The sequence below is a fragment of the Halobacillus sp. AWH4_228 genome (genome assembly GCF_056158365.1).
This window is the reverse complement of sequence record NZ_JBSWTE010000001.1, coordinates 2579945-2635788: the sequence shown is the minus strand read 5'-3', so window position 1 is coordinate 2635788 and position 55844 is coordinate 2579945. Positions and strand designations below refer to the sequence as shown.

Annotated in this window: 67 protein-coding genes, 1 riboswitch and 1 other annotated feature (2 of these 69 running past the window's edge); of the genes, 57 read left to right on the top strand and 10 right to left on the bottom strand. The window is 46.9% G+C overall.

From position 1 onward, the window contains the following. The 6 genes from ACXADP_RS13545 to ACXADP_RS13520 form a co-directional block, all read left to right on the top strand. Positions 1–776, top strand: partial view of a DUF1835 domain-containing protein gene (locus ACXADP_RS13545; RefSeq protein ID WP_474971688.1) — the 3' portion only. It extends 268 nt beyond the left edge of the window; the window shows 776 of its 1044 coding nt (coding positions 269–1044); the start codon falls outside the window, past its left edge; it ends in the stop codon at positions 774–776. Between the two features lie 44 nt (positions 777–820). After that, a complete protein-coding gene (locus tag ACXADP_RS13540) occupies positions 821–1075 on the top strand; it encodes a hypothetical protein (RefSeq protein WP_474971687.1) in 255 nt (84 codons plus the stop codon). A gap of 59 nt (positions 1076–1134) precedes the next feature. Further along, positions 1135–1407 carry a hypothetical protein gene (locus ACXADP_RS13535; protein ID WP_474971686.1) on the top strand — a complete coding sequence of 91 codons (273 nt, stop codon included), beginning with the start codon at positions 1135–1137 and terminating at the stop codon, positions 1405–1407. 22 nt (positions 1408–1429) lie between these two features. After that, the gene (locus ACXADP_RS13530; RefSeq protein ID WP_474971685.1) at positions 1430–1618 is read left to right on the top strand and encodes a hypothetical protein; all 189 of its coding nucleotides are present in this window, start codon (positions 1430–1432) and stop codon (positions 1616–1618) included. A 13-nt stretch (positions 1619–1631) separates the two neighbouring features. After that, positions 1632–1952 (top strand): hypothetical protein, encoded by a 321-nt coding sequence (locus ACXADP_RS13525; RefSeq protein WP_474971684.1) that lies wholly within the window; start codon positions 1632–1634, stop codon positions 1950–1952. Positions 1953–2117: 165 nt separating this feature from the next. Further along, entirely contained in the window at positions 2118–2603 is a 486-nt protein-coding gene (locus tag ACXADP_RS13520) for a GNAT family N-acetyltransferase (RefSeq protein WP_474971683.1), read from the top strand. Here ACXADP_RS13520 and ACXADP_RS13515 read toward each other — a convergent pair. Next, a complete protein-coding gene (locus ACXADP_RS13515; protein ID WP_474968129.1) occupies positions 2600–2881 on the bottom strand; it encodes a hypothetical protein in 282 nt (93 codons plus the stop codon). The two genes, ACXADP_RS13520 and ACXADP_RS13515, sit on opposite strands and share 4 nt — an antisense overlap. A gap of 294 nt (positions 2882–3175) precedes the next feature. On the opposite strand from ACXADP_RS13515, the gene ACXADP_RS13510 reads away from it, so the two are divergent. The 17 genes from ACXADP_RS13510 (at position 3176) to ACXADP_RS13430 (ending at position 18234) form a co-directional block, all read left to right on the top strand. Further along, a complete protein-coding gene (locus ACXADP_RS13510; RefSeq protein ID WP_474968130.1) occupies positions 3176–4600 on the top strand; it encodes an aldehyde dehydrogenase family protein in 1425 nt (474 codons plus the stop codon). Between the two features lie 261 nt (positions 4601–4861). Beyond that, on the top strand, positions 4862–5650 hold the full coding sequence (locus tag ACXADP_RS13505; RefSeq protein ID WP_474968131.1) for an IclR family transcriptional regulator: 789 nt from the start codon (positions 4862–4864) through the stop codon (positions 5648–5650). 15 nt (positions 5651–5665) lie between these two features. Then, positions 5666–6685 (top strand): ABC transporter ATP-binding protein, encoded by a 1020-nt coding sequence (locus tag ACXADP_RS13500; RefSeq protein ID WP_474968132.1) that lies wholly within the window; start codon positions 5666–5668, stop codon positions 6683–6685. Then, positions 6669–7733, top strand: a complete 1065-nt coding sequence (locus tag ACXADP_RS13495) for an ABC transporter ATP-binding protein (RefSeq protein WP_474971682.1) — start codon at positions 6669–6671, stop codon at positions 7731–7733. Before ACXADP_RS13500 ends, ACXADP_RS13495 begins: the two co-directional genes overlap by 17 nt. A gap of 29 nt (positions 7734–7762) precedes the next feature. After that, positions 7763–8983 carry a dipeptidase gene (locus tag ACXADP_RS13490; RefSeq protein ID WP_474971681.1) on the top strand — a complete coding sequence of 407 codons (1221 nt, stop codon included), beginning with the start codon at positions 7763–7765 and terminating at the stop codon, positions 8981–8983. Between the two features lie 13 nt (positions 8984–8996). Then, the gene (locus tag ACXADP_RS13485; protein ID WP_474971680.1) at positions 8997–10625 is read left to right on the top strand and encodes an ABC transporter substrate-binding protein; all 1629 of its coding nucleotides are present in this window, start codon (positions 8997–8999) and stop codon (positions 10623–10625) included. Between the two features lie 58 nt (positions 10626–10683). Further along, entirely contained in the window at positions 10684–11634 is a 951-nt protein-coding gene (locus ACXADP_RS13480) for an ABC transporter permease (RefSeq protein WP_474971679.1), read from the top strand. A gap of 11 nt (positions 11635–11645) precedes the next feature. Then, positions 11646–12539, top strand: a complete 894-nt coding sequence (locus tag ACXADP_RS13475; RefSeq protein ID WP_474971678.1) for an ABC transporter permease — start codon at positions 11646–11648, stop codon at positions 12537–12539. 21 nt (positions 12540–12560) lie between these two features. After that, positions 12561–13403 (top strand): alpha/beta fold hydrolase, encoded by an 843-nt coding sequence (locus tag ACXADP_RS13470; RefSeq protein ID WP_474972318.1) that lies wholly within the window; start codon positions 12561–12563, stop codon positions 13401–13403. Positions 13404–13676: 273 nt separating this feature from the next. Then, positions 13677–14147 (top strand): PH domain-containing protein, encoded by a 471-nt coding sequence (locus ACXADP_RS13465; RefSeq protein WP_474968138.1) that lies wholly within the window; start codon positions 13677–13679, stop codon positions 14145–14147. Next, positions 14144–14344, top strand: a complete 201-nt coding sequence (locus ACXADP_RS13460) for a hypothetical protein (protein WP_474971677.1) — start codon at positions 14144–14146, stop codon at positions 14342–14344. Before ACXADP_RS13465 ends, ACXADP_RS13460 begins: the two co-directional genes overlap by 4 nt. A 140-nt stretch (positions 14345–14484) precedes the next feature. Next, positions 14485–15552, top strand: coding sequence for an SDR family oxidoreductase (locus ACXADP_RS13455; protein ID WP_474968140.1), 1068 nt, complete (start codon positions 14485–14487; stop codon positions 15550–15552). Positions 15553–15694: 142 nt separating this feature from the next. Continuing rightward, the gene (locus ACXADP_RS13450) at positions 15695–15895 is read left to right on the top strand and encodes a helix-turn-helix transcriptional regulator (RefSeq protein ID WP_474968141.1); all 201 of its coding nucleotides are present in this window, start codon (positions 15695–15697) and stop codon (positions 15893–15895) included. A 5-nt stretch (positions 15896–15900) separates the two neighbouring features. After that, positions 15901–16320: a hypothetical protein gene (locus tag ACXADP_RS13445; RefSeq protein ID WP_474971676.1), complete on the top strand. Its 420-nt coding sequence runs from the start codon at positions 15901–15903 to the stop codon at positions 16318–16320. 81 nt (positions 16321–16401) lie between these two features. Further along, positions 16402–16740, top strand: a complete 339-nt coding sequence (locus ACXADP_RS13440) for a MerR family transcriptional regulator (RefSeq protein WP_474971675.1) — start codon at positions 16402–16404, stop codon at positions 16738–16740. Positions 16741–16788: 48 nt separating this feature from the next. After that, positions 16789–17832 carry a serine hydrolase domain-containing protein gene (locus ACXADP_RS13435; RefSeq protein WP_474971674.1) on the top strand — a complete coding sequence of 348 codons (1044 nt, stop codon included), beginning with the start codon at positions 16789–16791 and terminating at the stop codon, positions 17830–17832. Between the two features lie 51 nt (positions 17833–17883). Next, positions 17884–18234 (top strand): DUF2200 domain-containing protein, encoded by a 351-nt coding sequence (locus tag ACXADP_RS13430; protein WP_474968145.1) that lies wholly within the window; start codon positions 17884–17886, stop codon positions 18232–18234. 60 nt (positions 18235–18294) lie between these two features. Here the strand turns inward: ACXADP_RS13430 and ACXADP_RS13425 are convergent, their stop codons facing one another. Then, complete coding sequence (locus ACXADP_RS13425; RefSeq protein ID WP_474971673.1) at positions 18295–18510, bottom strand: hypothetical protein; 216 nt, start codon at positions 18508–18510, stop codon at positions 18295–18297. A 625-nt stretch (positions 18511–19135) separates the two neighbouring features. On the opposite strand from ACXADP_RS13425, the gene ACXADP_RS13420 reads away from it, so the two are divergent. The 9 genes from ACXADP_RS13420 (at position 19136) to ACXADP_RS13380 (ending at position 26596) form a co-directional block, all read left to right on the top strand. Beyond that, positions 19136–20311: an iron-containing alcohol dehydrogenase gene (locus ACXADP_RS13420; RefSeq protein WP_474971672.1), complete on the top strand. Its 1176-nt coding sequence runs from the start codon at positions 19136–19138 to the stop codon at positions 20309–20311. Between the two features lie 47 nt (positions 20312–20358). After that, on the top strand, positions 20359–20820 hold the full coding sequence (locus tag ACXADP_RS13415) for a DinB family protein (RefSeq protein WP_474971671.1): 462 nt from the start codon (positions 20359–20361) through the stop codon (positions 20818–20820). Between the two features lie 56 nt (positions 20821–20876). Continuing rightward, positions 20877–21479 carry a class I SAM-dependent methyltransferase gene (locus ACXADP_RS13410; protein WP_474971670.1) on the top strand — a complete coding sequence of 201 codons (603 nt, stop codon included), beginning with the start codon at positions 20877–20879 and terminating at the stop codon, positions 21477–21479. Positions 21480–21759: 280 nt separating this feature from the next. After that, complete coding sequence (locus tag ACXADP_RS13405; RefSeq protein ID WP_474971669.1) at positions 21760–23151, top strand: DUF2254 domain-containing protein; 1392 nt, start codon at positions 21760–21762, stop codon at positions 23149–23151. 555 nt (positions 23152–23706) lie between these two features. After that, complete coding sequence (locus ACXADP_RS13400) at positions 23707–23871, top strand: hypothetical protein (RefSeq protein WP_474971668.1); 165 nt, start codon at positions 23707–23709, stop codon at positions 23869–23871. 407 nt (positions 23872–24278) lie between these two features. Further along, the gene (locus tag ACXADP_RS13395) at positions 24279–24950 is read left to right on the top strand and encodes an HAD family hydrolase (protein WP_474971667.1); all 672 of its coding nucleotides are present in this window, start codon (positions 24279–24281) and stop codon (positions 24948–24950) included. A gap of 352 nt (positions 24951–25302) precedes the next feature. Then, positions 25303–25755: a hypothetical protein gene (locus ACXADP_RS13390; RefSeq protein ID WP_474971666.1), complete on the top strand. Its 453-nt coding sequence runs from the start codon at positions 25303–25305 to the stop codon at positions 25753–25755. Positions 25756–25779: 24 nt separating this feature from the next. After that, on the top strand, positions 25780–25944 hold the full coding sequence (locus ACXADP_RS13385) for a hypothetical protein (RefSeq protein WP_474968158.1): 165 nt from the start codon (positions 25780–25782) through the stop codon (positions 25942–25944). 22 nt (positions 25945–25966) lie between these two features. Beyond that, complete coding sequence (locus ACXADP_RS13380) at positions 25967–26596, top strand: pyridoxamine 5'-phosphate oxidase family protein (protein WP_474971665.1); 630 nt, start codon at positions 25967–25969, stop codon at positions 26594–26596. A gap of 165 nt (positions 26597–26761) precedes the next feature. Here ACXADP_RS13380 and ACXADP_RS13375 read toward each other — a convergent pair whose 3' ends face one another. The 3 genes from ACXADP_RS13375 to ACXADP_RS13365 all read right to left on the bottom strand — a co-directional run bounded on the left by ACXADP_RS13375 (position 26762) and on the right by ACXADP_RS13365 (position 29257). Further along, on the bottom strand, positions 26762–27634 hold the full coding sequence (locus tag ACXADP_RS13375) for a DMT family transporter (RefSeq protein WP_474968160.1): 873 nt from the start codon (positions 27632–27634) through the stop codon (positions 26762–26764). A 202-nt stretch (positions 27635–27836) separates the two neighbouring features. Beyond that, entirely contained in the window at positions 27837–28364 is a 528-nt protein-coding gene (locus ACXADP_RS13370) for a D-lyxose/D-mannose family sugar isomerase (protein WP_474971664.1), read from the bottom strand. A 23-nt stretch (positions 28365–28387) separates the two neighbouring features. Then, the gene (locus ACXADP_RS13365) at positions 28388–29257 is read right to left on the bottom strand and encodes an SDR family oxidoreductase (protein ID WP_474971663.1); all 870 of its coding nucleotides are present in this window, start codon (positions 29255–29257) and stop codon (positions 28388–28390) included. A gap of 186 nt (positions 29258–29443) precedes the next feature. Here ACXADP_RS13365 and rpiA point away from each other — a divergent pair, with 186 nt between their 5' ends. Continuing rightward, a complete protein-coding gene (gene rpiA, locus ACXADP_RS13360; RefSeq protein WP_474968161.1) occupies positions 29444–30127 on the top strand; it encodes a ribose 5-phosphate isomerase A in 684 nt (227 codons plus the stop codon). Then, positions 30124–31095, top strand: a complete 972-nt coding sequence (locus ACXADP_RS13355) for a Gfo/Idh/MocA family protein (RefSeq protein WP_474971662.1) — start codon at positions 30124–30126, stop codon at positions 31093–31095. The genes rpiA and ACXADP_RS13355 overlap by 4 nt, the downstream gene beginning before the upstream one ends. Positions 31096–31138: 43 nt before the next feature. On the opposite strand, the gene ACXADP_RS13350 is transcribed toward ACXADP_RS13355, so the two are convergent. Continuing rightward, on the bottom strand, positions 31139–31516 hold the full coding sequence (locus ACXADP_RS13350; RefSeq protein WP_474968163.1) for a nuclear transport factor 2 family protein: 378 nt from the start codon (positions 31514–31516) through the stop codon (positions 31139–31141). A 155-nt stretch (positions 31517–31671) separates the two neighbouring features. On the opposite strand from ACXADP_RS13350, the gene ACXADP_RS13345 reads away from it, so the two are divergent. The 8 genes from ACXADP_RS13345 (at position 31672) to ACXADP_RS13310 (ending at position 38423) form a co-directional block, all read left to right on the top strand. Beyond that, entirely contained in the window at positions 31672–32034 is a 363-nt protein-coding gene (locus ACXADP_RS13345) for a potassium channel family protein (protein ID WP_474971661.1), read from the top strand. Between the two features lie 53 nt (positions 32035–32087). Beyond that, a riboswitch (purine riboswitch) is annotated at positions 32088–32189 on the top strand. Between the two features lie 137 nt (positions 32190–32326). Then, positions 32327–34072, top strand: a complete 1746-nt coding sequence (gene ade / locus ACXADP_RS13340; RefSeq protein WP_474971660.1) for an adenine deaminase — start codon at positions 32327–32329, stop codon at positions 34070–34072. 162 nt (positions 34073–34234) lie between these two features. Next, on the top strand, positions 34235–34624 hold the full coding sequence (locus tag ACXADP_RS13335; protein WP_474971659.1) for a hypothetical protein: 390 nt from the start codon (positions 34235–34237) through the stop codon (positions 34622–34624). A gap of 151 nt (positions 34625–34775) precedes the next feature. Then, positions 34776–35591 carry a YitT family protein gene (locus ACXADP_RS13330; RefSeq protein ID WP_474968167.1) on the top strand — a complete coding sequence of 272 codons (816 nt, stop codon included), beginning with the start codon at positions 34776–34778 and terminating at the stop codon, positions 35589–35591. A 1016-nt stretch (positions 35592–36607) separates the two neighbouring features. Further along, positions 36608–37171 carry a DUF4256 domain-containing protein gene (locus ACXADP_RS13325; RefSeq protein WP_474971658.1) on the top strand — a complete coding sequence of 188 codons (564 nt, stop codon included), beginning with the start codon at positions 36608–36610 and terminating at the stop codon, positions 37169–37171. A gap of 17 nt (positions 37172–37188) precedes the next feature. After that, positions 37189–37980, top strand: coding sequence for a hypothetical protein (locus tag ACXADP_RS13320; RefSeq protein ID WP_474971657.1), 792 nt, complete (start codon positions 37189–37191; stop codon positions 37978–37980). Beyond that, positions 37968–38099 (top strand): hypothetical protein, encoded by a 132-nt coding sequence (locus tag ACXADP_RS13315; RefSeq protein WP_474968171.1) that lies wholly within the window; start codon positions 37968–37970, stop codon positions 38097–38099. Before ACXADP_RS13320 ends, ACXADP_RS13315 begins: the two co-directional genes overlap by 13 nt. Positions 38100–38153: 54 nt before the next feature. Further along, positions 38154–38423: a hypothetical protein gene (locus ACXADP_RS13310; protein WP_474971656.1), complete on the top strand. Its 270-nt coding sequence runs from the start codon at positions 38154–38156 to the stop codon at positions 38421–38423. A gap of 140 nt (positions 38424–38563) precedes the next feature. On the opposite strand, the gene ACXADP_RS13305 is transcribed toward ACXADP_RS13310, so the two are convergent. Then, positions 38564–39112 carry a hypothetical protein gene (locus tag ACXADP_RS13305; protein ID WP_474968173.1) on the bottom strand — a complete coding sequence of 183 codons (549 nt, stop codon included), beginning with the start codon at positions 39110–39112 and terminating at the stop codon, positions 38564–38566. A 1156-nt stretch (positions 39113–40268) separates the two neighbouring features. Further along, positions 40269–41405: a CapA family protein gene (locus ACXADP_RS13300; protein ID WP_474968174.1), complete on the bottom strand. Its 1137-nt coding sequence runs from the start codon at positions 41403–41405 to the stop codon at positions 40269–40271. Positions 41406–42059: 654 nt separating this feature from the next. Between ACXADP_RS13300 and ACXADP_RS13295 the strand changes: the two genes are divergently transcribed. Further along, positions 42060–42386 carry a YnfA family protein gene (locus ACXADP_RS13295; protein WP_027953838.1) on the top strand — a complete coding sequence of 109 codons (327 nt, stop codon included), beginning with the start codon at positions 42060–42062 and terminating at the stop codon, positions 42384–42386. 118 nt (positions 42387–42504) lie between these two features. Here the strand turns inward: ACXADP_RS13295 and ACXADP_RS13290 are convergent, their stop codons facing one another. Further along, complete coding sequence (locus ACXADP_RS13290; RefSeq protein ID WP_474971655.1) at positions 42505–43848, bottom strand: sodium-dependent transporter; 1344 nt, start codon at positions 43846–43848, stop codon at positions 42505–42507. Positions 43849–43935: 87 nt separating this feature from the next. Then, positions 43936–44141: a binding site (T-box leader), on the bottom strand. Between the two features lie 123 nt (positions 44142–44264). On the opposite strand from ACXADP_RS13290, the gene ACXADP_RS13285 reads away from it, so the two are divergent. From ACXADP_RS13285 to ACXADP_RS13225, 13 genes are all read left to right on the top strand, one after another. Beyond that, positions 44265–44519 carry a hypothetical protein gene (locus ACXADP_RS13285; protein ID WP_474968175.1) on the top strand — a complete coding sequence of 85 codons (255 nt, stop codon included), beginning with the start codon at positions 44265–44267 and terminating at the stop codon, positions 44517–44519. Between the two features lie 97 nt (positions 44520–44616). After that, positions 44617–45519: a M23 family metallopeptidase gene (locus ACXADP_RS13280; RefSeq protein ID WP_474971654.1), complete on the top strand. Its 903-nt coding sequence runs from the start codon at positions 44617–44619 to the stop codon at positions 45517–45519. Positions 45520–45658: 139 nt separating this feature from the next. Beyond that, positions 45659–46198, top strand: a complete 540-nt coding sequence (locus ACXADP_RS13275; RefSeq protein WP_474968177.1) for a sigma-70 family RNA polymerase sigma factor — start codon at positions 45659–45661, stop codon at positions 46196–46198. Next, on the top strand, positions 46198–46611 hold the full coding sequence (locus tag ACXADP_RS13270; protein ID WP_474968178.1) for a PadR family transcriptional regulator: 414 nt from the start codon (positions 46198–46200) through the stop codon (positions 46609–46611). Before ACXADP_RS13275 ends, ACXADP_RS13270 begins: the two co-directional genes overlap by 1 nt. Further along, complete coding sequence (locus tag ACXADP_RS13265) at positions 46608–47900, top strand: FtsW/RodA/SpoVE family cell cycle protein (protein ID WP_474971653.1); 1293 nt, start codon at positions 46608–46610, stop codon at positions 47898–47900. Before ACXADP_RS13270 ends, ACXADP_RS13265 begins: the two co-directional genes overlap by 4 nt. Positions 47901–48163: 263 nt before the next feature. Next, the gene (locus ACXADP_RS13260) at positions 48164–49441 is read left to right on the top strand and encodes an ABC transporter substrate-binding protein (protein ID WP_474972317.1); all 1278 of its coding nucleotides are present in this window, start codon (positions 48164–48166) and stop codon (positions 49439–49441) included. Positions 49442–49552: 111 nt separating this feature from the next. Continuing rightward, positions 49553–50461 (top strand): carbohydrate ABC transporter permease, encoded by a 909-nt coding sequence (locus ACXADP_RS13255; protein ID WP_160836443.1) that lies wholly within the window; start codon positions 49553–49555, stop codon positions 50459–50461. Next, positions 50458–51291, top strand: a complete 834-nt coding sequence (locus ACXADP_RS13250) for a carbohydrate ABC transporter permease (RefSeq protein WP_474971652.1) — start codon at positions 50458–50460, stop codon at positions 51289–51291. The genes ACXADP_RS13255 and ACXADP_RS13250 overlap by 4 nt, the downstream gene beginning before the upstream one ends. Positions 51292–51369: 78 nt before the next feature. Beyond that, positions 51370–52383 carry a LacI family DNA-binding transcriptional regulator gene (locus ACXADP_RS13245; RefSeq protein ID WP_474968181.1) on the top strand — a complete coding sequence of 338 codons (1014 nt, stop codon included), beginning with the start codon at positions 51370–51372 and terminating at the stop codon, positions 52381–52383. 31 nt (positions 52384–52414) lie between these two features. After that, positions 52415–53761: a GH1 family beta-glucosidase gene (locus ACXADP_RS13240; protein ID WP_474971651.1), complete on the top strand. Its 1347-nt coding sequence runs from the start codon at positions 52415–52417 to the stop codon at positions 53759–53761. Between the two features lie 123 nt (positions 53762–53884). Then, a complete protein-coding gene (locus ACXADP_RS13235) occupies positions 53885–54160 on the top strand; it encodes a hypothetical protein (RefSeq protein WP_474971650.1) in 276 nt (91 codons plus the stop codon). A 137-nt stretch (positions 54161–54297) separates the two neighbouring features. Continuing rightward, positions 54298–54648, top strand: coding sequence for a nuclear transport factor 2 family protein (locus tag ACXADP_RS13230; RefSeq protein ID WP_474971649.1), 351 nt, complete (start codon positions 54298–54300; stop codon positions 54646–54648). Between the two features lie 16 nt (positions 54649–54664). Further along, complete coding sequence (locus ACXADP_RS13225) at positions 54665–55090, top strand: NUDIX hydrolase (protein ID WP_474971648.1); 426 nt, start codon at positions 54665–54667, stop codon at positions 55088–55090. Here the strand turns inward: ACXADP_RS13225 and ACXADP_RS13220 are convergent. Further along, the gene (locus tag ACXADP_RS13220) at positions 55070–55459 is read right to left on the bottom strand and encodes a hypothetical protein (protein ID WP_474971647.1); all 390 of its coding nucleotides are present in this window, start codon (positions 55457–55459) and stop codon (positions 55070–55072) included. The genes ACXADP_RS13225 and ACXADP_RS13220 overlap by 21 nt on opposite strands. 103 nt (positions 55460–55562) lie before the next feature. On the opposite strand from ACXADP_RS13220, the gene ACXADP_RS13215 reads away from it, so the two are divergent. Further along, positions 55563–55844: the beginning of a Type 1 glutamine amidotransferase-like domain-containing protein gene (locus ACXADP_RS13215; protein ID WP_474971646.1), read on the top strand. It continues 420 nt past the right edge of the window; only the first 282 of its 702 coding nucleotides appear in the window; its start codon is at positions 55563–55565; the stop codon falls past the right edge of the window.

The window sequence follows — 55844 nt, the reverse complement described above, 5'->3', positions numbered from 1 at the left end:
AAAATCTTAAAAGAGACAATGACATGGTCATCAACCTCCCTTTGATGTTTTCTATCGGGCCGGTCCGGAATCTTGATCAGCCAGAAGGGCTGCAGGAACGCCTGGACTGGCTCTATGACCGCATTCACCTGGATGACGAAGAGATCTTCACTTATGTTCAGGAAAACAAACAGGCCATGGAAGGCATCCGGAACATTCCTGATCATATCCAGACGACCATCTGGATTGGAAGTAATGCCCATGAGCAGCTTGGGCTGCGTTTCGTTCTGCAGCTGCTGAAAGCATGGAACGGTCGTGTGAGGACAATCAACGTAAGTGAAAGCCATATGAAACGTTCCAAAGGATATCCCATCCATACAGGTGAAATCTCCCCTGACCAGTTCGGGGAGATGATTCATCACGCTTCAAATGAGCCCATTCCTTTTGAAGCGAGGAATCGTTTGGAGAAAGACTGGCTGCGGTTATCCTTGGAAAACGTGGAGCTGAGAATATGGAATGAAGGAGTCTTTTCAAAAGCGGTCGACTACTTTGATTCCTTCATTCTTCAAAGCGTAAGAAGCCTTCATGAAGATGCCGGATGTGTTGATTTCATCCCAGCAGCCAGGATCATAGGAGAAGTGATCGGGCATTCGAGGCAGGGAGTCAGTGATGCTTTTATAGAATACCGATTGATTCAGCTGGTTCTTGAAAACAGATTGGATATCAAGGGGATTCCGAGAGGCATGCGGTACTTTGCCGTGAGAGTCAAAGAGGAACCGGAAAGATCATGTTGGTAAAAAGTGGACATCAGGGTATAGAAATATAAAAGGAGAGTGGATCAATGATGCGTGCGTCTGTATCTTTACTCTGTATCGTGACTGCCTTCATCCTGATGATCATCAATCCTGAAGCTCCCGCCGGGTCTTTCATCGAGGAATACCGTCTGATTTTTATCATGACGATGCTGCTTCCTGTCATCGGCTTGTTGACCGGCCTGAAAGCTCAGCGTTGGAAGGCATTCTTCGTGTTAGCGAACATCCTCGGCATTTTGACGATTTCCGTTGTCCATGTCATGGCTGTTCTTTCCTTTGCATGAAAAGGATAGAATCAAAAAGTTTCGTATCGAAGGGAAGTATGTGTAACCAAAAGGAGGTGATGACTATCAAAGTTTTCGAGGTTGTGCTGCTCCTCTCCGCTATAGCTGCCGTTTGTACATATCTTTTTTATAGGGCAGATTTTCTAGTATACACAGCCCTGGCTGGTGGCATCGGTTATTCGGTCCTTCACCTCATCCGCACCTATGAAAGAAGGAAAAACGCTGTATTAGGACATCCGGACGCCAAATACTACAATACTTTTGATTCCTATGATGACGACCTTATTACGGGAGATCTTTTTGACGATATCAGCGATCATGACGGTTCTTGATCCTATATATGGAGGTGAGTCTATGTCCAACCATTCCAACGATGATTCATCTTTTAATGATGCCATCGATCATCAAAAGAAAATCGAAGGGTATCCAAAACCGAGTGAGGGCGGACTGCCCGGCCCGATTAAATGGATTGGGTATGTTTTGTTCGGAGGTATTGCCTTGATGATGCTTTTTGCCCTTATTGGAAATGTCATATGGAACTGAAGGAGTTAGGAACATGTTCAGCTTTACAAAAGTGCAGGAGGCTCATATCCAAAAAGAGTGTAGGGTTCACAACTCAAGTCCTGCCTACAATAAAATCGCTTATGACAAGGAATTTCTAGCAGCAGATGACATAAGAGCGCAGTGGAGAGAAGCGGATGAACTCGGGAATGAGAGATATTTGGTTGGTCATGGTGAAAGTTTCATCGGAATCATTGAATACGGCATGCAGTCGCCGAACTCCGGAAATCCATGGCTGAGTCTGCTGCTGATTGACAGCACCTATCATGGTCAGGGTTTTGGGGAAAGGTGTACAGGGTTTATGAGGAACTTATGAAAAAGCGGCAGGCGGACGTGATTGAAATGGCTGTTCATGCGGACAATCTCCCTGCCGTAACGTTCTGGACTTCTCTTGGTTTTCTTATATACAGAGAGAGGATCTATGAAAAGAAACGGATGTATAGTTACCATAAGCCGCTGAATGGTAGAGGGGGAACTCGGTGTGAGTGAGGAAAGGAACGCTGTTTTAGAAACTCCGCGCTGTTATGTAAGACCTTTTACTTCCGTGGACATCGAGGCGTTCATGAGCTACCGGAATGATCTGGACTGGATGAAATACCAGGGGTTCAAAGGATTCACCCGTCAGGTCTATGAAACGACCCTGCTGAATCCGCAGAGAGTGGAAGATGGTTCTCAGCTGGCTGTGATAAGAAAAAAAGACCAAGTGCTCCTCGGTGATGTATTTCTGCTGAAGAAGGAGGATGATTTCTGGGTGGGCTATACGATTGATCCTTCGTATAAGCGGCAGGGCTATGCGTATGAGGTTGTCCAAGCCCTGACTCACTGGATCCGATCCAAAGGGGATTACGTGATCAAGGCCGGTGTGGAAAAAGAAAACCTTCCATCGATCAACCTGCTGGAGAAATCAGGGTTTCAGAGGATGGAAGAGGAAGACGGCGAATTCGTCTATGTATGGAACGGCGGTTAAGGAGTATCCATCATCATCCAGGCGAAGACGATAAAGATGATACTGTAGAAAAAGGCCAGTACAGCAAAACCCGTGATAAGCAGATCTTTCTTATTCTGCGACTTTGAGAACGAGACGATGGATAATGCGAGAGCGGATGCCGGCAGCATCCAGTTGAACAGGAATAATACATTCTCGTGGAAGGAAACGACATCCAACAGGCTGAGATTCTGGACGAGCAGAGACAGTAGGATACATAGAATGGCCAAGTATCTGAATCCTTTGTGATTGCCAGTCATGGATATAACCTCCTTTTCTCTATTCATGTTAGCAGTGGGCGTTTGTCGAGGCAAGAAGGGGTCAATTCCATTGACCTGTTCATAAACGGCTTCCGTGTCTGTAAAGGAGGCCGCTGTTTTCTTTTCGTAATTCTTATATCAAATTCCTATTCCTGCTATATCAGTAATGGAAGCGCAGTCAGAGGCATGTTCAATAACCCCTCTTAGCTTCGAGATGTTTTGTGTAGAGCGTTAGCGGTAATACATGACTAAACAAAGCAAACTACACAACTTTTTATAAAGGAGAATTTGAATATGCGTACGATTTTGAAGCATTACATTAACGGTGAATGGGTTGAATCCACGGGAAATGACACCGAGGACGTCATAAACCCTGCCACGGAAGAACCGATGGGTCAAATTAGTCTGGGAACGAAGGAAGACCTGGATAAAGCTGTTCAAGCCGCCCGCGATGCTTTCCCGAGTTTCTCTCAAACTTCTAAAGAAGAGCGTATTGAAATGCTTGAGAACATAGCCGAAGCCTATGCACGACGCAAAGATGAATTCATCGATGTGATGACGGAAGAGCTGGGTGCACCTCTTGAAATTTCGGAGAAGATTCACTACAGCATGGGCTACAATCATTTTGCTCAAGCGGCTGAATCTCTTAAAACTATTGAATTCATGGAGCACCGCGGCAACCATACGGTAGTCAAGGAATCTGTCGGGGTCAGCGGCTTAATCACCCCATGGAACTTCCCGACAAACCAAGCTTCAACAAAAATTGCCAGCGCATTTGCAGCCGGCAGCCCTGTTGTATTGAAACCTTCTGAAATGACGCCGTTCGCTGCCATCATGTTAGCAGAAATCTTTGATGAGGTGGGCGTACCTAAAGGAGCGTTCAACTTGGTTAATGGTACAGGCGAAACGATTGGTGACGGCATCAGTTCACACCCTGATATTGACTTTGTATCCTTCACGGGTTCCGGGGGCGTTGGAACGAAAATCATGCAGAATGCTTCTGAAACGATTAAAAACGTCGCTCTTGAGCTCGGAGGTAAATCTCCATTGATTGTTCTGGAAGATGCGGATATGAAAGATGCGGCCCGAAATGCAGTAAGCAATATCGCCACGAATACCGGGCAGGTTTGTTCTGCTGCGACCCGGATGATTGTTCCAGCTTCCAAGAAGGAAGAATTTGAACAAGCCGTCTTAGATGTGCTTCCTGAATTCCCGGTAGGCCATCCTCGTGAAGGAAATTATGTCGGACCCCTTGTATCCAAGAAGCAGTGGGATACCGTTCAATCCTATATTGAAAAAGGGATGGAAGAAGGTGCAAACTTAATTGCCGGTGGTACAGGACTTCCAGAAGGACTGGATAAAGGGTATTACGCTAAACCAACCATTTTCACGGATGTAACGAATGATATGGTCATAGCACAAGAGGAGATCTTTGGACCTGTGATGAGTATCATTACGTATGACACCATCGATCATGCGATTGAAATCGGGAATGATGTTGTCTATGGTTTAGCAGGGTACGTCTATGGTAAAGATCCGGAAACCCTTAAAAAAGTTGCCACATCCATCCGTGCCGGGCGCATCAAGGTCAATGATGCCTCTCATGATTTCAATGCACCATTTGGCGGCTATAAGCAATCTGGTATTGGTCGTGAGTGGGGCGATTATGGAATTGAAGAATATCTTGAGAAAAAAGCGATTCTTGGATTCCCGTCTTAATTGGTCATGGCTTATAAAAGAGCTGTTCTCTCTTCCAGGAGGACAGCTCTTTTTTTTAGTAGGGTCTACACCGAATTTTACCAGAATCTTTATAAAAGAAGTCTTGAGCCGCCTGAGCCCAAGGCTTCTTTTTATTTCGGTTCCCGAAAAAAGTCGGAAAAAGTAGTTGCAAAATGGTCATTTTGTGCTAGTATCATTAGTAATCATAAAATTCAGAATATTGGTTCGATTATAGAACCACTTAGAAAGCGGTGAAGCCGAGTGAGTTCAAAAACCGTCGATAAGGCGCTGCAGGTCCTTGATATGTTCACGCTGGAACATCCGAAGTGGGGACTACGGGAATTGTCCCGGGCGCTTGATATGAGTCATACCATTGTCCACCGGATGCTGACCACCCTCGAAGAACGGGGGTATGTGTACCGCAGCGTGGATACGCAGAAATATGAGCTCGGCATTAAATTCCTTGAGCTCAGCAACATCGTCGAACAACATTTTCAAATCTCTGAGATCATCCATCCCATCATGCATAAGATTGCTTCCGAAACCGGGGAAAGTGTCGTTATGACACTTCTGGATAACGAGGAAGGAGTCTTCTCCAAGATTGTAGAAAGCAGCCGCCTTGTCCGTTTCGCGGGCTCAGTCGGCCGTCGTTCCCCACTTTATATCGGGGCTTCCCATAAAGTCATCCTTTGTCACCTGCCTAAAGAAGTACAACGAAGAATTGTTCATGAAGGGGCTGTCCAACACCCCGGCCTCATCCCATCAGAAACCGATATGCTGGAAAAACTTGAGGACATCGAAAGAAAACGGTGGGCGTATTCCTCCGGTGAAACGATCAGTGATGTAGCTGCGGTTTCTATTCCCTTGTTTGATTACGGACACATGGTCCTCGGATCGTTATCGATAGCCGGCCCCAGCTACCGTCTCACAGAAGAAGTAGCGGAACAGATTTTACCTGATCTCATTCGTCACAGAGGAGAGCTTGATTCTGTTTTGAGCAAAGTTTGTTTTCCGACCAGAAGGAACTATCTTCTTGAAAGTCTTCATTAAAGGAGGGGATCACACATGTTGAAGGTGGAAGGCCTCGTGACGGGATACCAGGGAAAGGAAGGGTTTGTCCGGGCGGTCGACGGGGTGAGTTTTGATATTGAAAAAGGAGAAACCGTCTGCATCGTCGGGGAATCCGGCAGTGGTAAAAGTGTCACATCGATGTCTGTGATGAGACTGGTCGAGTTTGAAAATGGGGAAATCGTAAGCGGATCGATTGAGTATATGGGAGAAGAACTGACAACCAAGACGAATGAGGAAATGAGGAAAATCAGAGGAGCAGAGATTTCAATGATTTTCCAGGAGCCGCTGACCGCTTTGAACCCTGTCTTCACCATCGGGCAGCAGATTGTTGAAGCGATCCGTTACCATGAGCCGCTGAAGAAAAAGGAAGCGATGGACAAGGCGGAGGATTTGCTGACCCTTGTCGGGCTTTCTGAACCGAAAACAAGATTGAAGCAGTATCCCCACGAATTGTCGGGAGGGATGAGGCAGCGGGTCATGATTGCCATTGCGCTCGCTTCCAAACCGAAGCTTCTCATTGCAGATGAACCGACAACAGCGCTTGATGTCACAATCGAAGCGCAGATCCTCGAGCTGCTCCGAAAGTTGAGGGATGAAGAAGACATGTCCATCATGCTCATTACCCACGATATCGGGGTAGCGGCAGAGCTTTCCCACAGGATCATCATCATGTATGCCGGGAAGGTGATGGAGATTGCAGAGACCAGCGATTTGTTTGACCTCCCGCATCATCCTTATACAAAAGGGCTGCTTGAATCGATTCCGAAAATGAGCGGTGCCAGAGGGGAGCTTCTTCCGACCATTGAAGGAACGATTCCAGGCGTGAACCAGATGCCTGAAGGCTGCCGGTTTGCGCCGCGCTGCAGCTTTGCCACAGAAAAGTGCCATCAGGAAGAACCCCCGCTTCAAAAAATGGGCCGGCGTGACGTCGCGTGCTGGCATGTGGAAGAGTTCACTGCCTCGCAGCTTGACCTTTTTCATAGAAAGGAGGATCCCGTTGAATCAAAATCATAAAGAAAAGCTGTTGGAAATTCAGCATTTGAAGAAATACTTTGAGATTAAAGGAGGTGGGGCCTTAGGGAAACGGAAGCAGACGCTGAAGGCGGTGGATGATGTTTCTTTTGATATTTATAAAGGAGAGACTCTCGGACTTGTCGGAGAATCCGGCTGCGGGAAATCGACACTCGGCCGGAACATTTTAAGACTGCAGGATCCGACGGACGGTCAGGTGCTTTATGGTCAGAGTAATATTCTTGAATATTCGAAGAAAGACATGCGCAGACTCCGCAAGGACATGCAGATCATTTATCAGGATCCATTCGGCTCTTTGAACCCGCGTTTCACAATCGGGCAGATTATCGGGGAGATGTATGAGATTCACGGTCTTGCCAAAGGCGCGGAAAAAGAAAGAAAGGTTAAGGAATTGTTGGAGCTTGTAGGATTGGATGCGAGCCGTTATCACAGCTACCCCCATGAATTTTCCGGAGGACAGAGGCAGCGGGTGGGTATAGCGAGGGCGCTTGCGCTTGAGCCGGAATTCATCGTTGCGGATGAACCGGTGTCCGCTTTGGATGTGTCGGTCCAGTCCCAGGTCATCAATCTGTTGATCCAGCTGAAGCGTGAAATGGGATTGACACTGTTGTTCATTGCGCACGGACTGAACGTTGTGCGTCATATTTCCGACCGGGTGGGTGTGATGTACTTAGGAAAACTCGTTGAACTGTCCGATACGGATTCGATCTTCAATGATCCTGCGCATCCGTATACAGCAGCACTCTTGTCGACTGTACCAGAAGCCGATCCCGAAGCAAGAAAAGAACGCATCGTTCTTAAAGGGGAAGTGCCTTCACCAGCATCTCCACCTTCAGGGTGCAATTTCCGGACGAGGTGTCCACTTGCAACAGAACGATGCAGTCAGGAAGTTCCAGCATGGCAGGAAACGCGAAACGGCCATTTCACAGCCTGCCATTACCCTTTGGAAAAAGGGCAGACGTTAAAAGAAGCTGTCGCTCAACGTCAGAAACCATCTGACAACAAAACTAACAACCTTATTATGGCATAAACAGTAAATAAAAGGAAGGGGAATATCCTTTGGCTGAACTCATTCAAAAAGGCAACCAAAAAGTCTATGACGGCTATAAGTCTTTTCAATACCTGGAAGCGGGCGTCGATTATAAATCTTACACTCTCGCAAAAGAGGTGGACCGTGTCCCGAGCTTTTCCTATCCTGTGACGAATGAGCAGGAAAACGAGGTCCAGACGATCCTGGAAGAGGACTTGATGATCTCCATGCATGAACACACATTCATCGCACCGGAAGATCTTAACCAGTTTTACGAATTCCGCCGGCAGGGCAGGGACTTTACAGCGTTTGAAGCGCTGAGCCATTCCGGACTTGATGTCATCTTTGAGAACTTCATGGACGGAACAGCGATGATCACCTCACTCGCAGGGTGGAAATGGTCGGATGTCATTCACGACCTGGGCATCCGCTTCAGCGACATCGCTCATCAGGATATGGTGATCAAAGCCGAGCGTATCGAGGATTTGTCCAGGGCGAAAAGAGAAGGGAAAATCGCTTTTGTCGGAGCCTTGGAATCGGCATCCATGATTGAAAATGAGCTGGACCGGCTTGATGTGCTGTATGGATTCGGCATCCGCACGATGGGCGTGTGCTACTCTGAATCGAATATGCTGGGCTCGGGCCTTCGTGAACCGAAGGATGCCGGTCTTTCCGTTTTTGGAAAACAGGCGGTCGAACGGATGAACAAGCTCGGCATCACTGTGGATGTTTCTCACGCTGGTGACCAAACGGCGCTTGACACGATTGAAACGAGTACAAAACCGGTCACCATCAACCATGCCGGTGCTCGTGGTGTATGGGATACGAAGCGTATGAAGCCGGACAGTGTCATCCGAGCCTGTGCTGAAAAAGGCGGGGTGATAGGAATTGAGGCAGCTCCGCATTCCACCATATCGGAAAATCATCCGCACCATAATATCGATTCGTTCATGGAACACTTCGAATATACGGCGAACCTGGTAGGGATCGAGCATGTAGCCTTTGGGCCGGACACCTTATTCGGTGACCATGTCGGCCTTCATGATACACTGGCCGGTCAATTATCCATCAAAAGTGCACAGAAATCCTCGATGGAGCGTGTCGATTATGTCAAAGGGCTGGAAAATCCGGCGGAATGTTTTCCGAACATTGTCCGCTGGCTTGTCGCTAAAGGATACAGCCGGGAACACATCCGTAAAGTCACCGGCGGAAACATTATGCGTGTGCTGAAAGAAACGTGGGCGAAATAATAAGAGAGGGACGATGACGATGAATAAAAAATGGTGGGTCTTTTTATCAGCTGCACTAATGGCGTTGTTCCTGGCAGCCTGTTCCTACGGAGGGGAAGAGGAGGCAGAGGGAGAAGCGACGGCGTCTTCTGAAGAGGCCGTTTCCGGCGGAAAGGTATCGATTCCGATTGTCGCCGATCCAACCTTTAATCCGTGGCACCCGAGTGCCTATGCAGAGTCCAATGTCATTAACCGTGTCATATTCGACGGGTTGACGAAACCTGGGAAAGACCTGGTGCCTGCACCGGATCTGGCTGAATCGTGGGAAACGTCCGAGGATGGCCTGACCTGGACCTTCCAGCTCCGTGATGATGTCACATGGCACGACGGCGAACCGTTCACATCAGAAGACGTCGTGTTTACGTTCAATGATATTACGTTGAATGAAGAGCTTGGAGCGAACAGTGCCTCCTATTTCGGACAGGTGGAAAGTGTGGAAGCAGATGGTGACTACACCGTTATGTTCAACTTATCGAGTCCGGTTGCCGCGCTTCCGGCTTACCTGAGCTTTAACACAGAGATTATTCCTGAACACATTTTTCAAGGAGAAGACCCATGGGATCTAACAAGCTTTAACAAGGAGAACCCTGTAGGAACAGGACCTTTCAAGCTTAAATCCTACACTTCCGGCCAGAGCGTCGTGCTGGAGCGGAATGAGGAGTACTTCGGAGATGCCGCGAATCTGGACGAAGTGGAATACAAAATCCTTCCTGATGCCAACACCCATGTGGCGCAGCTGTTGAGCGGAGAACTTTCCATTTTCGCTTTGGATGACACCTCTGCTGTCGATCGGATTGAAAGTGCGGACGGTGTGGATGTGAACGGGCGCGATACGAACCGTTTCTTCTGGCTGATCGTCAACCAGCAGGAAGAAAGGTTCCAGGATGTGAAGGTACGCCAGGCGATGGAACATGCGCTTGACCGTCAGAACATCATCGATACCGTCCTTCAAGGCTATGGAACGATTGCAGATGCAGGAATTACGCCGGCGTTGTCGGAGTATTACACCGATGATGTGAAGCAGTATCCCTTCGATCCGGAAGAAGCGAAAAAACTCCTTGCTGAAGCAGGGTGGGAGGATACGAACGGTGATGGATTTGTCGATAAGGATGGAGAAAACTTCGAAATCATCTTTGATATCGGTATTCAAGGGGATTTAGAAGCGATCGCCCAGCTTGTTCAGCAGTACTTGATTGATATCGGGCTGGATGTACAGTTGAACACGATGGACTGGAATACGATGATTGACAAAGTCGTCATCCAAAGGGATTATGCGATGACCTTGAACTGGTGGCGCTATCCGCCGGATCCGGATTTGAAGGCGTACATGCACTCCGATTTTGCTGAGCAGGGGAACAACATCCCGGCTTATCGAAATGAAGAAATGGACAAGCTTTTGGACGCTGGTGCGGAAACGAGCGATGTAGAGGAGCGGAAGGAAATCTACACAGAAGCCCAGAAGCTGATGGCTGAAGAACTTCCTTACATGTTCCTCTGGTACCCGCAGGAAGTACAGGTGAAGCGCTCGGATATCGACGGCGTACCTGAACTGGCCTTCGGAGATACGCTTCACTATATCCAGGAATGGTATATGGCGGAGTAAGTCATGGGAGAAGTGCACCACCGCGTGCACTTCTCTTTTATAAAAAGGGGGGACCTGTGTGATTCGATTTTTACTCAACCGCTTTGGACAAAGTATCATTTTATTGTTCATTGTGACCGTCATTACCTTTTTTCTTATCAATCTCGCGCCAGGTGGGCCCACAGGGGTCATGCGTATGGATGCATCACCCGAGGAGCGTCAGGCGATAATCGAACGTCTCGGCCTGGATCAGCCGGTAATCGTCCGCTATTTTGAGTGGGTGGGGAATGCTGTCACCGGTGATCTCGGCACATCATTTAACTCCAGTGAAGCGGTCGTGGAAAGGATTGCAGAACGTCTGCCTTATACGATGGAACTGACCGTATTCACGATCATCTTTTCAGTCATTGCAGGCATCATCCTTGGAGTCATCTCCGCCTTGAAACGAGGAAAAGCAGCGGATCACGTGATCAACTTTTCGAGTGTCATCGGTTTGTCGGTTCCTTCCTTCTGGCTCGGGCTGATGCTGATTCTCTTATTTTCTGTTGAACTTGGCTGGCTGCCATCGTCCGGTGTCGGACCGAGGGGCGCGGACTTTGACTTTTGGGGCTGGATGGCTCATTTAGCCATGCCAGTACTGATTTTATCGACGACCGTGCTTCCGAATATCGTCCGCTTCACGAGATCATCGATGCTGGAAGTCATTTCACAAAACTATATCCGTACCGCCCGTTCCAAAGGGGCGAAGGAATTTGTCGTTTTGTATGTGCATGCGCTTCGGAATGCGATGATTCCGATCATCAGCATCATAGGCGTGCTGATTCCGAGACTGCTGAGCGGTGCTGTGATCACCGAAGCGATTTTTGGATGGACAGGAATCGGGACGTTGATTATTGAAGCAGCCAATGGCCGTGACTATCCATTGATCATGGGCATTACCGTTGTCATTACGCTTGTCGTTATCATCAGCAATCTGCTTGTCGACATCATTTATTCTCAAGTCGATCCGCGTGTGAAAAACATGGCATAGGAGGGGACCGAATGTTAGGAGCTTCTATAAAAGAAGATATGGAAGAGCAGCACCGGAAAAAGGAAAAGCGGCGCTTCGTATTACTTACAAGGTTGAAGCAGAACAAAGTGGCGTATCTATCGTTATGGTTTTTAGTCGTTGTCCACGCCGTTGTCTTTCTCGGTCCTGTCCTGTGGCCGATTACTCCGGATGAACTGACCGATGCAGGGGCCCTTGCCGGCTGGACGCTGCAGCACCCCTTCGGAACGGACGACCTGGGCAGGGATGTTTTCGCACGCATGCTTCACGGCGGGCGTGTGACACTCTTAGTCGGGTTATGTGCGATGCTTTTCTCCTTGATCATTGGCACGATCATAGGCGCCTGCGCCGGATTTTTTGGAAAAGTGGTCGAAGCGGTCCTCATGCGTATTACAGAAGCGATGATGGCGATTCCGAACTTTTTCTTCGTCCTTGTTGCTCTTACGGTGCTTGGGACGACGCCATTCATGGTCGTAATCGTCATTGCACTGACCGGCTGGGTGGAAATTGCCCGTGTCGTTTACGGAGAAACGTTGAAGTGGAAAGAATACGAGTTTGTTGAAGCGGCCAATGCGGCCGGGGCTTCTGCGAAAAGGATTCTCTTAAAATATGTCGTTCCGCAGATTCTTCCCTCGATCATTGTCTCCGGAACACTCGCTATTGCCTGGGCCATTCTCACGGAAAGTGCGATCAGCTATCTCGGTCTCGGCATCCAGCCACCAACGCCGACATGGGGGAACATGCTCCAGAATTCCCAGCAGTACATCTGGACGGCTCCAATTTTAGGTGTGCTTCCGGGTGTAGCGATCACCATCGTTGTACTGGCCTATAATTTTCTTGGTGATGGACTGAGGGATGCCCTGGACCCGCGTTTTGCGAAAAAATAAAGAGGAGGAAGCGCCTTGTTCATGAACGTGAATGATAATGAGTTGTATTATGAAGTCCATGGAAATCCCGAGGGAGAGGTGATTTTCTTCATCCACGGAGCTCCTGGTCTGGGAGACTGCCGTGGTGATATCAAAGCCTTTTCCGCCTTGGGAGATACGTACAAGCTCGTTTTTATGGATATGAGAGGTTCAGGAAGATCGGAGGGCCGTCCCCCTTTCACTCATGACCAGTGGACGGCGGATATTGAAGCTGTCCGCCTGGAGCTTGGCGGAGGTCCGATCACCATTTTAGGCGGCTCGTACGGCGGATTTCTAACGCTTGAATATTCCATCCGCTACCCTGACAGTGTCACCCGCGTGCTGTTGAGAGATACCGCAGCAAGCAGTGACTTTGACTACCTTTCCATCGACCGTGCTCTTGAGAGTGGAATTGACGGCATTACAAAAGAAAACATGACCCGCCTTTTTGAAGGGGAGGTACACTCCGATGAGGATTTGAAAGAGCTGTTCACTTTGATCCAGCCCCTGTATACCGTTGAATACGATGAAGAAGCCGTGCGTCAGCGCCTCGAGCAGATTTACTACAGGCACGAAACCCATAACTTCGCTTTCCGGCATAATAAACCCGCGTTTAATCTGGTTGATCAATTGGCAGAGATCCACGTACCGACGCTTGTGACAGTCGGAAGGCATGACTGGGTCACTCCTGTGATCTGTTCGGAGACCATTGCATCGTGTGTGCCGAATGCTGAGCTTGTTATCTTTGAAAACAGCGGTCACTCTCCCCAGCTGGAGGAGAATGAAAATTACTTAGAACTGGTCCGTCGTTTTCTCCATAAACATAGAGCTGTACAGACTCTTTAAAAGAAGCATGAGACGACTGTGAAAAATAGAGATGAAAGAGTGTCAGATTACATCCGGCACTCTTTCTTTTTTTGAAGTCTACAAGGGTTTGGGGCCGGAGGTTGGAAGATAAATGGGCATGAGTACATCGCAGGCGGCGGTATTTTCAGCAACCTTCGCATCCGATTCTTTTCATTTTTATATCCCCGATTGCAGCGGGGATGCTCTCAAGGTTGATTTTTTTACAATTTCCTCCATACCTTGCGAAACTTTTACGGATAGGAACACGTATAGATGGTGGAGGTGATGGACGTGTATTTTCCGTCCAGAAAAGACTTGTTGTTTGTGCTTATGTACGGAGGAATCATTGGAAGCATTGTTCTACTCTATTTATTTGGGGGAGAAGCGGCCGGTTGGCAGTTGATTACATATAAAAGCGTGCCTGGGTACCTTCTTAGTGCAGGTATCATAGGAGTCCTTTTATGGATCTGGTTTTCGACCGGATACAAAATCATACATGGCTGTCTGCACATTCAATTTGGTCCGATGAGAAAAAAGATCCGCATCGAAGATATTCATAGAGTGGAGCAGAGAAACAGTCCGTTTGCCGCTCCTGCACTCGCGGTAAGGCGTCTCGAAATCCATTCGTCCGACCATGCCATTACACATATTTCTCCCAAAGATGAGAAGGCTTTCCTTCGCCTTCTGCAGAGGAATAATCCAGGGATTGATATCAGCCGGACGTTGAGGGAGGCGGGGACATGAGTTTGAAGAAGAGAATCATGTCCGTCCTTCTGATGTGGGGCATACTGGGCCCGTTTTCTGTTATCCTGGGATACATAAATGATGGTGCGATCGACTGGAATCATTTAATAGGAATGCTGGTTGCCGGCTTTGTCATTGGCTTCTGGATTGCTCCTCTCAGTGATCGGAAAAAACCAAAAAAAGGCAGGCATAAATGATCAATTAGTCATCCTGAAAGAGGTGCTTGAACTTCCTTTTTTCACCATGATTGGAATGGAAGTTGTTTGGAGGAAGAATATCGCGGGTAAAGTCATACTTATGTGAAACTCACATTAATCTGATCCGGGAGGTATGGAATATGCAGAAGAAAACAGCTGTCGTTGCCGGAGCTACAGGAGTGATCGGCAGTTACATTGCCAGGCACCTGAGTAAGCTGGAGGGCTGGGATGTTATCGGCATTGCCCGTCATATCCCTGATGATCCATCGGATATCACTTATGTTTCAGCGGATATGATGGATGGTCAGAACGTCCAGGAGAATCTGGAATCGTTCTCAGAAGTGACCCATTTCATTTATGCGGCATATCAGGACTATGAATCTGATCCTCAAAAGCAGGTGGAGGTCAATCAGACGATGTTTGAAAATACATTAAATGCCGTAGAAAAAAACGCGGACCACTTGGAGCGTGTGATTTTGATGCAGGGGGCAAAAGCCTACGGCGTGCATCTCGGACCTATTAAAACGCCAGCCAAGGAAACGGACGCCCGCCATATGCCGCCGAACTTCTACTTTACACAGGAAGACTATATGCGCCGGGCACAGGAAGGGAAAGATTGGAGCTGGACAATCCTCCGTCCAGATGTCGTCTGCGGGTATTCAGTCGGAAAGCCCATGAACCTTTCTATGGTGATCGGCGCCTACGCTTCGATATCCAAGGAACTGGGTCTGCCTCTTCGTTTTCCTGGAAAAGCGCATCCGTATCTTGCTCAGGTAACAGATGCGACCCTTCTCGCTCAGTGTGTGGAGTGGGCTGCGGTTGAGGAATCCTGCGCATTTGAAATATTCAATGTGACGAACGGGGATTACTTCCGCTGGGAGCACATGTGGAAGACGATTGCCGACTATTTTGATATGGAAGCAGCAGGAGCAGAGCCGCCAATCCAACTCTCTGAGATGATGGCCGACAAGCAGGAGTTATGGGAGCAGATGAAAGAGAAATACCACCTGCAGGACATTCCTTATGACAAATTGGCCTTATGGGGCTTTGGAGACTTCATTTTCAATTGTGATTATGATGTGATGACATCTACAACAAAACTCAGAGAATATGGATTCCACAAATTTGTAGACAGTGAAGAAATGTTTACCCGCCTGTTCCGTGAATTCCAGCAGGAAGGCGTTCTTCCGGATTTCTCTAAGCAGTAAAGGCTTAAGATCCACTCGACATCCGGGTGGGTCTTTTTTAATAACCGTTTTTAAGCAGTAAGGCTGTTTTTGTGATAAATGGAATATATGCATTGCATTATGTAACTTATATGTTACATTGATGAGGAAGGGATAGATAATTATGGAAAATAAAGTGAAGATCGCGCGTGTCACCCTCGATTTAACTCAGCAGGAACTTGCAGAGAAGGTCGGTGTAACGCGTCAGACAATCAGCTTGATTGAGAAAGGCCGTTACAACCCAACGTTGAAGCTGTGTCTGGAGATCTGCTATGCCGTTAACCAAACGTTGGATGAAGTATTCTGGCAGGAACGAAAGGAGTGAAAATAATGGAAAAAATTAAAGATGAACGTCTGCAGTTGAAAAATTTAAAGAACATCAGGATTACTTTTATTGTCCAGACTTTAGGAATTATCGGAATCCTGCTTTATGATCTGATTAACTATGGGATGGACGGGATGACGGATAACCCTGTCTGGTTTGTTTTCATTATGACAGGAGTGATTAATGCCTACCTTTCCATGAGTATCAGTGTGGAGCATGAGAAAACACAACGGTCCCCCGTGACACGGTTGTACATATCTCTCGGTGTAATCACATTGATTTCTCTTTTAATTGTCACTTTCACCGCCTTGACGAATGGGTACAACGTGATGGACGGTCTGCTGGTTGGAGGAATCGTCTTTGTCTGTTCGGGCCTCCCCGCTTTTTATATGTACGGTCTCCGGCAGAAAGAGCGCAACGGATAGTCCTTTCTTGTACGATTTTTCCAAAAAGGATTGAGGTTCCAGGGAGGTTTTGGAATAATAGGGCCGTAAAGGAGGATGGTCATGAAAGAATTAACGACCAACATGTCATTATTAATTGTAGGCGCCTGCATCTTGTCAGGAGCGATTATTCTTTCCAATGCCCTCACGCAGAGCTCCCATGAGGCTGGAGAACAGGTTATAGTCGGCGAACAGCCTGAGGATCCTCAGCTGATGAGTTATTTGGAACTTCAGGATTACCTAGGTCTTAGTGACGAGCAGATAGAAAAGGTTCTCCCGAAGAAAGAGGGCGATGTTGTGGAGAGTCAGATCCCTTATGTGAAAATCGGCTACGAATATTATTTCCCTGTCAAAGCTGTCGATAAATGGCTGGCCGAAACCGAAGCCGCTAGTTTTCCTTGATTGAGATCGCGGTGGTTCATTCGAAACAAAATGGAGCGGAGGAAATCGATGAGAATACATAAAGAGCTGCAGGAAGTGATCCACGATAAATGTAAGGAAATCAACTTTTCCGGAGTCGTCTATGTAAAGGACAGGGAACAGGTGCTTTTGAAGAAGGCCTATGGTTATGCAGACAGAGTGGAGAAAAGGCTGAATACATACAACACCCGTTTCGGAACCGCCTCCGGATGCAAACTGTTCACCGCTGTGGCCGTCTGCCGGCTTGTGGAAAAAGGACAGCTGGAGTTTGATACACCACTGGCCGACTGTCTGGCGATTGAATTCCCTTATTTTGATAAGGATGTAACCATTCATCACCTGTTAACACATACGTCCGGCCTGCCGGATTATTTTGATGAAGAAGTAATGGAGGATTACGAGAATTTATGGAAGGATGTGCCTGTCTATAAAATCGAAACGCTCAAGGATTTTCTGCCCCTTTTTCAAAAGAAACCGATGAACGGCAGGCCGGGTGAGCGGTTCCACTACAACAATGCGGCCTATATTCTGCTTGGGTTAATCATTGAGGAACAAACAGGACGGACGTATACGGATTATGTTCAATCAGAGATTTTTGATCACTGCGGGATGTATGACTCCGGGTATTTTTCTCTCGATCAGCTCCCGGTCAATACAGCGATCGGCTATATCGATGACAAGGAAAAGGGTACATGGCGGACGAATGTTTATTCGATACCCAAACAAGGCGGTTCAGATGGCGGCGCGTTTTTATCAGCTCCGGATATGGCGAAGATCTGGGAAGCTTTATTCCAATATGAACTGCTGAGCGAAGAGATGACCAATGAGCTTCTGCATCCTCACGTGCAGGTGAATGAAACGATTCATTACGGGTACGGGATTTGGATGAACCAAAAAGACGGGCATATATACAACTACCACGTCACGGGCTTTGATCCCGGTGTCAGCTTCCGTTCCTCCTATTATCCGGATGCAGGCCTCATCACAGTGGTTCCTTCCAATCAGCAATCCGGACCGTTCGAAGTTACGAATGTTATCGAGGAATTCCTGCTGGGTTGGAATAGCGGATCGTAAAACCATGCTATAATACTGATACAGATCCTGTTAAAAGGAAGGTGTCGTGGAATGACCAAACATAAAATCTACAGTATGAGTTTTGCCAGTGTCTATCCTCATTACGTCGCAAAAGCTGAGAAAAAAGGACGCACCAAAGAAGAAGTGGACGAAATCATCCGCTGGCATACCGGGCTGTCCCAGGCACAGCTGGAGGAGCACTTGGAAGAAAAGACGGATTTTGAAACCTTTTTCGAGGAAGCGCCTGAGCTTCACCCGTCACGTAAGCTGATCAAAGGGGTTGTCTGTGGTGTCCGGGTGGAAGACATTGAAGAACCCATCATGCAGGAAATCCGCTATTTGGATAAGATGGTGGATGAACTGGCGAAAGGCAAGGCTATGGAAAAAATCCTGCGCGGGTAACAGGCAGAAAGAGAGACATCGCTCTTCTAACAGAGCTGGTGTGTCTCTTTTTTATTTACTTTAGACTTTAAGTCTGCGTTCCACAATAAATCCAACGATTAAGCCGATAACAATCGGTGATATTTCAATATCCACATCGAAAAAAAACCCATTTTCCAGTGGTTCATTTAATTCGAATGAAAACCTGAAAAGAGATACATGAAATAGATCTCCAATCCAATATAATAGAGCCATTGTCCCAACGGATGTTAATAAAGGGAGCCATATTCTCTTCAAATAAACACCTCTTTCCATTACTTGTAACTGAATCAACCTGTTCTCTCAATGGTTACATCGTGAAAGTAGATAATCCAAGGGTATCATAGGTTTCATCACTTGGAAATAAATTCCTGGCCACCGTCGTATCATTCATCGTCACTCCATTCTAATACCTGAGAACAGGTCAGGTAATGATTGAGATCCTTCGCTGCCACTGTATGAAGGAAAAGACACTCCCTTTGAGGAAAAAGCGTAAAAAGCCTGTGTTAACCAGTTAGAGTTGTCCATTTATCGTGTAAAGGGTCACACTCCGCTGGTTGGTGGATGAATGCCGGGGGCACGCCCTCCGCTGACTTGGTCAGGAAGCTCGGGCGCTCGTCTGCGGAAAGGGAAGGGGCTTTCGCTCCTGGCGGTAAGGAAGAAAAAAGCTCGTAAAGAAACAGGAATTTCTATACGAGCTGACACTCTTTTTGATGAAAAAGAGTGTTTGATCTGTCGGAATATTATGTGAAAAGATGTATAGTAGAAATGGTGACGAGAATAAATGGAATCGAGGGACGGGGACCGAGCTGATACACGCAAAGGAAGCATGCGTACATACTCAAACACAGGGCCGAGGGCCGGATAAATAGAAGAGGAGGTTTTGCTATTGAATTTTGACTACTACTGCCCGACTAAAATTGTGATGGGACCTGGACGTTCCAAGGAAGTACCGGGACTGCTGAAGGAGATGACAGAGCCGGGGGCAACCGTGATGGTCGTGAGCGATCCAGGTGTGAAAAAGGCTGGAATCGTAAAGCCTGTTTTAGATTCTCTTGAAGATGCGGGCTATCGTGTGGTGGATTTTGACCAGGTATCTCCGAACCCACGCGATACGGAATGCCTGATGGGAGTGGAAGTGTTTCAAAAAGAAAAAGCTTCGGCTGTCATTGCGATTGGCGGTGGAAGTCCCATCGATACGGCAAAAGCGGTGGCGCTTCTTGGCCCGAACGGCGGCCGTCCCGAGGACTATGTAGAGGGGAAGAGGGCTTATACGAATGCGGCACCGATCCTCTGTATTCCAACGACGGCCGGAACCGGATCAGAAGTTACCCGCTCTTCGGTCATTACACTCGCGGACTCGCACCGGAAAATCACGCTGAAGCACGCGATGCTCCGTCCGGTAACAGCTGTGCTGGACCCGGAACTGACGTTGACGGTACCAAAGGACGTAACGGCAGCAACAGGAGTCGATGCCCTTGTCCATGCTATCGAGGGGTATTCGTGTAAGGTGACGAACCCTGTATCACAGGCGATGGGAGCAAGAGCGATGGAGGTCATTGTCGAGCATCTTCCTCAAGTGTTTGAAAACGGAGCAGATCTTCAGGCACGGGCGAAAATGCAGGAGGGAAGCCTGCTTGCGGGTCTATGCTTTGGGTCAGCGGATGTAGCGGCTGTCCACTGCTTGGCGGAAGCGCTTGGCAGCCTCTATGATACCCCGCACGGCGTAGCGAATGCCATATTCCTTCCTCATGTCATGGAATTCAATGCGCAGGAAAACGTGCCGCTGCACGCGGAAATGGCCCGGCTTATGAAGATGGCAGAAGATAACGATTCGGATGAGGAGGCCGTAGAGAAATTCGTCCGTCAAATCTATGCGTTCACAAAACAGCTGGACATTCCTCTTTTGAGTGAAATACCTGCGGTTCAGGAAGAGGACTTCGAGCGGATGGCTGAACTTGCGGAACGCAACAACTCGACCCCGAGCAATGCCCGGACGATTACGAAAGAAGATTATCTTCAGATTCTAAATGCTGCCTTTCAGTCTCCAATTCTTTGAGAAATACAGCACAGAAGGATAGAATAGGAGAGAAGGGAGTTGGTAGCATGAACGAAGAACAAATCTTTCAACAAATAGCATTAGTGAGAAAAGCAACATTGAAAATTTTAGATGGAATCACGGAAGAGCAGGCGGATCTCCAACCGAAAGGATTTGCCAACAATATCCGATGGAATCTCGGCCATATTGTTGCTGCTCAAAATGGGATGATAGCCAAGTTCGCCGGTACACAGGTCGACACGCCTCCGCGCTTTTTCCAGCTGTTCGCTCCGGGAACGAAGCCGGCGGATTGGGAAGGCAGTGTTCCTACTCTTGATGAATTGAGAAAACATCTCGAACACCAGCCGGAACTTCTGAAGGAAGCTCTCACAGGAAAACTTGATGACGAGGCAGCTGAAGCGTTTCTTTCCATGAAAACCGTTGGTGAAATTTTAAATTTCACGCTGTATCACGAAGGGGTACATACGGGCACAATAAAAGCGATCAAAGCACAGACCGATCAAAAGTAAGAAGCAGACCGGCCGGATTTCCGGCCGGTTTTTTAAATAGGAATGGAGGTGGAAATATGGACGACAACGTATTCGAACAATTAGCGGCAACTTACGATTCGCCCGAGAGGAAAGAAACGGCCGGTTATATCGTTCAAGAAGTAAGAAAAGAACTGGAAGACAGTTCTACCAAGTTCCTTGTAGATTATGGAGGAGGGACAGGTTTGGTGGGGCTGGCATTGGCGGATCTAGTGAAGTCCGTCCAGCTTATCGATTCTTCTGAACAGATGCTGAAAATCGCTGAAGAGAAGATCAAACGCAGCGGCATCACCAATGCCTCTGTTCTCTGTGCAGATTATACTAAAGAAACACCGGAACCACAGGCGGATATCGTACTGGTCTCTCTTGTGCTGCTCCACATCCCGGACACCAAGGACATTTTACAGAAGCTGTTCCACCTCTTGAACAGGGGCGGGAAGCTGCTCATCGTCGATTTTGATAAAAACGAACAGATCAACCACCCTAAAGTGCATAACGGTTTTTATCACGAAGATCTACAGAATCTTCTAAAGGAAGCAGGCTTTGTGTCTTCCCATGTTCACACGTTTCACCACGGGGAGAAGATATTCATGAAGCAGGACGCTTCAATGTTCCTGGCTGCGGCTTTTAAAGAAGACTGATCTTTTGAAGGTCGGCTCACATATGGATATCGGTTTTTTTCTGCGTATATCGATTATTTTTCGGATATATCGACTAAATCTGCAATATATCGATCTTTTTCTGAATATATCAGTCAAATCTGCGATATATCGGTCAATTCCTGCATCCACCCTGAAGAATTAAACGAAATCAGGTTAGCGGCGACCGTTCAAGGGAAGGAATTAGAAGAATTCCAATACTCTAGAACAGAATGGTGTGCCGCATATGGGTTTCTTCTACTATATAAAGAAATATTTTAACATGTCCAAACGTCAGCGCAGGAGTGAGCTGAAATCGACGCTGTGGTTTATGCCTTTTTGGTATATTCTCGGGGCGGTCGGATTGTCCGCCTTCACTTTTTACCTCGACTACATCGTGGATGTCAGTTTATATCTGCCACCGGCAATCGGGTTCAGCGGGCAGACGCTGCAGGTGCTGCTGAGTGCGCTCGTCGGAGGCGTCCTTACACTGAGCGCCTTTACAATCAACTCTCTGCTCGTCGCTTTAACAACGTTCAGCGGGCAGTTTTCATCAAAAATGCTTGTCAACTTCGTGAGTGACCGGGCGACCCAGCACGTGCTCGGTATTTTTAACGGAAGCTTCATTTATGTGCTGCTGAACTTCCTGTATGTGACGCATGAGGAAGAGGAGTACATTGCCGCAACGCCGGTCCTGTCAATCCTGACTGCGATTATAGCTGCCGTCACCTTCATCTATTTCATCAACCATACGACGACATGGATGCAGGTTCATAACATCAGCTACAATATGAACGCCAAATCTCAATCAGTCCAGACGGCTTTGGAAAAGGAGCTGGCTCCTTTTCACCTTGATAAAGACGTCGATCCTTACTCACTCCCGCCTGAAGAGGATAGGAAAGTCATAACCTCCCCTCAGTCCGGGTATCTGCAGGTGGCCGATTTTGCAAGGCTCGTCAAGCAGGCTTCCAGAGATGAAGGGATCCTGCGGTTCGATGTCCGGATTGGTGAATTTGTGGTGGAGGGGACACCGGTGTTCAGCTACTGGGAATCCGGTTCTAAGGTTGATCCGGAACGGTACTTCAAGTCGATTGAAATCGGTGTGAAACAAACGGAGATTCAGGACCTGGAGTATGGTTTAATCAAACTTGCAGAAGTCGCCATCAAAGCGCTCGGTCATAACGACCCGCTGACGGTGACCAATACCATCCACCAGATCACAGATCTTTTGAAGCGGATCGGTCAGTCGACCAATTTTTCCCCTTATCTATTTGATCAGGAGGAAAGCCTCAGGGTCATTTTGAACCAGAAGGACTTCCGCTACTACCTTCATAAAGGGTTCGCATCCATCAGGGAATATGCGGACCAGAATTCGACGGTCATGACGGAACTGCTGACGATGGTTTCTCTGCTCAGTAAAACGATGGAGAAGGACGTCCACGAAGATTTATGGGAGTTTGCGCGCCAGACGATCCTCGGTTTTGATAATTACAGCCTTTATGAAAATGACTGCCTGTATATTATTGAACAGCTGTCCGAGCTTTCGAAGAATACAGGACATCAACAGGATTACCTGTTTCTGCTTGAATATATGCTGCAGCGGGTCAGTTCGAAAAGTGCGGCCACTGTACCCGTGAAAGAATCATTACAGAATGAACAGGATTTTTCTTCATAAGAAAAAGGCTTATCCATGAGTGGGTAAGCCTTTTTCAAGTTGCGCATCTTTGTTCATTTTGAAATAATTGGAATTTGAAGTGGGATGTATTATAAAGGGAGGGAGACTGCCGGGAATCCCGCGGACCCCCGGTATGCCCAGGTCATGTAGTAAGGAAATAAGTTTGCGAATGGTGTTGGTCTGAACAAATTAAGTACGGATTTCTTTCCATGGGAAAGTACTTTACTGTCGTTGGTTTTAATCTCATAAAGAGTAAAAGCTGCTCGTTAGAGGTCAACGCCCCCAGGTCACAGCAGACAGGATTGTTATGTTCGTTGTGAAAACTTATTCCAGTATACATTTCCCCCCTAAGGAATTGGAGTAATTCCATTTTAAATTCCCCCTCAGAACATACTTTCCCGTCACTTGGTTTAGCAAACGTTTTTGGAATATAATTTTTGTTGTTTTCCTATAACAAGTGGCTGTTTATAGAAACGATCATCTGAAGAGGTTCCCGGTATTTTATCTATATCTTGGTGATGAAATCATCGAATCTCTTACAAGGGGGAAGATGTCGTGGAGACGGGTATTTCAGCGATTATTATAACATTCATCGTTGTCATCGGATGGGAAGCGATCATGTTGAACGATCTGCCTGTGAAAATCCATGGGCATTGGATGTATGTGGCCATTGGTGTATTGAGCGGACCTCTTTTGATTTTAATTGCTTTCCATTTTTAGTAGATTTATCTCTTTGATGAGGAAAACAATTCCAATTTGTATTACAATGAAACCATTGCATCTACATATAGGATATCTATGAATCTTCTACAAAAGTGGAGGGATGCCTATCGATAAATTTTTCGATTTTTTGGACTGATTGTGTTGTCTATAACTGCTGATCTTTTTCTGATTGACTTGTTTATAGAGCATGATTTCCTTGACTATCGGGGAGGTGGCGTCATCTTTATAACTTCACTAGCGGCTGTCGCAACAAACTTGTAGAAAAAAGAAAATGGCTGGGACTGATTATTATGGGGAGAATCGGCCTGGTGTTCGGACCTTTCCTCATCCACCAACCGGCCTGAGTAATGGGCCCTTTTAATGGACCAGAAAAAAACTGACTGAAAAGCGGAAGGCAGGATACTATGACAAAAGCCATCATTTTTGATATGGACGGAACACTGTTTCAAACCAATCAAATTCTGGAAGCCTCTCTTGAAGATACTTTCCAGGAACTGAGAAAAATCTACAAATGGAAAGGAGCAGCTCCGCTGGCTGAATATCAGCGGATTATGGGCGTGCCTCTTCCGAAAGTGTGGGAGACCCTGCTGCCTGAGTTCACTACGTATGAAAGAAACGAAGTGGATGCGCTCTTTTTAGACAGGCTCATCAGCAATATTCAGAATGGCAGGGGATCCTTGTATCCAGGGGTGGAGGAAACGATGGAAGACCTGAAAAGTCAGGAGGTTTCGGTATACATAGCCAGTAATGGTTTGAAAAGGTACCTGAAGACCATTGTAGAATATTATCACCTTGACCGGTGGGTATCGGAGACATTCAGCATAGAACAAATCGACTCTCTTGATAAATCCAGGCTCGTTCAGGAAATTATCCAAAAGCATGCTATACAGGAAGGGGCAGTCGTCGGTGACCGACTGTCTGATATCCGGGCAGCCAAGGAAAATGGATTTACAGCCGTGGGATGCCGCTTTGATTTTGCGCGGGAGGAAGAACTGGCACAGGCGGATGTTGTCATTGAAGATCTACGTGATTTAAAGCGGGTCATGCCTTTACTGGAAGGAACCCCCTATCAATAAGTACCGGGATAAGAGTGAGGCTGTACATACAAATGTAGTACAGCCTTTTTATTTCTTGAAGGGGGAGACCTTTGGACAAAAAAACGCGTGCTACCGAGGTGTCAGGATGGTGTTGGTCAGTGCTCCCAATGTTGTGGTAATGGTTATCTTTATCGGGACCGCATCTGGAGGAAAGATGATAATTGAACATAACCAGGGGAGAAAAAGATCGTTCTTAAGGACCGTTCTTTTTTTGTTATTCACTTAACTATCACGAGAGAATGATGAAAGGAAAGCGATGAGAGGGTGTGACAAAAACATCCATAACTTATAGAATTTAGATATATATCTATTGAGGAAAGAGAGGCTCATCATGAAATTCAATGAAAACAAGACGTGGAAAAGGAAGCTAGGCTATATAGGTTTTGCACTGGCTGCCTTCGGTCTTTCCTTCCTCCTCGCTTATTCGCTCCACTATTATCCACTCGGCTACGACACAGTCGGAATGAAAATGGTCAATGAAGACCATACAGCTCTCACTTTGGAGAAAAACAACGCTTACGGAGTGGCGGAGGAAACGGTGGTGTATGAGCCGCCTGAAGAGGATCAATGGAAAGTCAGTATGCTTGTGGATTTGGTGAACGACCAGTCCATCCACTACTGGGTGTTTTTTACTTCCATCTTCGCAGCGTTGTACTGGGTTGCCGTTGATGTAAAAAAAGGGGAGAGTGTTCGGAAAACCATCCTTTACAGTTCTTTGGGGGTTGTGCTGACAGGTCTTTCTTTAATGGATCATCTGTATGATATTAAAGACATCCTGCCATAAATAAGATAAGGAGGGGGAGTCTGCATGTACGGATGGCTGACAGGGATATCGATTCTTTTACTTGCTTTCATGCTGTATCTCAATCGCAGGACGATGTTTAGGGATGTGGAAAACGTGAAGGTGCTCATCATGATTTTTGTTGTCCTCCCTCTTCTTGTCTTATTCATTGTGGGGGCTGCGTTTTTATAAGAAATAGAAGGGGTGGAAGCGGATGTATCGGTTCAAGGAGACGATTTCGGATGAAAAAGAGCTTCAGAGTCATGTCGGAGATCCAAGTGATCTCGTGGTAAGTAAGGTTATTTCCTTCCTTGATGACGGCTGTATGGATTTTATCTCTAAATCTCCGTTTCTAGTACTTACGACCTCAGGTGAAAAGGGGCAGCCGGACGCATCGCCAAGAGGGGATCATCCCGGCTTTGTCCATATCTTAAACGAAAAACAGTTTGTGATACCGGAAAGACCCGGGAACAAGCGAGTCGATTCCCTGCGTAATATTATCACCAATCCAAGTGCCGGTCTGCTCTTTTTCATCCCGGGACTTGGAGAAACACTCCGAATCAAAGGGCATGCGCAGATTATAAAGGATAAGGATGTGCTGAAGAAAATGGCGGTCAAAGGACGTCCGCCTGAGCTCGGCATTGCAGTGGAGGTGGAGGAGTGTTTTATTCACTGTGCCAAAGCCCTCATACGCTCAAAACTCTGGCACCCGGAAGCATGGATCGCAGAAGGGGAACGTCCTTCTGCCGCCCGCATGCTGTTTACACATGCCAAGCTTCCGAACTCCACGGTGGATTCGATTCAGGACCGGCTCGATGAGAGCTATAGAAACAAACTCTATTAATTGGAGGAGGGCGTACGTATGGATGTAGTCATGAACATATTGATCGGAGTAGGCCTTGTGTATTTTGTTTTCTTTCTTATAGCTGTCATTTCCGGAGTGAAAAAGGAATAAAATTTAATAGATATAAAAAAAGCCGTCCAGTAACTGGATCGGCTTTTTTTGGATTCAATCTTGAGCCTGTTTAAAGGAAAGCAGCGTGATCGTCATCAGGATAATAACCATGCCGGCACCTTGGATGAGCGATAAGCTGTCACTGAGGATAAGGACGCCGAAAATGGAGGCCGTGACCGGTTCCACCATAGCAACAATGGAAGCTGTAGTAGGAGCTGTCCGTTTAATCCCGAATACATAGAGGACGAAGGAAATGCCTGCACCGATCAATCCGAGTACGATGAACAGAGGCAGATCCTCTGATGTAAGAACAGAAGCTGCTTCCTGAATATCCATATAGAAAAACAACAGGATGCTGAAAACGATGAAGGAAATCGTCAGAGTGGTTGGTGCGCTTCCTTCTGCGGCTGCTTTTTTAAAGGCGAAAATGAACAGAGCGTAGGACAGGCCTGAGCCCAGTCCAGTGAGTGCTCCGGTCAGATTGACGGATGCCCCGCTGCTGCTATAGGCTCCGGTAAGCAGTACGATCCCGATCAATACGGAAACGATACAGCCCCATTTCAGCCAGGAAGACCGTTCGATTCCGAGAAAGAAAGAAGCAAGCAGTACAAACACAGGTGCGGTGTACATGAGGGTTGCCGCTACCGCAATACTGGATGATTCTATACTAAGAAAATAAAGTGTGAAGTTCCCAGCGACGCCGACACCAGCGAGAGCTGCCCATAAAACGAGCGAATATGTGCGTGGCATATGCTGGCGCGGCTTGATGATAAACCAAATGAAAACACAGACGAGACCGATGGCTCCCCTGTAAAAGGAAATGACCCCAGGGCTCCATCCTTTATCCATTAAAATGTCTGCCACACCACCGGTCATCCCCCATAAGACAGCGGCGGTCAAAATGAATGTGACACCGATATATTTCATAAGCTTCCTCCTCTATTTACCAGATCTATTTAGGGCATATTCCATCAGGAAACCTTTATTAAACGTAGAATCATCAACAACTATAACAATCGGTATAATGGAGTAGGGACTTTGGGGGATGAAAGTATGTTGAAATAACATATGAGGCAGATTCTTAGAAAAAAGTAATGAAAAAAAGCCCGGGCAGCGGCCGGGCTTTCGTTTAGATATCCGGATGTGTAAAAATGTCATGGTCATCCGTACTTGTTGATGAATATTCGGCTGTCACCGCTCCAGTTTCGCCTGCCTGGAACCAGTGCTTCGTGTTAGGAGGAATCGTGTATTGGTCCCCAGCTGTTAAAATGATTTCATGAAAAGCTGTAAAATGATCCTGATCTTTTTCCGGGGGAAGGGCAGCAGGGTTCTCTACAGGATCTCCCTCTACATATAGATAAACCGTTCCATACTTAACCCGGAACGTTTCCTGTTTGCCCGAATCGTTTTCGGTTACAGGAGGATGGAGATGCTCCGGACAGGTCTGGCGTGGGAACAATACCCATTCCTTCGCACAGTAGCGGTCGGTGTTGATGTAGACAAACAGCTGCAGTCCTATTTCGTCAAGACGTCCAAGTCCGTAATCATTCACTTCAATGGACTGGATTTCCTCATCTCTAAGAAGGATATCGGCTTTTTGGAAATATTCATGGACCTTTCTTTGAACCTCACGTGTCGACCATTGAGCTATAGTCATCGTCTCATTCCTTTCCTCGTTGATTAAGAAGTCATAATCTGTCCGCCGTTGACGTGTATACACTGCCCGGTCATATAGGAACCTTCTTTTGATGCAAGAAGGACATAGGCTCCAACGAGTTCAGCCGGTTGTCCAGGACGGCCCATGGGTGTATCAGTGCCGAATTCTTCAACAGATCCGCCGTCAAACGTAGAAGGAATCAATGGTGTCCAGATCGGACCCGGGGCGACCATGTTGACGCGGATGCCTTTATCAACAAGATTGGCCGCCATGCTTCGTGTGAAACCGACAATCGCACCTTTCGTAGATGTATAGTCAATTAAGACAGGATTGCCTTTATATGGATTGACGGATGTCGTATTAATGATGGCACTGCCTTCGCCTAGATGGGGAAGGGCATATTTCGTCATATGAAAAACCGAGTGGATATTGGTGTTGAACGTTTCCTGCCACTGTTCAAAAGAGATGTTCTGAAGGTCATCCGTCGGGTACTGGACGGCTGAGTTGTTGATGAGAATATCCAGCTTTCCAAAGTGATCGACCGTATCCTCAATAAGCTGGCGGCAGGTTTCCTCTTTCGTTACATCCCCTGGAAGAAGTAGACACTGAACGTTTTCCTGTTCCACCCACTGCTTCGTTTCTTCCGCGTCCGATTCCTCACCTTCGACATAGTTGATGGCCACGTGTGCGCCTTCTTTGGCATAGGTGATAGCGACAGCTCTTCCTATTCCGCTGTCTCCGCCTGTAATTAATGCCACCTTTCCTTTCAGCTTTTCACTGCCTTTATAATCGAACGGCTGAATAGGTGCCGGATCCATTTTGGATTCGATCCCAGGCTGCTCAGGCTGGGTCTGTCTGGGCTGGCCTCCCAGCTGCTGTTTTTGAATATCCATATGAATCTCCTCCTTATGTGTTGTGGAAGTGAAGTTCCACAGCACGAATTGTTGTAAACATTTGTAAGCGGATGCATGGGGATTTTTTGTAAAACAGGGAAAAAGAACGACTTGGATAAAAATGGAGCGTATGCATTGCAGAAAACATGCCCTTGCTGTACATTGGTCCCAAGGTGGTGGATGAAGATGGATGTGAAGCAGCGGTGTGCGGAGAAGGCACTGGAATACATAACCGAAGGCAGCATCATTGGGCTTGGTGGAGGAAGTACAATCAAGCACCTGATTACGCTGATTAATGAAAACAAGATGTATGTGAAAGTAGTGACGCCGTCGTGGGAGACGAAACAGCATTGCATCGACGCCGGCCTGGAGGTCGTTTCAATCACAGACGTTAGTAAGATCGATACAGCATTTGACGGCTGTGACCAGGTCGATGAGCAGTTTCACGCCTTGAAGAGCGGGGGAGGCATTCATTCGATGGAAAAACTGGTCGCTGGACTCTCAGAGGAATATATTCTGCTTGTCGATGAGACAAAGGTTGTCCCTTTATTAACCTATGACCATCCGGTCGTTTTGGAAGTATTGCCCCAGGCGCTGCATTTTGTAAATCAACAGTTGAAATCGTTTCCGGCCCGCGCATCTCACGTCCGTCAAAGCAGCGGACAGGATGGACCGGTATATACCGGGAATGGAAACCTCTTAGTAGACGTTTATATGGAAGCGGGGCAGGACAGTGCTGATCTGGAAAGCCGTTTCAAAGGGGTGACCGGTGTGGTCGATACCTCGCTGTTTACGTCTGTCGTTACCAAGGTACTGATGGCCGGAGAAACAGGAGTACAGGAAATGAAAAGAGGAGGAGATGTAAGATGAGACAAGTGAATTGGGGAATTGTAGGACCCGGCGGGATTGCCGGCAGCTTTGCCAGAGCGATCCATGAGGTGAATGGAAGCGTATACGCAGTATGGGGCCGCAATCCTGAGAAGACCCGAGCCTTTGCCGATGAATATCAAGTGGAGCACGTCTATGAAGAAACGAAGCAGCTGATGCTGGATGACAACGTGGATGTCGTGTACATAGCCACCCCACACAGCATTCATTATGATTATATTATGGACGCATTAAAGCACGGCAAGCACGTTTTCTGTGAAAAGGCGATTACGATGAACGGAAAACAGCTTGAGGAAATTGTCGAGGTTGCAGAAGCTGAAAACCTCATCGTCGCAGAAGCGATGACCCTGTATCATATGCCTTTGTATCAGAAGCTGGACGAAATCATACAATCTGGAAGAATCGGGAAGGTGAATATGGTCAACGTGACGTTCGGAAGCTGTAAGGAGGATGATCCATCCAACCGTTTCTTCAACCCGGATCTGGCCGGCGGCGGAATGCTGGATATCGGCACCTATGCGCTGGCGTTTGTCCGGTTCTTCCTTTCCAGCCAGCCGACAGAGCTTCATACGACCGTGAAAAAATATCAAACGGGCGTCGATGAACAGTCCGGCATCGTCATGAAAAATGATGATGACGAAATGGCCGTCGTCTCCCTTGCGATGCGTGCGAAAATGCCGAAGCGCGGGATTATTGCCGGTGATGAAGGCTTCATTACCGTGGATGATTTCCCGAGAGCCGAAAAAGCGGCGATCACGTATACAGCAGATGGCTCTGTTGAAACGATCGAGGCCGGTGAAACGAAGCAGGCCCTGCAGTATGAGGTCGAGGCCGTGAACCGTTTGATACTGGAAAAAGGGGAAAACTGGACCCTTCCGCTTTCCCGCCAGGTGATGGAGTTAATGGATGAAGCCCGCCAGCAGTGGGAGTTAACGTACGACTTTGAATAAAGGAAAAAGGCAGCGCTCCACGTGGAGCGCTGCCTTTTTATGATCAGTACGCGTCAAACAAATCCTGCTGGTCCGGAATGTTTTCGAGGTAGGTGATTTTCCCATTTTCATTGAGCATCGCCTTGTCGATGCCGGTCTGGGTGTAGACTTTGCCGGAAGCGAGTTTTCCGCAGACGGCCCATCTCGTTATATATAAATCCGTCCCCTCGTGCTTTCTCCAGCCTTCATACATATGCTTCAAATCCACGTTGTTTTCATAAATGCTGCGGACGAAGGCTTTCCAGTTCTCCAAGCCTTCTTTACGGTCACCGTTCAGAACGAAAACGATATCTTCACTGAACAGCTGGTGAAGCTCTTCTTCCGCTTGTTCACTCGTTCTGGAGCGGTCGAATAAGTCGAAATACAAATCCAAATTTTTCATGATGTCTCTCCTTCAGTAGATCAATGGGATACGGGTTTAAACATATAGAAAAAGAAACCCCCTTGTCAAAAAGCCGGCCTGTTTTTCCGCTTTTTCCTCTGGGTCTGTGTGGTAAAATGGACGGTATATGGTTCGATCACAAAGGGGACGTACGTATGATTTCATTTCTATTAACATTGAAGAGGCTGTTAAGCGCCTTATTCCAGAGTATGAAGGAGCCCGTCTTCCGCTCGCTGCTGACGACACTAGCTTTCATTCTGCTGTCCGGTACGTTATTTTACAGAGGGGTGGAGGGCTGGACGTATCTGGATGCCTTTTATTATGCCTTCAGCAGTCTGATTCCAACCAGCGGCAATACCGGCCTTGTCCCGCAGGAGGATTTGAGTAAATGGTTTACGATGATCTATCTGTTTGTCGGGATGGGCGTCATGGCTATGGTGTTAATCAAAGTGGGATTGGCGGTTGCGGATTTCGAGAAGCATGATGAAAACCAAACCCAGCGCAGAAAGACATTATAAAATTTTTGTTGACCGGACAACCGTCTCTGCTTACAATAGAAAACAATATCTTTAAACACAACTTCAGAACGACTCGTATAACGTTGGAAATAAGGTCCAAAAGTCTCTACCAAACTACCGTAAATAGTTTGACTACGAGGAAGAAATGAGAGGGGAACGTCTATCTATGGACAGGTTCCCGTTTATTCATTACTCCTTAACGTCAAACTCCAGGTCTGTTTCCTGGAGTTTTTTCATATCGATGACCAGCCGGCGGTACGTGCTTATCTCGTTCGAAGAAAGGGGCAGAAGCATGGATCAACACAAAGAGCAGTTACGAAAACGTATAGAGGTGTCAGCCGGAAAACGCTCCGCTGACATGGTCATCAAGAATGGCCGGGTGATCGACGTCTTTAACCAGCGGGTGGTGCAAAAGGACGTCGCCATCGTGGATGGTCTCATTGTCGGTCAGGGTTGCTATGGTTCGGCTGCAGAAATCGTGGATGCCGCTGGAATGTACGTCGCGCCCGGCTTCATCGACGGACACGTTCATATGGAATCGTCCATGGTGAGACCGAGTGAATTTGCCAAAGTCGCTCTTTCCTGTGGTGTGACGTCTGTGGTGACGGATCCTCATGAAATCGCCAACGTCTGTGGAAAAGAAGGGATCCAGTTCATGATGGATGATGCCGCAGACTGCCTGTTGGATGTTTATTTTATGCTGCCGTCCTGTGTGCCCGCTGCAAGCCTTGAACAGAACGGAGCGTATCTTACAGCTGATGACCTCGAGGGCTTTTATAAACATAAGCAGGTGCTCGGACTCGCTGAAGTCATGGACTTCCCGGCTGTCGCATCAGGAGCAGAGGATATGATGGACAAGCTGCTTACCGCTTCCCGTCTCGGTGTTCCGATTGACGGCCATGGTGCAGGATTTGATGAGAGGGCCCTGAACATTTATAAGGCCGCCGGCATCACGACGGATCATGAATGCAATACAGGCGAAGAAGCCCTGGAGCGGATTGAACGGGGCATGCATGTCCTCATCCGGCAGGGATCGGCCTCCAAGGATCTTTCATCTATTGTTCCTGTCGTAAACGAGCGCAATGCGCACAGGTTCCTTTTCTGTACGGATGATAAAGGTCTTGACGAATTGATGGAGGAAGGCAGCATCGATGATAACGTCCGGTTGAGCATAAAACATGGGATCGACCCGATTCAGGCCGTGCAGATGGCGACAATCAACGCCGCGGAATGCTACGGCCTGAAAGAGAAGGGAGCAGTCGCCCCGGGATATGAGGCGGACCTTGTTTTCTTTGAGGATTTAGAGAACATAAAGGTTCAAACGGTCTATAAAGCAGGAGTGAAGGTGGCGGAGGCAGGGGCCTATGCCGGTGATCCGCGTGAAGCTGACCCTGTCGTTCCATCGGTCTGTGACACCGTTCGTATTCCTGAAATGAAAGAAGGCTCCCTTGATATCCCTGTCTTTCACAAGCAAGGTGCGGTCATCGAAGTCATCCCCAACCGGCTGCTGACACATAAACGAATCGAACGTGTGGATGTCGAAAACGGGCTGTTTGTCCCTTCACAGGAACGTGATCAAAGCAAACTCGTCGTGGTCGAGCGTCATCAGAACACGGGAGATACAGGTCTTGGAATCGTAAAAGGGCTGAAAATGAACAATGGGGCCATCGCATCGACAGTCGCTCACGACTCTCATAACCTGGTCGCGGCAGGAACGAGTGACAAGGATATCCTGACTGCGATCCATCATCTCCACGCCATTGGTGGAGGTCTCGCCGTCGTTCAAAACGGGAAGGTTCTGGCTTCCGTGGAGCTTGAAATTGCCGGACTGATGTCCAAGCAGGACGCACCAGCGCTTTATGACGGTTTGAAAAAAATCGATGTTGCGTTGGAACGCGTGTTAAAGAATGATGTCGATATCCATCCGTTTTTGACCTTATCGTTCTTAACCCTCCCCGTCATACCGGAGTTAAAGCTGACAACGAAAGGATTGTTTGATACGACCCAGCAGAAGCATATCCCCGTCAGTTCACACTGAACACGCACGAAAAGCTGAAGAAGGACGTGTCTTCAGCTTTTTTTCTTTTTTACAGAGAGGATATTGAGGATTGTGAGGGATTCTGAAATAATTATCATAACCTGGGTTTCATCTTTTGCAGACATCGCATCCTCTGCAAACTATATAGAAAGAAGGGGTGTTATGAAAAAGAAGGGATGGGTCATGACGGCCCTTCTCGGTTTACTCATTCTGAGCAGCTGTTCCAATCAGGAACGCTATATTTATGAAGGAGATAGTGAACATTGGCATGGAGAAATGGAAGTGAATGTGACGGAGAAGGAAACGACTGAAGATTTTGCTTTGATATTCAACGGAGATGTTGAGCAGCTGGGGGAAGCTGGTTATTTAGAATACGAGTATGAAATGATCACGTCTAAAGGGCGTGGAGAAATCAACTTCGAGAATACCCCGGAAAGCAGAACATTCACACACCATTCCGGCAGTAACTCTTCCGTGTTCACCAGTGATCAGACCATCCGAGTGACCGTCGAATGGGGAGAAAACAAAGAAGAATTCGTATTGAAAAAATGACGGCTGAGCCTTTGTTCCTCAGCTGAAAAACAGGTTTATCTATGGATCTTGAAGTGAATCATTTACAAACCTGCCTTTTCTATTCGCTTCTCATAGAAGAAGCTGCTAGAAAAGGTGGATGACATTTTTGTTGGAGATGGGAGGAAAATCTATGAAAAACACCCTGTACATTATTATTGGATCTCTTTTATTTGCGTTGGCAGTGACGCAGCTGGCGATGCCGAACTCCATCGCTGAGGGCGGTATTGTCGGTGCTTCTCTTTTGATTTACTACGGCACCGGAATCTCCCCCGGAATTACGACACCAATCATATTCGTCGCCCTTCTCGGTGTCGGCATAAGGTATCTTCCGAAGCCGATGGTAATCAAAACCGTTTTTAATGTGGCCTTATTTTCCTTTTTTCTATGGTTTTTCGAACACATCTGGGCGTATCCGATCGAAGATGCGCTGCTTGCCGCCATTTTTGCCGGGGTTATTACCGGAATCGGTTTCGGCTTCATTTATCAGGCCGGCAGTTCGGTCGGAGGGACCTCTATTATCGCCCGGATGCTCAACCATCAGCTCGGGTGGGATTTGACCGGAGTGACGTTCGCGCTTGATGCGATGGTCGTTGTTGCAGGTATCTTTATCATCGGTCCCATCTCCACCATGTACACGCTGATCACCTTGTACGTCGGAAAAATCGTGACAGACTTTGTGCTCGGTGGCTTTGACTCGAAAAAAGCCATCAATATCATTTCTCCAAAGACAGAGGAAATTTCTCAACGGATTACGACGGAGCTTGCTTCCAGTGCGACGCTGTTCTATGGAACAGGTGAATATTCCAAGGAGGAGCGCCGGGTGCTGTACATTATCGTTCATACCCACCGTCTTCTTAAGTTGAAGCGGGTTGTAAAAGAAACCGATCCAGACGCCTTTATTGTTGTGCACAACGTGAAGGACGTGTCGGGTGGATTTATTTCATAGGTTCGTAAAAAAGCAGTTATTCGTTTTGAATAACTGCTTTTTTATTGCCATAGTTCTTATCAGCTGTTATTGGTATGGATGTTTACTTTTAATACACAACTCCCCGTAGAATCAGGAAATTTACATTCCCCATATTTAAGTTGAATAATCGAACTGTGTCAGACCACGTGAAATATGATACTTTCTAACTTTCATACTTTCTTGGAATCAGGAAGGTGATTTTGAATCTTTGTCGAAGAGGAGCGTAAGAAGAGAAAGGATATAGGGTAAACAAGGAAGCATGGAAAAAGACCAGATCCAGCTCACGACCATTTTAAAAAGGTTTGTGAACCAAGACGGCTGAACGATGCCATTTAAGGCCATTCCGATCCGTTTCTGCAAGCGTACATTTTCCCAGCGTTGAGTGGGAGTCAGATGCACGAGTTCCTTATCTTTCTGTCAGTACTCGGAAGATCAAGGGCAGGAGAGATTTACCTGTATACGGAGGAATGGTGAGTAAAAACAATGAAACGATTTATTATGAAAATCCTAGAATGAATGGAACAAGCTTATATGTTAGACAACATCCAAAGATAAGGAGAGGGGTGTCATCGATTTCGCTCTTTTATTTGGTGTGCTGCTGAACTTGTTTTCGCTCGTTACCATTCGGAAGGTAAAAGAAGAAAATACGTTTCAACGGATCATTCACATCGGATGTCTGGTTACAGGGATCGTTTTATTAAACGGTTTTAGCATTCAGTTCCAAGAATTTATTGGAAAGTATTAAAAGGAGGCTCATGCTTGATTACCATTGCTTTAGCATTCATCGCTATCGTTCTTATTGTCATTGCCCGCAACCTGCAGTTTATTGGGAAACAGTTGAAAAAGATTGCGGAAAGTGATCATCAGGATGGATAAAGGATCCTTCCGTGTCTTCGTCTGTCCTGATCACCCGGCCTCCTATTTGGGAAAAGGGGAGCACTGAATTTTGGACTGCGATAGGATCGGAACAAAGAAACGTTAAAGGAGGAAAAAGCATGTCTAAGGAAAAGCTTTTATCTCAAGAGGAAAGCGATCAACTTCGATCTTCATTGAAGCAGCGTTTTGACAAGCACCCGGAACGTCATCAGGGAATTCAGTGGGCTGTTGTAGAAAGAAAGCTGAACACTCACTCTGAAAAAAACGCTGTGCTTTATCGTATGGAAGAGACGGGCGGTGAGCCGGATGTGGTTTTTTACGATGAAGAGAAAGATGAGCTTGTCTTTTTTGACTGTGTGAAGGAAAGTCCAAAAGGACGGAGGAGCGTCTGCTATGATCGGAAGGCGCTGGAAGCGAGAAAGAAATACAAACCGGAAACATCAGCAGTGGACCTGGCCGGGGACATCGGCATCGAAATGCTTTCTGAACAGGAATACCGTTTTCTTCAGGAAACGGGAGAGTATGATACGAAAACATCCAGCTGGGTAAAAACGCCGGATGACGTCCGCTCCAAAGGCGGGGCGATTTTCTGTGATTTCCGCTACGGGCGTGTATTCACCTATCATAATGGGGCGGAATCCTACTATGCCGCCCGCGGATTCAGAGGGTCACTCCGGTTTTAAAAGAGAAAGGGGATTCGATGAAATACGCCGTATCTGTAACCGACACATCCCATGTACAATCCATCGAAAAAAGCGGGAAGCTGATGCTGGAAGAGCTTGAAAGGTTTTCTGAACAGCTCAGGACAATTTCCTCGTATGAATCACCGCGGGGCATCGTTTTTCATGATGTTCCATCAGCAACAGAACTTTATTCGACCATTCCACTTCCGGCGTATACCTCCAGGGATCTGATTCACCTTCATCCTGTGGTAGAGACGTGGAAAGAGTTGTATAGACCAAGTGCAGCAGGAGTACCGGAAGCGGAGAGGTATTATGACAGCCTGACCGTAAAAGATGTGGCTGTAATTGCCGCTCATGAACTTACTCACCACGCCGATGTTTTTCATTCTGAGTTTGAAACATGGGAGGAAGAAGATGCCCGGGATATGTGGTTTGAAGAGGGACTCTGCTTTTACATACCAAGAACACTGATCTTGAGTAAAGACCGGTGCCAGACCATCATGGAGGCCGAACGCTTATTGATCGACAAATATAAGGAAGAATACGGAACATATCCACTTGGTCAATTTGGTGCGGCGGGATACCGGGGAGGAAGCAGTGAAGCGCTATCCGCCGCTTTTTATGATTATTGGAGAAGTACCCACGTCGTTTCCGAGCTCGTAGAAAAGTACTGCGGAGGAAGTGTCCATACATTACTGGATATCTATCGTGAATGGGTGGAGGGGACTTCGGATGAGAGTCTGCAGCAGTTTTTTGTGACGTACTTCTCTTTTACAATAGAAGAAGGGAAAGCGCTGTGGCTGATGTAGATCAGACGATATCTTTGATAAAAGTGCCGGCGGCGATGGCCCTGACAGGGAATTTGACTGCTTTGTCCATAGCGTGGGAAATTGCCCCTGGCATTCGTTCATTGTTAACATCTGTTTGAGGTAGAATGATTAAAATCATTAAATTGTTACATTTGGAAGGTAGGAGGGCTGTAATGGCGAATAAATACATACATATGATAAATATAATTATAGGCGTATTGGCTGTAGGTTTTAGCGTTTTCTTAGCCTGGGCTGTTGCAGCATTTGCTCTTGAAGAAAATGCTGCAGTAATTTTAATTCCAATACTGGTAACGGTAGTTTGGGGTATAGGTTATTTGGTGCAGCTTAAATATCATACATTAAAGAATGTGTTGATTTTGGTTCCTGTTGAAGCCATCATATTTTACCTGTTCATAACAAAAACCTCATCACTTATGAATTAAATGTGCATGAAAACCCCACCTCATAAAAGGGGGGCCTTTAGCTCGGGCTTGCATGGCAAAGATAGATTCAAGAAGTCAGAGGTCCTGCAGGATAAAAGATGATTGATAATATTGTTCTTTTTAATCTTGTAAACAACGATCTACTTAACATTTAATTTAGCAGCTTTGGAAACACTGCCTTCAAACTTTCCATTTTCATCTTCCCATTGTGCTGTTAAAAGAATACTGTACTCCCCCTGACTGCTAATTACGAATGAATGACCATCGACAACCTCATCCGAAATAGATGCAGTATCGTTCTTTAGCGTTTTTGTTATATAACTTATTTTTTGGGGTTGTGGGCCGTCAATGTTAACGATGATTTCTTCATCTTCTTTAACAGGAGTGATCCTTACATTTTCAGTCATTTCATTTAAATGAACATTATTTAATTCTCGCTTTACAGTTTCTTCAGAGCATTTGTTTGATGAGAAACAGTTTAGAACTGATTCAGAGGTAATGTTCTGCTCATTTTGGGACAATGAAACTTTAACATTGTCTGGAGTTATTGAGTTCTTTTCATTTTCTTCATACGCTTGTTCATTTTTTGTTATGTTTTCGGTATTCGTTGAGTTTTGATTATTTGGTTGGCAGGCTCCGAGCACAACGATGAGTGATAATAAAGCTATGGTTTTCATTAGGGATGACACATACAATCCTCCTTAAAGTTAAATAGGGATCTATGGGTTATAAGCTTCTAGGAGTGTCATTTTTTTATTCCATTCATTTAAGACGACAAAACATAAAATTTACCAGTTAAGATTAATAGTAGGTCAATTCTGTGAAAAAAATAGGATAGAATGCTGCATAAATATAGATCGTTCACTTCATTATTACTAAAATATTGGATGTTTTAAACATATAGTGTTTTGAACAGAGGTAAGGGATTAATCATCGGTAATTACCTTGATATCAGGTTTTTTATACAAAGGAGGCGGTTCTTTCCAAGAAGAACGGTCTCCTTTTTAATGCTCCGGTCAGGTTTGGGGAAGACCCAGTTTTAAAGTAATAGGTAAAATTGGATGATTGTTGAAACTTACAAGTATGCTGTTCGTAATTAATATCAGGAGGTTCTTCAGTTGAGTAATAAATATGTTTATTATTCAATCTTTGCAACTTTGGTAACTGCTGCTTTAGGTTAAATTTCTTCTTTGCAATTGACTCTTTCTCCCTATATATTGCAGGACTAATTTGAAGAAGAAAAAAGGTGCCGGGGAATTATTATCAAAAAGATCTTGGCTAGAGCAGATTATTATGCAAAATACATAGAAGAAAATTTCATGTGGAAAAATTTATAATGTTCATTTTGCTATGATTGAATGTCAGATAACTAGGGGGCATACCTTGTCCGAAGAAAAGAAACAAATGCATTTTTATTTGACCATTGGTTATATAGGGATTTTGTTCTTGGTTCTCACCGGTTTCAGAATGATTTGGATAGATGACTCTACAGGTAACATGCTGGTATTGTTGAGCCTGCTTTTCATCGGTGGGTTCTGGAGATACGTTGAAAGGACATTCATTCCTAAAACTAAAGAAAGACGCATCATAAAAAGTATTTTCTTAAGCATCCTATTCATCGTTTTTTTAGGCGGCTGCTACTTGTTATTCCGATAATCTAATTATTGTATTTAGAAGAAGTCATGGAGAAGTTGACCAAAAAACTCTTAAGCATAAGAGCAGGTTGGTGTTATTGATGCCAAAGGACGAGCTGCGAGTTTTTAAGGAAACGAATCCTTTGAATCGATGGTGTCCTTTTCAGTAGCAAAAAACGCACGCTCTTAGGAAGAGCGTGCGTTTTTTTGCTTAGTTTACCGATAGATCATGGATGGATGTTTTCATGTGTTTGGATAGTTCCTCGAACATGTCTTGGTCAAATTCCTTCATAGGGAGAATCTTGAAATCCTGATCATTTTCAAAGTCTACATACGTAAGTTTAAACCGTGGTTCCTTTATATCGATGGATGTTCCCTCTATACCTTTCACTTTCTGCACAGTCACTCCCGCTATGCCACCCATCCGCCGGTATTTTTCCTCCTGGCCGGAGAGAAAATTACCGAGAGAATAAAAAACGAGACTCTGAGACCCATCTGTATTTTCAATCCATTCCGGTGGCTGCAGCACGTGCGGGTGATGCCCGAGTATAATATCTGCTCCTTGTTCGGCTGCAAAGGCTGCCAATTCCTTCTGATCTGTACTCGGGTTTCTTTCATATTCATTGCCGAAATGTAAACTCATGACGACGACATCAGATTCTCCGGCGGCCTTCTCAATGTCAGAGGCAATCAGATCTTTATCAATCCTGTTCACCAGGTATGGTTTTCCATCAGGGGTCGGGATTCCATTTGTTCCATAGGTGTAAGCCAGAAAGGAGAAAGTGATGTCATTCTTTTTGATCGTTGTGATCCTATCTCTTTCCTCCGGTGACAAGTAGGCACCCACCTTTTTAATTCCCAGTGAATCCCATTGATTAATCGCGTTTTCAATCGCAGGGACTCCCCGGTCCAGCGTATGATTGTTGCTCATGGAAATAATATCAATGCCGTTCGCTTTTAACGCATCCCCTAATTCAAAGGGGGTGTTGAATGAAGGGTAGGTGGATACGCCGATGGCCGCACCGCCCATGATGCTCTCTGAATTTGCAAAGGTAATGTCGGCATTGGAAAGATAGGGGGAGACCTCTTGAAACATCGGATTAAAATCATAGCCTGAAGAAGTCTTCGCATCATTGTATACTTCTTTATGGATTAACAGATCCCCCACAGCAGCGAGTGAAACTTCCGTCACATCGGTCTTGTTCGTTGGTTTGTTGAGCGTTCTCATATTGGATGACACACGTTTTTCCGTGTCTTCTTCGTTCGGTTGGGAGAAGATGGTGGAAGCGCCAATGAAACTAATAACCAAAATGAGCGCTGAAATGATAAGCAGGCTTTTCCTTTTCATCAAACCCTCCTGTTGTCGATATTTATATTGCATGGTCCCATAAACCACCACTCATACCTTTAGAATAATGATAAAGCGTCATTACAGGACCTAGATAAGCAGGCCTGTGAGGTTTGTTGGACATAAGCGGAATAGTTTCGACATCATATGACTTTTATTATAAAATAATTGTTAAATCCAGGCAAATCTCCCCATTGAAATTTATGTTTTTTAATGTGTAAAGAAACCCTTGCTTTAGGAGGAGATTTCTTCACGCCTCTTTAGTAAGGTCGTGTACCTATCCTTTTGAATGATGAAAGGAAGGTTCTACTGGAAAAGATGATGAAGCAGAATAATGGTGAAATATAGTGCTGTTCGTGTTTTCTCATTGCTCACTTTAAGGAAGTTAAAGAAGGTGGAGAAACTTCGGAGAGAGTTAAGAGAACAACTGGAACCGGCCAACGATTTCCATAGAATATGAGGAATAACAAAAATAGGGTAGCGGCGATTTTTCAATAGAGTATCCACCTTTTAGTAAAGGGGCAGAACGATCACAAAGGATGGCCTCCCATACAATAATATGGAATACTATACCTATAAGGAAATGGGGAGAACCCCTTGATAAAAAGGAAAAACAGGTTCATAGACTCGATAGTTTAGGAAGTGATTACGATTATCCTACATACGATTTTACTCTTTGTCCTTGCAGGTATAGCGGAGATAGGGGGAGGGTATTTGATCTGGCTGTGGCTGAGAGAAGGTAAACCGCTGTATTGGGGATTGGGCGGAGGTGCAGCTTTAGCGTTGTATGGTGTGATTGCTGCATTCCAAGCTTTTCCGTCCTTCGGGAGAGTTTATGCGGCATATGGGGGAGTGTTTATCATTCTCTCTGTTTTATGGGGATGGGGCGTAGATAAAAAAACACCTGATTTATATGATTGGATTGGTGCAGGAATATGCATGGTCGGTGTAGCGGTCATGTTACTCGCCCCACGGGAGTAGTTCCATATATTCGAAAAGAAAAACGGCTGGAGTTTGTGTTATCCGTGTTTAAAAAAGAGGAACGTCCAAAAGTGGAGGTTCCTCTTTTTTAGTAAGAGTCTTTAACAAAGTCTAACGGTTAAAATACGTCAAGCACATCCAGCATGACGATGATAATCAGAAGCGGCGCCACATAGCGGAGCAGGATAAACCATGTTTGGAACAACCCTTTTTTCATCCGGCTGCCGCTTTGCAGTTCTTCATACAGCGCTGACTTTTTCATTTTATTGGGTACATACAAGGCGATCAAAAGCGACCCGATCGGGAACAGGATGTTGCTGACTACATAATCCATGTTGTCAAAGAACGTCCGTCCGAACAGGGTGGCGTCTGCCAGGACTCCGTAGGACAATGTCGATGGGATCCCGACAGCGAAGATGGCGAGGCCGATGATCCACGCCCATTTTTTCCTCTTCGCCTTGTCGCCCTTCGAGAGCACGGATACGATGATCTCAAGCATAGAGAAAGCCGAGGTCAACGTCGCAAACAAGAACAACAGCAGGAAGCCGGCAAAGAAAATCATGCCGCCCGGCAGCTGGCTGAATACAGTCGGAAGCACCTGGAACAACAGGACAGGTCCGGCATCCGCCTGGAGGTCAAATGCGAACACTGCGGGGAAAATGGCCAGTCCCGCAAGCAGAACGATGAAAATGTTCATGCCACCGATGGATAAGGCAGCGCGGGGCAGGTTTTCTGTTTTAGGCAGGTATGAACTGTACGTTACCATAACGGAAACTCCGACACTCAAGGTGAAGAAGGACTGCCCCATCGCCTCTAGAATCGTCTGCGAGGTTACTTTGGTAAAGTCAGGCATCAACAGGAAGGTGATGCCTTCCATCGCGCCATCAAGAGACACGGCCCGGATGACAAGCAGGATAAACAATACAAACAAGGCAGGCATCATGATTTTACTGGCTTTTTCAATGCCCTGCTGGACACCCCGGGAGACCACAAGAACGGTCATGACCATGAAGATCAGCTGGACAAGCACACTTCCGAACGGATGGGAAATGGTGCTTCCGAATATCTCTGCGTAGGAGGAGGCATCCACGGACGCCAGCTGCCCGGTGAGTGTTTTATACAAATAAGCGACGATCCAGCCGCCGATCACACTATAGAACGACAAAAGCAGGAAGGATGTGATCATCCCCATGATGCCGATCCAATGCCATTTCGTTCCTGGTGAGATCGTTTTGTAGGATTCTACAGCATTTTTCTGAGCGGTGCGTCCGATGGAGAACTCTGCTAACAGCAGGGGCAATCCGAGAAACAATGTAAAGATAATGAATAATAGAAAGAATGCTCCGCCTCCGTTCTGGCCGGCGATATAAGGGAATTTCCAGATGGCGCCGAGTCCGATGGCGGAACCGGCGGCAGCTAATATAAATCCGATCTTGGATGTCCACTGCTCTTGTTGTTTCATAATGACATAAGCTCCTTTACCTTCTTTTTTACTTTGACGCATCTATGCGCCAAAGGGCTGACAAATAAAAAAACCGCCCCTACATGACGTAGGGACGGTTGGACCGCGGTACCACCCTTGTTATGAGCATACACTCATCACTTGTGCGTATAACAGTCGCCACTGTTTCCCACCACGGTGGAAAAAGCTCCAGAAGTGAAATTCACAGTCAGGATGTGTGCCGGTTTTCACCACGCACCGGCTCTCTGGGACAGGGATCCTGACGGCTACTTGATTTCTCTCTCAGCCGTTCTTTTTATTAACAGTTGGATACTATTTTAATCATGGGTCATTCTTCTTGTCAATGTAAAAAATATGAAATTACCCGATTGAACACTTCTCTTCCGGGTATACCTTTACAAAAGGGGGGAAGTCATATGACGACAGGTGCTGTCATTGTTTTTGCTGCTGCGCTCATTCTGGCCGCGGTCGGATGGAAGAAATGGAAGTCCTTGACACATGGGCGTTCGGTTATTTTGACGCTGCTGTTTGTTACTTTTGGCATCGGCGGGGCTATCCTGCTTCTGTTCTACCTCGGATCCTCCGGTGTTCCGGGCGCGCTGGTCATCACGATTGCTGTGTTTGCTATTGCGGTGCTGGGGGCCAGTGAATACTTAAGCAGACGTACATGAAGAGGGACAGCCTGAAACCTATGAAACTTTTTCCATTGCAGAACGTATAGATGATTAAAGAGCGTCATCGTTCTAATTTGGCGAAGGGAATGATTGGTTGATCTGGTTTCAGGCTTTTATCCACCTCGTGCTGCCCGTACTATTGTTTGTCCATTTATTGAAATCAGCGTATTCGAAACGTACATATCTCTTGATAGAATGGTCTGCGGCTCTTATGTTCATGGCATTTATTTTTATCATTGGGCCGTGGCATATTTTTACCCACTATATGCGCTGGCTTCTGCCTCTCAGCTTTCTCGTAGGAAGTGTTTTTGTCTACAGGCGTTGGCGAAGGCTGCCTAAGAAATCGGAAAAGAAGAATAAAGGGGCTGGATTTTCCATGGTCATCAGCTTTCTTCTTATCCTTTATTTTGGATCCATTGCGGTCTCCGGACTGGCGGGATACGCCCTGTCGGAAGAAGACAAGGCTGTCGACATGGAATTTCCAATGAAGAAGGGGGTCTATGCATTCGGTCATGGGGGAGCCAGTACGTCCATCAACTATCACTATGAATCCGAGACACAGGCTTATGCTTATGACATTCTTAAAGTCAATGCGCTTACCGCCCGTGCTGACGGCATATCCCCTGCCAAATTGGAAGATTATGAAATTTATGGGGAGCCGCTGTACAGTCCGTGCTCAGGTGAAGTGACAGCAGCGGTGGACGAATATGAAGATATTCTCCCGCAGGCGGAGCCGGACAAGGAGCAGCACCCGGCAGGAAATCATGTCATTCTTTCCTGTCAGGGCGTGGATGTTCATATCGCTCATATGAAACCGGGTACAGTTCATGTCAAGGAGGGAGATGCGGTTGAGGCGGGTCATCTCTTAGGGGAAGTGGGAAACACAGGAAATACGACGGAGCCGCACCTTCACATTCATGCAGAAAAAGATGGAGAAGGCGTGCCTCTGACGTTCCATGACCGCTTCCTAAAAAGAAACAGCCTCGTATTTCAGTGAGGAAATCCGGGTTGGAGCCACCTTTAACGGCCTGCACCGGACTTTTCAGCCTGAGACAGCACACATCGTGCTGTCTTTTTTTCTTTTTTGTAAAACTATTTCCAGACCTGTATCGTTTAACGGGGCAGGAGGGGACAATGTGGAACACTCAATGAATACACCGATCGAACATGAAAACAGAGAAGCAATCATCCAGGAACTGATGGAAAACTACGGAACAGCCATCCTCCACCTTGTCTATTCCTACGTAAAGGATGCGGCACTGGCGGAGGATTTAACGCAGGAAATTTTCGTGAAGGGCTATCACCACCTACATACATACAACGGCACATCCAAACTGACAACATGGTTGTGGCGGATCGCCATCAATCACTGTAAGGATCATCTAAAAAGCTGGTATAACCGGAAAGTCACCGTCTCCGAGCAGGAACAGCTGGAACAGACAAAAGATGCTTCCAGTACAGAAGACACGGTCATCCAGAACCATGTCGATCACGAACTGGCCGCAGCGGTGATGGACCTGCCTGAGAAATACAGGGAGGTCATCTATCTTCACTACTACGAGGACTTATCGACGAGAGAGATGGCCGATGTTTTGAAGAAAAATGAAAATACATTAAAGACACGATTGAAGCGCGCAAAAGTTCTACTTAAACAACGCCTGGGAGGGACACTTTGATGGAAAACCGATTAAGAAAGTTGAAGCAGGCACTCGATCATACATCATTCAAGCCATTGACATTCGATCAGGCGCGTCGAAATGAAGTGATGGAGAAAATAGCCGAACAGGAATGTAGCCCGGAACAAATCCGCCTGTCTATTTTACAGCTCCTCGTACAGGAAGAGACAGGCTATACGCTGGCTGGTAAAATCCGGGCAAGAGGGATTAAAACGTTTGAAAGCGATCAAGGTGCGCTGTATACGACGCTTCACATTCTTGAACAGAAGCGGTGCATCCAGTCGGAGTGGAGAGAAGAAGAGCAGAAATATTATCAACTGACGAAAAAGGGAAGGAAACTGCTTAAGAAATATGAGTCCTCCCCCGACAAACCGCAGGTGCTGCGAACGCTCGTGGAGGCGGGACAGATATGAGATCACGAAGCGATTACCTTCAAACCGTCCAGTCCTTTATTAAAGACAAAGAAACCGGGAATAGGATTGCCTGTGAGTTGAACAGCCATATCCAACAGGAAAAAGAAAGCCTGCTGAACAAGGGGTTCAGTCCGGAAGCGGCTGAGGCGGAAGCAGTCCGCCGGATGGGGAGTGCACCGGAAACCGGCCGTCATTTCCAGGCCGTGTACAAGGAAAAAATCGACGGATGGCTGGTCTTTCTTCTGGCTGCATTGATGGCCTGCGGTTTTCTGACGGCCCTGATCTTCAGCGGGGAAAACGGCTACTCATTCAACGGGAAAGTCTTCTTCACGGCAGCCGGTGTCGTGGCAGCCGGGGGCCTTCTGTTTGTTGACTATAGGAAGCTAAGGCCGCTCGGGTGGCTGTTTTACGGGCTGGGTCTGGCAGGAGCCATGTTTCTGACGTGGGGACCGATGTCGATGACCACGCTTATTCTGGGGAGCGTGGGTGTGCAGGTCGGCCCCTTTCATGTGACCAGCATTGACTTCATTCCATTGCTTCTCGTTGGTCTTGCTGCTATCGGCAGTAACGGACCGATGAAGGTGTGGAAGGGGATCGTGTTGTATGTGCTTCCCGTTTATTTTTTCATGGGAGCTGCGGATCCGAATGCTGCGTTCATTTATACGCTGCTCTTTACGGCCCTGTTCCTTCGTAAACAGGTGAACAAAAAAATCCTCTGGTCGTTGGTTTCGTTAGCCATCATCGGAGCTGTATATGCTGGCTGGTGGTTCTTTGCAGTTGCTGCCAGCTATCAAAAGGATCGGCTGCTGTCGTTTTTATCCCCTGAGAAATTCTCAAGTGGAGGCGGGTCTATGTATCTGCGGATGGAGGAAGTCATCAGTCATGCCGCATGGATAGGGGAGAGTTCACAAGCGGAGCCGCTGCCTTCCGGTCACACCGATTTCGTTTTTCTTTCAATAGTGAATCAGGTGGGCTGGGCCGCTGCCCTTATTCTCCTGACCCTTCTGATTCTTGTGATTGGCCGCCTCTTCTGGATGACAAGGGAGATCAAGGAACCCTTTGGTCAGCTGCTGGTAAGAGGGAGCCTGGTGTTCTATGCTGTTCCAGTCCTTTATCACCTGCTTATGTCGATAGGGGTCCTGCCAACCGCTTCCTTCCCGCTTCCGTTCCTCAGCTACGGGATGGATGCTACGGTTCTTCATGCGGTTCTATTCGGTCTGGTGCTGAGTGTATACAGGAAGAAACATTCCGCATCCTTTGCTGCCCGGGGAGCGGCGAGGGTTCAATAATGATAGCACGAAGACGGCGTCCTTAAAGCGAGGGCGCCATTTTTTCTGAAAGCTTGTTTGTAGAAAAAGAAACCCGCAGTTAACGAAACCGGTTTACTTGATTTATATAAAACTGTCGAAAAAATAGAAAAATCTTATTGAAAACGGATACATTTGTCGTTATAATCAAGCTAACCTTACAAATCAATTGATTTTTTTTAGGTATTAACGAAACCGGTTTCGTTAATCGGAGGGAAGCAACTAAATTGATGGATACGAAAGGGATGGTCAATGTGAAAAAGAGGTTCACACTCGTTCTGTTACTGGTCTTATCTATGTTTCTTTCTGCCTGCAGCAGTGATGATGAAGCCGCATCTGGAGAAGGGAAAGTGACACTGGACTTCTGGGTATTTGGAGCAACGAACTATGAGACGCTTGCTGATGAATATGAAAAGGAAAACCCGGATGTTACGGTCAACATTAAAAATTCTGAGCTTGGCGATCACCACGACAGTTTGTTTACAGCCATCTCTGCCGGAACAGGCGCCCCGGATTTGACAATGATAGAAGTCGATCAGCTGGACCGTTACCGCGAAGCGCAGGGTCGTTTCGTAAACTTGTATGAGTTAGGAGCGGATGAAATTCAGGATCAATACTTAGATTGGAAATGGAAGATGGCAGAAAACGGGGGAGGCGATTTCCTCTTTGGTCTTCCAACCGATATCGGACCTAAAGCGATGTATTTCCATACCGATGTGTTTGAAGAAGCCGGCCTGCCGACAGATCCAGATGAGGTGAGCACCATGATTTCCTCTCCGGATGAATTTTCAGAGGCTGCGGAGACAGTTTTGGAGGAAACTGGCAAGCCGATGGTCGACAGCATGGAAATGGCTTTTCGTGCCAATATGGATGCCCTGCAGGTAAGCTATTTCAATCGTGATGGAGAGCTTCTTATCAATGAAGCTGATAATGGAGTGAAAGAAGCCTACGATTATGCGGTGGATCTCCAGGAGAAAGGTGTCGTCGGATCTTTTGAAATGTGGACGCCGGAATGGGCCAACGCCTTGAATAAAGGAGAGTTTGCTGTAGAAATGGCACCCGCCTGGCTGAAAGGCTACATGACCGAAAATGCGCCGGAGGGCGAAGGGAAATGGAAAGTGACCACACTTCCAACGGATTTTGCCGGTAACTGGGGCGGTTCTTATGTGGCCATTCCATCTGAAACGAAAAACAGTGAAGAAGCCTATGCCTTTGCTCAGTGGATGCTTTCTCCTGAAAACCAGTTGAAGTCTTTCACAGAAAGCGGTTTATTCCCATCTGCTCCTGAAGTGTATGAAATGGAAGAGTTCGTGAACAATTCCGACGAGTATTTCGGTGGACAGAATACCGCGGCTTATTTCGCAGAGGCTGCTCAGGAAATACCTGAAGTCTACAAAGGGCCGAAATACGTTACGGTAAACAATGAAGTGTTGACGGCTCTGCGCAATGTGCAGGAAGGGGCCGACCCAGAGGAGGAATGGGAAGGGGCTGTCAAACGAATCGAAGATCTTATGAACCGCTAAAATGTCACGGGGCTGGGTGGGGAACATCCGGCCCTCCTACATAAAGGAGGGAAAGAAGTGGAGAGTGTACAGAAGCGTCAGCATGCATCCAAAGCCGCAGCGAAGACACCGATGTCTGAGAAAAAGAAAGATATGCTGTCCGGTTATTTGTATATCGCACCCTTTTTCATCATATTTGCCATCATCGGTCTCTATCCAGCTGTTTTCAGCATCGTTCTCGCCTTCCAGAAATGGAACGGCCTCGGGGCCATGGAGTTTGTCGGGTTCAGCAATTTCGTTGTCGTCCTTCAGGATCCGTTGTTTTGGAAGTCGTTGTATAACACAGTCATCATCGGTTTAATGGGAACGGCTCCTCAGCTGGTTGTCGGCATTATTCTTGCTTATTTTCTTAATATGGCGGTCATCCGCTTTACGAATTTTTTCCGGGTCACCATCTTTATGCCTTACATTACATCGATGGTAGCTGTCGCATTAGTATTCGGTGTGTTTTTCAGCAGCAGTGAAACCGCGCTTGCCAACTATGTCATCGGTTTGTTCGGTGTTGATCCGGTCAGTTGGAAAACGTCGGAATGGGGAGCGAAAATTGCTATTTCCCTCATGGTTTTCTGGAGATGGGTCGGCTACAATACGATCATTTATTTAGCTGGTCTTCAAAGCATACCGAAGGATTTGTACGAAGCCGCAACGATCGACGGCGCTGGAAAAGTCCAGCAGTTTCTTCACATCACCATTCCATTGTTGAAGCCGTTTATCGTCCTTACGGTATTCATGTCGACGGTCGGGGCGCTTCAGTTGTTTGCTGAACCGGCTGTATTCCTCGGTTCCTCCGCTTTCAACAGGGATGAGGCGATGACTGTAGTCATGTACCTGTACCGTGATGCGTTCAACCTTGGATCTTTCGGAACAGCGTCCGCAACGGCGGTGCTTCTGTTGATCATTATCGTGGCGGCTGCCGCGATCAATACGTGGCTCACGTCCGGGTTCGGTCGTAAGCAGAAGAGGAGGGCGTTTACCAAATGAATAAAATGAAACGTGCTGCAAAAGGAACGCTCCCTGTTTATATCGCCCTTGGGTTTGCGTCGCTCGTCTCGATTTTTCCATTTTATTGGATGTTTGTAATGGCCACACAGCCAAGTGCGGCCTACAATTCCATTCCACCGACGCTGCTTCCTGGTGATCAGCTGGTGGAGAACTTCATGAAAGTGCTGGATACGATACCATTCTTCCAGGCGATGTGGAATACGATCGTACTGTGCTCGGCGGTGACCTTGGCTGTCCTGTTTATCAGTTCACTGGCGGGTTTTGCCTTTGCGAAATTTCAGTTCCCGGGGAAGAACTTCTTTTTCATTTTGATTCTCTTAACGATGGTGATTCCGCCGCAGCTCGGCTTGATTCCTCAGTTTTACCTGGTTTCTCAGCTGGGATGGCTCGATACGCTGTTAGGGGCGGGCGTGCTGTTTTTACTCAACCCGCTCGGGATTTTCCTGATGCGGCAGTACATCAGTGAATCGGTTCCTGATGAGTTGATGGAAGCGGCGAAGCTGGACGGCTGTTCCAACTTCAGGATTTACAGGAGCATCGTGCTCCCAATCATCAAACCCGCCTTTGCGACGCTCGGCATCATCGTGTTCACGCTCGTCTGGGGTGAATTTTTGTGGCAGTTTACGGTTCTGCGTGATCCGGCTTCCTATACGCTTCAGGTGGCGCTTGCTTCCTTGAACAATGCCTTCCGTGTGGACTTCGGGATGCTGTTGAGCGGTGTCTTCTGGGCGACAGTTCCACTTATTCTCATTTTCCTGATTTTCAACAAATGGTTCATTTCAAGTATCACAGAAGGATCCATCAAGTAAATCTGTCCCGCTTCTCCAAATTGTTGATACAATAGATGGTAATGACATGGAGGCTGATTTTGAAGGAGAGAAAGAGATATGGATTTGACAATACGCGACATAGCTAAGATGGCCGGAGTGTCTCCAGCCACGGTTTCCAAGATTATCAACAATTATGGAGGCATCAGTGAATCGACACGAAAGAAAGTCTATAAAATCATTGAAGATACGAAGTACCAGCCAACGTTTTCAGCAAAGTCGCTGGCGACGAAGAAATCGAATTTGATCGGACTTATCTATGCGGGGAAAATCAATGTTGATTTCACCCACCCTTTTTTCAATGAAGTCGTCAATTCGTTCAAAAAAGCGGTCGGATCGCTCGGGTATGACCTGCTGCTGTTCTCGAATGAAAAGATTTACCAGGGAGAAAGCAAGTATTTGGAAAGGTGCAAGCATTTCCACGTGGACGGGTGTCTGATCATCGCAGGGGATGAAATTGAAGAGGCCGTTCATGACATTGCCCAAAGTGACATTCCAAGCGTGGGCATTGATTTGAAACTGGAAGGTCCGCAATCCAGCTATATTATGACCGACAATGCGAAAATCGGAGCCAAAGTGGTGGAGCACCTGTACTTGAACCAGGTCCGTACCATCGCCTATATCGGAGGAAAACAGGACTCGCTGGTGTCCAGTATCCGTAACATCGGTTTTATCGATGCGATGAATCAGTTTGGTCTTCCTATTGAAAAGGACTGGCTCTATTACGGGGACTTTTTCGAAGAAAGCGGCTATGAAGGAATGAAGGAGATTCTGAAAGCCGATCGTCTTCCGGAAGCTGTCTTCGCAGCGTCTGATATGATGGCACTCGGTGCGTTGAAGGCGATCAAGGAAGAAGGATTATCCGTTCCTGAGGATATCCAGCTGATCGGCTGTGATGATATTGAAGCATGCCGGTACAGCGATCCACCACTCACAACAGTCAAACAGGACAAACAAAAGCTCGGAAAGCTGGCTGCTTATATGCTGGAGGATTTGATCAAGGATGACCATGATATCCAGGATATGAAAGTAGACCCTGAGCTTGTGCTCAGAGCTTCTACGAAGGAAAGCTGAACGTTCCGGGTAAAAACTGGAGGTATCGCTTATGACAACTATTCAATTTCCAGAAAAATTTAAGTGGGGGGCGGCCACCGCGTCCTACCAAATCGAAGGGGCAGCAAAGGAGGGAGGCAGGACTCCTTCGATCTGGGACGTCTTTGCTCATACCCCCGGCAACGTAAAAAACGGGGATCATGGAGATGAGGCCTGTAACAGTTATCATATGTACAAGGAAGACGTGCAGCATTTGAAAAGCCTTGGTGTCGATCTTTACCGCTTTTCGATATCATGGTCCCGGGTCATTCCTGATGGGACCGGAGATCTGAACGAAGAAGGAGTGGCCTATTACCGTCATCTGATTGATGATCTGATCGAAAACGGGATCGAGCCGATGATCACCCTTTATCATTGGGATCTTCCCCAGGTGCTTCAGGAAAAGGGCGGATGGGAGAACCGCGACACGACAGACGCGTTCTTATCCTATGCCGAAGCAATGTTTCAGGCGTTCGGTGGACAGGTGAAAAAGTGGCTGACCATCAATGAACCGTGGTGTGCCTCCTTTTTATCCAACTACCTCGGCATTCATGCGCCGGGAAAAACAAGCCTGCAGGCCGCCGTTGATGTTTCCCACCACCTGCTGCTTGCTCATGGCAAAGCAGTCCAATCGTTCCGGAATTTTGTGCCGGACGGGGAGATCGGGTATGCTCCGAATGTTGGCTGGCTGGAGCCCTTTACTCCGGATGAAAAAGATGTGGAAGCCTGCCGCAGAGGGATGATGTGGCAGAAGGAATGGTTCATGGATCCTGTGTTCAAAGGTACATACCCAGAGACGCTGCAGAGCATCTTTGCTGAACAGGATGCCGTGCTGCGTATGGAAGAAGGAGATCTCGATATCATCTCCCAGCCAATCGATCTTATGGGAATCAACTACTACACAGGAAGCCTCGGCCGCTACAAGGAAGACGGAGGCATGTTCCAGGTCGAGGAGATTCCCGTGGACGACCGCCGCACAGATATCGACTGGCCGATCTATGCAGAAGGCTTCTACAAAACGTTAAAGGATCTTCATGAAACGTACGGTGACGTGCAGCTGTACATCACAGAAAACGGGGCCTGCTACAACCACGACGTAGAAGGGGATGGAAAGGTGCATGATCAGGAACGAATCGAATACTTGAAACAGCACCTCACATCGCTGAGCCGGGCCATTGAGGCCGGCGTCCCGATTGCCGGGTACATCGTCTGGTCGCTTCTTGATAATTTTGAATGGGCGGAAGGCTATGACAAGCGCTTCGGAATCATCCACGTCAATTTTGATACGTTTGAGCGGACACCGAAAGACAGCTACTACTGGTATAAGGAAACGGTGGAAAACCATACGTTTGATTTATGAATCTAAATAAAAGACAAGCCGCGCTGTCAAGAGGCAGCGTGGTTTGTTTTATGGATAACGCCCAGACCACACCTTCTCGCCCGGCATAGGCTAAGGTTGAAGCAAACGGAAGGGGCGATCGTTGTGGAACGGATTTATCATCATGGACACGGCACCTACGTACCCGGCGGAGGATACCATCACGGACATGGGACTTATATCCCGGGGTATGGCTATCACCATGGACATGGCACCTATGTCCCGGGCTACGGGTATCATCATGGGCAGGGAACGTATGGAGGATCCGGTTTCGAGCACGGACACAGCAGCTATGCACCCGGCTACGGGTACCATTACGGCCAGGGAAATTATTATCCGTGGGGCGGCGTTCATCACAGCCACGGTGGATGGTACTCTTAATCAATCAAAGAAAGGCCCTCAAGGGGTCTTTTTTTCTGGCCATAAACAGGAGGGTATGCTGAACAAAAAGGATAAAAAAGGAAATGTGTAGAACTAACCTTTATAAAGGGGCGGTAAGCAGAAGAGGGGGAGGATAGATGAAAGATCTCAAAAACCATCTCAGGGAATTAGAAGGAGCACATATCAGTCTGGACGTCAGGTCTTCTGCTGAAAAACTGGATCAGATCCTTGCAGATGATTTTTGGGAGATTGGCAGTTCCGGAATCATCTATACAAAAAAAGACTGCCTGAATCTTGGGGTCGTTCTGTCAGAAATGACGATGCATCATTATGAGATTCAGATTCTGGCAGAGGATACGGTCCTGAGTACATATAAAGTCAAGGATACGACGCGGAAGCGGAACACATGGAGGAGCTCAGTCTGGAAGAAAATCCATGGCAGATGGCAGCTGTATTTCCATCAAGGAACAATCATCCCGGGTCAGTAACAAAGGAGGTGTGCTCGTGGAACCTGTATGGAAAGTCTATGGATATATCACCCGCTTTTATAAAGAAAAGCCCCAGGTGCTTGTTTTTCAACATTCGGTTCCTGAGGCCGGCATTCAAATTCCTAAAGGAACTGTGAACCCGGGGGAAGATCCTCTTCATGCTGTTGTAAGGGAAATGGTGGAGGAAACAGGGCTCAATTCCGTCTATGTAGAAAAATTACTGGCGGTGGATACGTGGATGAATGAGGACGGAAAGCCGCATAAGCGGTTTTTTTATCAGCTCCACACCCCGGAGGTGAAAGGCAGCTGGCTGCACGAACCGTCCGGGGGAGAAGAAGAAAAAGGGCTGATCTTCCACTTCTTCTGGATTTCGTCCGTAGAGGAAGTGGATTTGATCAGAGGACATGGGGATTATCTCCATTTAGTCCTGGACGGCCTCTGAGGCAATCTTTTTTCTGTTTGTTTGTACAGGTCTATCCCATAAGCATGCGGAGACCAGAAGAGAGGTCGCAAGCCCACACCCGATAATGGCAATGAACGATGAGGGATACGCATATTGAATGGCTTGAAAAGCGTCTATTCCCCATAGAAATGGAAACAGAAGAGACACGTAAAACCAGTCATTGGATGCTTTTTCAGATGCTTTGGCTGCGAAACGCTTCCCTGTAAGGGCTGTGATCAGAATAACGATGGCAGAAATGATAAACGAAAGCGCATGCTCTTTGGATGCTGTTCCTTCAAAAAGAATAAACCGATACATCCCTAAACCGAATAATCCAGCCAACGTACTATTGTATAAGAATCCAATCATTTTACCTCTCCCTTTTGATGAGGAGTAATAGAAATACCTTCGTATTCCTGGATATTTTTACATATTTTATCTCATAAATCAATGTTGAAAAGGAGTGCTGCTTATGAAACAGATCATCGCTGTAGGTGGAGGAGGATTTTCGATGGATCCTGAAAATCCGCTGTTGGATACGTACCTGCTGGAACAGTCATCGAAAACAAAGCCCCACATCTGTTTTATACCGACCGCCAGCGGAGATTCCGGCAGCTACACGGCCAGATTTTACAACTTTTTCGAAAACTATGCCTGTCAGCCTTCCCACCTTTCATTATTTCACCCACCCACAAGAGATCTGGACAGTTTTCTACTGGAAAAGGATATCATCTTCGTCGGCGGTGGAAATACG

Excerpts from the sequence above, each read along its gene's own strand:
- ACXADP_RS13540 (WP_474971687.1), top strand. The coding sequence starts at position 821 with ATGATGCGTGCGTCTGTATCTTTACTCTGTATCGTGACTGCCTTCATC.
- ACXADP_RS13535 (WP_474971686.1), top strand. The coding sequence starts at position 1,135 with ATGACTATCAAAGTTTTCGAGGTTGTGCTGCTCCTCTCCGCTATAGCT.
- ACXADP_RS13530 (WP_474971685.1), top strand. The coding sequence starts at position 1,430 with ATGTCCAACCATTCCAACGATGATTCATCTTTTAATGATGCCATCGAT.
- ACXADP_RS13525 (WP_474971684.1), top strand. The coding sequence starts at position 1,632 with ATGTTCAGCTTTACAAAAGTGCAGGAGGCTCATATCCAAAAAGAGTGT.
- ACXADP_RS13515 (WP_474968129.1), bottom strand. The coding sequence starts at position 2,881 with ATGACTGGCAATCACAAAGGATTCAGATACTTGGCCATTCTATGTATC.
- ACXADP_RS13510 (WP_474968130.1), top strand. The coding sequence starts at position 3,176 with ATGCGTACGATTTTGAAGCATTACATTAACGGTGAATGGGTTGAATCC.
- ACXADP_RS13500 (WP_474968132.1), top strand. The coding sequence starts at position 5,666 with ATGTTGAAGGTGGAAGGCCTCGTGACGGGATACCAGGGAAAGGAAGGG.
- ACXADP_RS13485 (WP_474971680.1), top strand. The coding sequence starts at position 8,997 with ATGACGATGAATAAAAAATGGTGGGTCTTTTTATCAGCTGCACTAATG.
- ACXADP_RS13475 (WP_474971678.1), top strand. The coding sequence starts at position 11,646 with ATGTTAGGAGCTTCTATAAAAGAAGATATGGAAGAGCAGCACCGGAAA.
- ACXADP_RS13470 (WP_474972318.1), top strand. The coding sequence starts at position 12,561 with ATGAACGTGAATGATAATGAGTTGTATTATGAAGTCCATGGAAATCCC.
- ACXADP_RS13465 (WP_474968138.1), top strand. The coding sequence starts at position 13,677 with ATGGTGGAGGTGATGGACGTGTATTTTCCGTCCAGAAAAGACTTGTTG.
- ACXADP_RS13460 (WP_474971677.1), top strand. The coding sequence starts at position 14,144 with ATGAGTTTGAAGAAGAGAATCATGTCCGTCCTTCTGATGTGGGGCATA.
- ACXADP_RS13455 (WP_474968140.1), top strand. The coding sequence starts at position 14,485 with ATGCAGAAGAAAACAGCTGTCGTTGCCGGAGCTACAGGAGTGATCGGC.
- ACXADP_RS13450 (WP_474968141.1), top strand. The coding sequence starts at position 15,695 with ATGGAAAATAAAGTGAAGATCGCGCGTGTCACCCTCGATTTAACTCAG.
- ACXADP_RS13445 (WP_474971676.1), top strand. The coding sequence starts at position 15,901 with ATGGAAAAAATTAAAGATGAACGTCTGCAGTTGAAAAATTTAAAGAAC.
- ACXADP_RS13440 (WP_474971675.1), top strand. The coding sequence starts at position 16,402 with ATGAAAGAATTAACGACCAACATGTCATTATTAATTGTAGGCGCCTGC.
- ACXADP_RS13435 (WP_474971674.1), top strand. The coding sequence starts at position 16,789 with ATGAGAATACATAAAGAGCTGCAGGAAGTGATCCACGATAAATGTAAG.
- ACXADP_RS13430 (WP_474968145.1), top strand. The coding sequence starts at position 17,884 with ATGACCAAACATAAAATCTACAGTATGAGTTTTGCCAGTGTCTATCCT.
- ACXADP_RS13415 (WP_474971671.1), top strand. The coding sequence starts at position 20,359 with ATGAACGAAGAACAAATCTTTCAACAAATAGCATTAGTGAGAAAAGCA.
- ACXADP_RS13410 (WP_474971670.1), top strand. The coding sequence starts at position 20,877 with ATGGACGACAACGTATTCGAACAATTAGCGGCAACTTACGATTCGCCC.
- ACXADP_RS13405 (WP_474971669.1), top strand. The coding sequence starts at position 21,760 with ATGTCCAAACGTCAGCGCAGGAGTGAGCTGAAATCGACGCTGTGGTTT.
- ACXADP_RS13395 (WP_474971667.1), top strand. The coding sequence starts at position 24,279 with ATGACAAAAGCCATCATTTTTGATATGGACGGAACACTGTTTCAAACC.
- ACXADP_RS13390 (WP_474971666.1), top strand. The coding sequence starts at position 25,303 with ATGAAATTCAATGAAAACAAGACGTGGAAAAGGAAGCTAGGCTATATA.
- ACXADP_RS13385 (WP_474968158.1), top strand. The coding sequence starts at position 25,780 with ATGTACGGATGGCTGACAGGGATATCGATTCTTTTACTTGCTTTCATG.
- ACXADP_RS13380 (WP_474971665.1), top strand. The coding sequence starts at position 25,967 with ATGTATCGGTTCAAGGAGACGATTTCGGATGAAAAAGAGCTTCAGAGT.
- ACXADP_RS13375 (WP_474968160.1), bottom strand. The coding sequence starts at position 27,634 with ATGAAATATATCGGTGTCACATTCATTTTGACCGCCGCTGTCTTATGG.
- ACXADP_RS13370 (WP_474971664.1), bottom strand. The coding sequence starts at position 28,364 with ATGACTATAGCTCAATGGTCGACACGTGAGGTTCAAAGAAAGGTCCAT.
- ACXADP_RS13365 (WP_474971663.1), bottom strand. The coding sequence starts at position 29,257 with ATGGATATTCAAAAACAGCAGCTGGGAGGCCAGCCCAGACAGACCCAG.
- rpiA (WP_474968161.1), top strand. The coding sequence starts at position 29,444 with ATGGATGTGAAGCAGCGGTGTGCGGAGAAGGCACTGGAATACATAACC.
- ACXADP_RS13355 (WP_474971662.1), top strand. The coding sequence starts at position 30,124 with ATGAGACAAGTGAATTGGGGAATTGTAGGACCCGGCGGGATTGCCGGC.
- ACXADP_RS13350 (WP_474968163.1), bottom strand. The coding sequence starts at position 31,516 with ATGAAAAATTTGGATTTGTATTTCGACTTATTCGACCGCTCCAGAACG.
- ACXADP_RS13345 (WP_474971661.1), top strand. The coding sequence starts at position 31,672 with ATGATTTCATTTCTATTAACATTGAAGAGGCTGTTAAGCGCCTTATTC.
- ade (WP_474971660.1), top strand. The coding sequence starts at position 32,327 with ATGGATCAACACAAAGAGCAGTTACGAAAACGTATAGAGGTGTCAGCC.
- ACXADP_RS13335 (WP_474971659.1), top strand. The coding sequence starts at position 34,235 with ATGAAAAAGAAGGGATGGGTCATGACGGCCCTTCTCGGTTTACTCATT.
- ACXADP_RS13330 (WP_474968167.1), top strand. The coding sequence starts at position 34,776 with ATGAAAAACACCCTGTACATTATTATTGGATCTCTTTTATTTGCGTTG.
- ACXADP_RS13325 (WP_474971658.1), top strand. The coding sequence starts at position 36,608 with ATGTCTAAGGAAAAGCTTTTATCTCAAGAGGAAAGCGATCAACTTCGA.
- ACXADP_RS13320 (WP_474971657.1), top strand. The coding sequence starts at position 37,189 with ATGAAATACGCCGTATCTGTAACCGACACATCCCATGTACAATCCATC.
- ACXADP_RS13310 (WP_474971656.1), top strand. The coding sequence starts at position 38,154 with ATGGCGAATAAATACATACATATGATAAATATAATTATAGGCGTATTG.
- ACXADP_RS13300 (WP_474968174.1), bottom strand. The coding sequence starts at position 41,405 with ATGAAAAGGAAAAGCCTGCTTATCATTTCAGCGCTCATTTTGGTTATT.
- ACXADP_RS13290 (WP_474971655.1), bottom strand. The coding sequence starts at position 43,848 with ATGAAACAACAAGAGCAGTGGACATCCAAGATCGGATTTATATTAGCT.
- ACXADP_RS13285 (WP_474968175.1), top strand. The coding sequence starts at position 44,265 with ATGACGACAGGTGCTGTCATTGTTTTTGCTGCTGCGCTCATTCTGGCC.
- ACXADP_RS13270 (WP_474968178.1), top strand. The coding sequence starts at position 46,198 with ATGGAAAACCGATTAAGAAAGTTGAAGCAGGCACTCGATCATACATCA.
- ACXADP_RS13265 (WP_474971653.1), top strand. The coding sequence starts at position 46,608 with ATGAGATCACGAAGCGATTACCTTCAAACCGTCCAGTCCTTTATTAAA.
- ACXADP_RS13260 (WP_474972317.1), top strand. The coding sequence starts at position 48,164 with ATGGTCAATGTGAAAAAGAGGTTCACACTCGTTCTGTTACTGGTCTTA.
- ACXADP_RS13255 (WP_160836443.1), top strand. The coding sequence starts at position 49,553 with ATGTCTGAGAAAAAGAAAGATATGCTGTCCGGTTATTTGTATATCGCA.
- ACXADP_RS13250 (WP_474971652.1), top strand. The coding sequence starts at position 50,458 with ATGAATAAAATGAAACGTGCTGCAAAAGGAACGCTCCCTGTTTATATC.
- ACXADP_RS13245 (WP_474968181.1), top strand. The coding sequence starts at position 51,370 with ATGGATTTGACAATACGCGACATAGCTAAGATGGCCGGAGTGTCTCCA.
- ACXADP_RS13240 (WP_474971651.1), top strand. The coding sequence starts at position 52,415 with ATGACAACTATTCAATTTCCAGAAAAATTTAAGTGGGGGGCGGCCACC.
- ACXADP_RS13230 (WP_474971649.1), top strand. The coding sequence starts at position 54,298 with ATGAAAGATCTCAAAAACCATCTCAGGGAATTAGAAGGAGCACATATC.
- ACXADP_RS13220 (WP_474971647.1), bottom strand. The coding sequence starts at position 55,459 with ATGATTGGATTCTTATACAATAGTACGTTGGCTGGATTATTCGGTTTA.